A 57671-nucleotide genomic window follows, 5' to 3' on the forward strand; every position below is an offset into this window, starting at 1 on the left:
GTTGCGGGCCAGGCTGTCCGCCCACCGCCCCAGGACCGTCGGCGTTGTCATAGTGTTCCGTCCTTGATCTGCTGGGCGATGACGGTCATCGGGTCGATGCTGGGCAGGTGCCGGGTCAGGCCGCGGGACTCGATCGCGCGGGTCACCAGGTGCAGTTCGGTGCAGCCGGCGACGAACGCGGCGGCCCGGTACTTGGGCAGCAGTCCGCGGACGAAGTCGATCGTCGGGAGCCGGTCGGCGTTGCGCTTGAGCCGGTAGATGTGGTGGTGCAGCTGCTCCTGGTCGGCCTCGTCGGGCAGGACCAGGCGGTGCGCGAACTCGGGCCAGCGCTCGTGGTCGGTGAAGACGCCGGCGAGGACGCTGCCCCGCGTGCACAGCACCAGGTGCCGGCCCGGGTGTTCGTCGAGCCGGTCGAAGACCAGGTCCACCAGGGAGACGCAGCGCGAGCGCAGCCGCTCCGGCAGCAGCCGGATCGCGGGGTGCGCGGTGATGCAGGCCACCACGACGACGTCGGCGCCGGCGGTGAGCAGGCGGTCGACCGAGTCCTCCAGCGCTTCGCGCACGAGGTCGACCGTGCCGGACTGGATGGCCGTGGTCCGGTCGGCCACGGCCGGGTCGGACCACAGCAGGATCCGCGCGGCGAGCTGTTCGTGCTCGGGCGGTTCGAGTCCGTACACGGTGTTGAGCAGTTCGGTGGAGGCCAGCGGGCCCATGCCGCCGATCACGCCGATCAGCGGCCTGCGGGCGCCGGGCGCGCCGGTGCGTGCGGGGGCGTCGGCCGCCGACGGCCGCAGGGCGGTCGCCGGGGGCGTGGTGACGCGTTCTCGGGTCGTCCCAGTCATCCCAGGCACGGCAGGTCGAACTCCTCCAGGAAGATCGCGAAGGTTGCGATGACGAGCAGGTAGTCCGTGTCCAGGTGCGGGTGCACGGTGCGGGCCCCCGTCGTCTGCCGGCGGATCAGCTCGGCGACGACGGCCGGGTCGAAGTAGCCCTGCCGGCGGACGGTCGCGGGCGACAGCAGGTCGTTGAACCACTCGTCGCCGGCCAGCAGCAGCTCGGTGCTGGTCTGGCTGCGGAAGCCGAACTTGCGGCGGTTCAGCACCTCGTGGGGGACGAGCCCCTCGGCGGCGCGGCGCAGCACGGCCTTCTCGCGGCCGCCGGCCGTCATCAGGGACGGCGGGATGGCGGTCGCGTGCCGGACGACGTCCCTGGCCAGGAACGGGAAGCGCATCTCGACGGAGCTGGCCATGGCCATCCGGTCGCCGTGGTCGCCGAGCAGGTGGTCGGCGAGCCGCAGGTGGAAGTCGAGGTAGGAACGCTGGTGCAGCGGGTGGCGCCCGATCAGCCGGTCCGGGTCGACCAGGCGCTGGGTGGTCACCGAGAAGCGGTCGAACTCCTCGGCCAGCGGGCCGCTGTAGAGCTGGCGGCGCAGGTCGTGGGCGGGGAGCTGGTCGGTCTCGTACCGCAGGTCGAGGCCCCACATCCGGTGCGCGGCCTCGCGTTCGAGCTGCTCCTCCAGGAGGTCGCCCGGGCCGCGGTCCGGGCCGCCGGTGTCGAAGAGGTAGCCGGGGTAGCCGCCGAACAGCTCGTCGGCGCCCTCGCCGCTGAGCACCGCCACCGTGCCGGTGGCGCGGACCTTGCGGGCCAGCAGCATCGAGCAGACGTTGTAGGACTCCTTCACCGGGGTCTCGGCGTGCCGGACCATGCTGCCGAGCAGGCCGGCGGTGTCGGCGGCGTCCACCGGCACCTCGTGGTGGCGGGTGCCGATCTTGCCGGCGACCAGTCGCTGGTAGCGCGCCTCGTCGATGCTGCTGCCGGGGAAGGTGACCGCGTAGCTGGGCCACGGGTGGTCGGGGCGTTCGGCGGCCATGAGTCCGCCGATCAGGCTGGAGTCCAGGCCGCCGCTGAGGTACATCCCGACCGGGACGTCGGCGACCGAGCGGGAGCGGACGGCCGCTTCGAGCAGGTCCCTGGTCCGGTCGGCGTGCCCGTCGAGGACGCGCGGGTCGGCGAGCGCGGCCGCGTCCCGTCGGCGTGCCTCGTCGTCCCAGAGCGGGTAGTCGAGGTCCCAGTAGCGCTCGGTGCGGTGCCCCGAGCGGTCCGCGACGAGCCGCTCGCCGGGGCGCAGCGACCGGATGCCCTCGAACATCGTCCGGGGGCTGACCAGTCCGGGCAGCGAGAGCACCTGGTCGAGTCCGCGCAGGTCGACCCGGCGTTCCACCAGCGGGTGCCGGAGAATGCTCTTGATCTCCGAGGCGAAGACGATCCGGCCGGCCACCGCGGTGTAGAACAGCGGAAGAACTCCGCAATGGTCGCGGGCGAGCAGCAGGCGGTCCTCGCGCCGGTCGTAGAGGGCGAAGGCGAACTGTCCGTCGAGGTGGTCGGTGAGTTCGGTCCCGTATTCCTCGTAGAGGTGGACAAGGACTTCCGTGTCCGATCCGGAACGGAATCTGTGGCCTTTTCTCCGGAGTTCTTCGCGCAGGCTCCGGTGGTTGAATATCTCGCCGTTGCACACCGAGACGACGGAGGAATCCGGCGTGCTGTGGGGCTGTCCGCCGCCGGCCAGGTCGACCAGCGACAGGCGGCGGAATCCGGCGGTGAACGCGCCGGTCCGACAGGTGGTGTGCGCGTCTGGTCCCCGGTGCACCAGCACGTCGGTCATGGCCGTCAGGACGTCGGGGTCCAGGCCGGCCGGGTCGTCGGGTCCGTAAACCCCGGCTATTCCGCACATCGAGCTCTGGCTCCTATCACCCGGTCGCTCACGCGAATCCTGACGGAATCCGCTGCTCCTTCGACATGTCCGCCGGACACATTAGGAGCGGCACCGCGCACGGGTCAACGCTTTCCCGCTCGTCCTTTCGACCGGAATCCCGGCCGTACCGAAGTACAGGTCTGTTCCCGACCTACGGGCGGCGACGTGCGGGGATCCCGCCGCCTAGCGTGAGGGCCGAACGATTTCGCGTGGCATCGACGGGAGGTTGGAGACTATGCGCGTCCTCGGCTACAGCGGGCTGAACGGCGGACTGGAATTCAAGCGGGAGGCTTTCCCCGGGCTCGATCCCCGGTTGCACAGGTTCGCCCAGGGCTACGACTCCGCGGCGGCCCTGGTGATCGACGGCGAGGTGGTGGCCGCCGCCGCGGAGGAGCGGTTCACCGGGGAGAAGACCACCGGGTCGTTCCCGGTCAACGCCGTCGAGTTCTGCCTGGCGCAGGCCGGCCTGGGCCCCGACGACATCGACGTGCTGGCGCACGGCTTCGCCTACGGGGATCCGGCCGGAAGCTTCGGGAGCCCCTACTCCTCGGCCAGGTTCCGCGAGGTGTACTCGACGGAGTCGCAGCTCGCGCTGGCCGAGAAGTTCCTGCCCGGCCGGCCCTGGGCCGACCGCTTCCGGCCCGTCCCGCACCACCTGGCGCACGCTGCCAGCACCTTCTACCCCAGCGGGTTCGAGGACTCGCTGATCGTGGTGAGCGACGGGATGGGCGAGTCGGAGAGCCTCACCGTCGCGGTCGGCCGGGGCGAGTCCATCGAGGTGCTCCACACCATCCCGGCCATGCACTCGGTCGGGATCCTCTACAGCCTGGTCACCCACCACCTCGGCTTCGTCCCCTTCATGGACGAGTACAAGGTGATGGGCCTGGCGCCGTACGGCGACCCGCAGCGCTACTACGACCGCTTCGCCGCCATGGTGCGGCTGCGGGAGGACGGCACCTACACCGTCCCCGTGCTGGCCCGGGACCGCACGGCCTTCGAGCACGAGACCCACGAGGGCGTGCTGCGCGAGCTGGCCGCCGTGCTCGGCCCCGCCCGGCTCCCGGGGCAGCCCTCGACGCAGGACCACGCCGACATCGCGGCCGCCCTGCAGGCGATCACCGAGCAGGCGATGCTGCACGTCCTGCGCGCGGCCCGCGAGCGCACCGGCCTGAACCGGCTCTGCCTGGCCGGCGGCGTCGCGCTGAACTGCACGCTGAACGGCCTGGTGTCGCGCAGCCGCCTGTTCGACGACATCTTCGTCCAGCCGGCCTCCAGCGACGACGGCACCGCGATCGGCGCGGCGCTCGCGGCGGACGCCGCCGCGTCCTCCCGGGCAAGCCGGATGTCCATGCCGTACTGGGGCCCCGGGTTCTCCGACGAGGAGCTGGCGGCGGCGGTCGGCGAGCCGCAGGGCTGCACCGTCCACGAGTACGCCACCGACGCCGAACTCGCCGAGGGCGTCTCGGAGCTGCTGGCCGACGGCAACATCACCGCGTGGGTCCAGGGCCGGATGGAGTTCGGACCCCGCGCGCTCGGCAACCGCAGCATCATCGCCGACCCGCGGACCGAGGCCATGCGCGACCGCCTGAACGAGGTCGTCAAGGAGCGCGAGAGCTTCCGGCCGTTCGCACCGGTGGTCCGCGTCCAGGACGCCGGCGACTACTTCGAGATCGAGCCCGGCACCGAATCCCGGTACGCCCACATGCTGTTCGTGACGCAGACCCGCGCCGAGCAGCGCGACAACCTCGGCGCGGTGACCCACGTCGACGGCAGCGCCCGGGTCCAGGTGCTCCACCCGGAGAGCAACCCGCGGTTCTTCGAGCTGATCAGCGCCTTCGGGCGGCGCACCGGCACCCCGGTGGTGCTGAACACCTCCTTCAACCTGCGCGGCCAGCCGATCATCGCGACCCCGCAGGAGGCCCTGCGCACCTTCCTGCGCTCGAAGCTGGACGCGCTCGTCCTCGGCCGCACCGTCATCGTCAAGGACGCCAGGGCGGCGAAGGACGCCGCGACCGCGAAGGACGCCGACGGCGGCAAGGTCGGCAAGGACGGCAAGGAGTCGATCGCCGATGTCGGCTAGCCTCTTCCAGCCCCGGCAGCCGGCCGCGCACGCGACCCTGCCGCCCGACCGGCCGCGGCCGCCGGTGACGCAGTTCCGGCGCGCCACGGTGGGCCTCGACGGCGCCGCCTTCGCCGAGGGCGTCAACGAGGTCTCGGCGCGGTACGGGATCGAGCCGCAGACGGCGGCGGTCGCCGCGGTCGCCGCCGCCCTGGCCGCCCGTCACCGGCGCGGCCGCACCGCGCTCGCCGTCGGCACGGTCTTCGGGCCGGCCCGGCTCCTCGACGTCGAGGTCGCGTTGGGCGGCCGGACCGTCGCGACGGTGGCCCTCGGCCGGCTGGACGCCGAACTCGACGCCGGATCCGACGCAGGATCCGGCGCCGGTCAGGGAACCTCCGGGCAGGGAACCGCAGGCCGCTCCGGCGTCGCGGTGCTGTTCGGGCGCCCGGCCGAGGAGTGGCGGGGCATCGGACCCCGGCTCGCCGACCGGGACCTCGTGCTCAGCCTCGACCCGGAGCGCAAGGAGGCCGGCTGCGAGTACGACCGCGACCTCTACGACCCCGCCACCGTCACGGCCTTCTGCGAGTCCGTCCGGCAGGTGCTGGTGGCGCTGCGGGACTCGCCGGACCTGCCCGTGCTCGACATCGAGGAGGACGCGGCCCCGGACCCGGACGCGGCGCAGGCCGCCCCGGCGACGCCCGACGCCCCCGGACTGACCGCCACCGAGGGCGTCCTGCAGGGCATCTGGGCCGAGGTGCTGGACGTCTCCCCCGCCGAGATCGACGCCGGCTCCGACTTCTTCGCCCTGGGCGGGCACTCCCTGCTGGCCGCCCGGGTCGCCATGCGGACGGGCACCGTCCTCGGCGTCGAGATCACCGTGGAGGACCTCTTCCACCACCCCACGCTGGCCGAACTCGCCGACCGGATCGACCGGGCCGCGCCCACGACGGTGCGCCCCATCCCGGCCGCACCCACCGACGGCGCCCACCCGCTCAGCTCCGCGCAGACCGGGATCTGGCTCGCCGAACAGCTCAACCCGGGAGCGGCCCAGTACAACTTCCCGCTGTACTGGCGGCTGCGCGGCACCGTGGACCCGCAGGCGCTGCGGCGCGCCCTGGACGGACTGGTACGGCGTCACGACGCCCTGCGGCTGCGGATCACCGAGTCGGAGGCCGGCCCGGTGCAGACCGTCGCCCCGGTCGAGGCGGCCCCCTTCGAGGTCGTCGAGCTGCCCGGACTCGACGAGGCGGCCCTCGCCGAACTGGTCGAGCGCACCGTCGACGCGCCCTTCGACCTGGCCGAGAACGCGCTGCGGGTGGTGCTCGTGCGCCTGGCGGCCGACGACTGGGCGCTGGTCCTCGTGGTCCACCACATCGTCTGCGACCAGTGGTCGCTGGCCCACCTCGTCGACGAACTCGGCACCCTGTACGCCGCCGGGGCCACCGCGGCGGAGGACCCGGCGCAGGACGGCGCGCGCACCGGCTACCTGGACTACGCGGCCTGGCACCGGGACGTGCTGGCCGAACGGCTGCCCGCGCTGGGGGAGCACTGGCGGGAGAGCGTCGTCGGCGCCCCCGAGGTGGACCTGACGGTGCTGCGCCGCTCCGACGCCGGCCTCGGCCTGCACAGCGGCTGCCACCGCTTCGAGATCCCCGCCGCACTGCTCGGCGAGGTCGAGGAGCTCGGCCGGCGCAGCGGCACGACCCCGTTCATGGTGCTCTACGCCGCGTTCCTCGGGCTGCTCCACCGCTACTCGGGCCAGCACGACCTCACCGTCGGCACCTCCGTCGCCGGCCGCGGCCACCCGCAACTCGAAGCGTCGGTCGGCTCGTTCGTCAACCTGGTACAGCTGCGCACGGCGCTGTCCGACGGGCTCGCGTTCCGCGAGGTCCTGGACCGCGCGAAGCGCACCGTCATCGACGCCTACACCCACCAGGACTACCCGCTGGAGACCGCGCTGCGCGAGCGGCGCCTCCACGGCGCCCCGGGCTCGCCGCTGACCTCGGTCATCTTCGAGCTGCTGAACGTCGACCCGGTGCGGCTCGCGCTCCCGGGCGCCACGGCCGAGGAGGTGCCCGTCCGGGTCGGCTCGGCCAAGTTCGGGCTGATGGTGACGCTGGAGTCCACCACCGCGGGGACCATCGGCAACGTCGAGTACCGGGCGGACCACTACGACGCCGCGCGCGTCGCCCGGTTCGTCGAGCACTACCTGTCGCTCCTCGCGGCCGTGGTGCGGGACCCGGAGCTGCTGGCCGACCGGTGGCTGCCCGCCGGGGAGCCGGCGGCACCGGACCGCGCCGACGCGCAGCCCGCGGCCGCCCCCGCGCAGCAGCCGGACGCCGCCGACGCGGCCCCGGCCTCCAGCCGGCGCGCCGCCCTCGAAACCGTCCTGGCCGACCTCTGGGCCGACGAACTCGGCGTGGACGCCGTCGGCGCCGACCAGGACTTCTTCGCGCTCGGCGGCTACTCGCTGACCGCGACGCGGATCGTGGCGCGGCTGCGGCGCGAGCTGTCCGTCACGGTGCCGCTGCGCGTCCTGCTCGTCGACGGGACGGTCACCGCACTGGCGGCCTACATCGAAGCGCACGAGCCCGACCTCCCGGGCCTGCACAGGACCGTCAGGGTCATCCGGCTGGCGCGGGCGGACGAGCACCGGCAGCGGCAGACCGCCGATCAGGAAAGTAGTTGAGCACCATGACCCACTCGCTACCCGTGTCGCCGACGCAGCAGGGCATCTGGCTGGCCGAGCAGGTCAACCCGGGGCAGCCGGTCTACAACGTGCCGGCCGCGCTGCACCTGCGGGGCGAGCTGTCCGCGGACGGGCTGCGCGACGCCGTCGCGGCGCTCGTCCGCCGCCACCGCGCGCTGCGGACGAGGTTCTCCTCCGCCGCGGGCCTCCCCCGCCGCACCGTCCTCGACCACGCCGACGTCCCGGTCCGCGACCTGCGGCTGCCCGACGAGGCGGCGGCCCGGCAGGCCATGGCCGAGGAGATCGCCCGGCCCTTCGACCTCGCCGTCGACGCCCTGCTGCGGGTGTCCGTCCTCCGGTACGCCGAGGACCGGTGCTTCCTGCTGCTGGTCTCCCACCACCTGGTGAGCGACGGCTGGTCGGTGGACGTCCTGCTGGAGGACCTCGCCGCCCACTACCGGGCCGGCCCGGAGCGCGCGCCCGGGCCCGACGAGGCGCCGCGGGAGCCCGCGCTCCCGCCGGTGGACGCCGCGACGGCCGCGGAGAACCTCGCCTTCTGGGAGCGGACGCTGCGCGACGCCCCCGCGGCGACGGAGCTGTTCGGCTCCGGACACCGGGCGACGACCCGCACCAACCGGGGCACGACCTCCCGGTTCGTCCTGCCCGACGCCCTCTCCGCCGCCGTCCGCGCGTTCGGCCGCACCCACCGGGTGAGCCCCGCCATGACGCTCCTCGCCGGGTTCGCCGCGCTGCTCACCCGCTACAGCGGGCAGCAGGACCTCGTCATCGGCACCTCACTGGCGGGCCGCGACGACCCGGAGACGGACCGGCTGGTGGACTGCCTGGTCAAGGTCGTCCCGCTGCGGATCACCACCGGCCCGGACACCGGCTTCACCGGGCTGCTCCGCACCGCCCGGGACGCGTTCATCGACGCCCTGGAGCACCAGGACGTCGCCCTGGAGGACCTCGCCCGCCGGCTCGGCACCGACCGGGACGGCTCGCCGCTGTTCCGGATCCTGTTCGGCTACGCCCGCGGGCACGCCGCACCGCCGATGGCCGGCCTGGAGACCGCCCACGTCCCGGTGAACACCGCGACCGCCAAGTTCGACCTCACCTGGAACGTCAACGACGACGGCGAGCGGATCGAGATCGAGGTCGAGCACCGGACCGAGCTGATCGACGCGGAGCTGGTCGAGCGCCTGGCCGGGCACTGGTGCCGGCTGCTCGGCTCCCTCCTGACCGCGCCGGACGCGCCCGTGGCGCGGGCCGGACTGCTGTCCGCCGAGGAGCGGGCGCAGCTCGTCGGGACGGCCGAGGCCCCCCGGGTGCGCCCGTCGGCGCCGGAGCGGTTCGCCGCGCGGGTGGCGGCGGCCGGTGACCGCGTCGCGGTCAGCGACGGCACCGGCGCCCGGCTGACCTACCGGCAGCTCGACGAGCGCGCGGCCCGACTCGCCGCGCTGCTCGCCGGGGCCGGGGTCACCCGGGGCGACCGGGTCGGGCTCTGCCTCGGCCGCTCCGTCGACCTGGTCGCCGCCGTCCTCGCCGTCTGGCGGCTCGGCGCCGCCTACGTCCCCGTCGACCCCGACAACCCCACCGGCCGGATCGCGTACGTCCTCGGCGACGCACGGGTCCCGCTCGTCCTCGCCGACGCCGACACGGCCGACCGGGTCCCGGCGGGCCCCTGGCGCACCCTCGTCACCAGCCGGGCCACGGACGCCGCGCACACCGGGCCGGTCCGCTCGGAGGCCGGCGACCCCGCCTACGTCATCTACACCTCCGGCTCCACCGGCACCCCGAAGGGCGTCGAGGTCACCCACGGCAACCTCGCCGCGCTGCTGGACGCCGGCGCGCAGACCGTCGGCCTGCACGAGACCGACGTCTGGTCGCTGTTCCACTCCTTCGCCTTCGACTTCTCGGTCTGGGAGATCTGGGGCGCCCTCGCCCACGGCGGGCGCGTGGTGGTCGTCCCGCGCGACGTGACGCGCGACCCCGCCGCCTTCCGCGACCTGCTGGTGCGCGAGCGCGTCACCGTCCTGAACCAGACGCCGTCCGCGTTCCGCCAGCTCGTCGCCGAGGAGGAGCGCCACCCGCTGGACGAACTGAGCCTGCGCCTGGTCGTGTTCGGCGGCGAGGCGCTCGACCTGGCCTCGGTCCGCACCTGGTGGCGCCGCCACACCCCCGACCGCCCCGTCCTCGTCAACATGTACGGCATCACCGAGACCACCGTCCACGTCACCTGGCAGGTCCTGGACGAGGAGCGGATCGAGACCGGCAGCAGCCCGATCGGCCGGGCCCTCCCGGGCTACCGCACGCTCGTCCTGGACGACCACGGGCAGCCGGTACCGGTCGGGGTGCGCGGCGAACTGTACGTCGGCGGCGACGCCGTGGCCCGGGGCTACCTCGGACGCCCGGACCTCACCACCGAGCGCTTCGTCCCCGACCCGTTCACCGACGTGCCCGGCGCCCGCCTGTACCGCAGCGGCGACCTCGCCCGCTGGACCGCCGCCGGTGAGCTGGAGTACTGCGGCCGCAACGACGACCAGGTCAAGATCCGCGGCTTCCGGATCGAACTCGGCGAAGTGGCGGCCGCGATCGGCCGCCACCCGTCCGTCCGGGGCGTCGCCGCGCTCGTCCACGGGTCCGCCCCCGGCGACCGCCGGCTCGTCGCCTACGCGGCCTGCCCCGACGGCACGGACGCCCGCGACCTGCGCGACTTCGCCGCCGGCCACCTGCCCGCCCACATGGTCCCCGCCGCGGTCGTCGTCCTCGACGCCCTGCCCCTGACCCGCAACGGCAAGGTCGACCACGCCGCCCTGCCCGCACCGGAGTTCTCCGGCGACGCCGCCGCCTTCGTGGCGCCCGGCACCCCCGCCGAGGAGGTCCTCGCCGAGATCTGGGCCGAGATCCTCCAGGTCGAGAAGGTCGGCGCGAACGACGGCTTCTTCGACCTCGGCGGCGACTCCATCCGCGCCGTGCAGGTCGCCGCGCTCGCCCGCGGGCGCGGCCTGGGCATCGCCGTCGCCCAGATCTACCGGCACCGCACCCTCGCCGACCTCGCGGCCGCCGCCGACACGGCCACCGACCGCGCGCGCACCGAGCCCTTCGCGCTGCTCTCCGCAGCCGACCGGGCCCGGATCGCCGACGGCCCCGGAGCCGGCCTCGACGACGCCTACCCCATGACGGCGCTCCAGGTCGGGATGATCTACCACATGGCGTCCGACCCCCGGGTGCTGCCCTACGTCAACGCGGCGAGCTACCGCCTGCCGTACCGCTTCGACGAGGAGGCGTTCCGCCGCGCCATCCGGGCCGTGGTCGCCCGGCACCCCGTCCTGCGGACCGGATTCGACCTGGCGAACTACGACGAGCCGCTGCAACTCGTCCACCGCGAGGCCGAGGTGCCCCTCGTGGTCGAGGACCTGCGGGCGCTGGCACCGGCGGAGCAGGACCGGGCCGTCGACGAGCTGATGGAGCGGGAGCGCCGCCCGTTCGACGTGGAACAGCCGCCGATGCTGCGCCTCGCCGTCCAGGTGCTCAGTGACGACAGCTTCCAGTGGACGCTGGTCGAGCACCACTCCATCCTCGACGGCTGGAGCCTGTGGTCGACGATCACCGAGATCCTGCTGCACTACACCCGGCTCCTGGACGGCCGGGGCCTGGCGCAACTCCCGCCCCCGGCCTCGGTCTACCGCGACTTCGTCGCCCTGGAGCAGCGCGCGTCGGCCTCGCCCGAGGCCCGGCGGTTCTGGTCCGAGACGCTCGCCGGACACACCCTGCCGCAGCTCCCGGCACCCGCCGGGCAGACACCCCGGCCCGCCGGACAGGCCCTGCGCGGCGACGGCGCCAGCGGCGTGGTCGACGGCTACGGCTGGCGCGACGCGCACCTGCCGGCCGGCCTGGGCCCGCGGGTCGGGGCGCTCGCCAAGCGCCTCGGAGTCCCCGAGAAGACCGTCCTGCTCGCGGCGCACCTCCAGGTGATCGCGGCACAGACCGGTCTCGACGACGTCTGCTGCGGGGTCACGCTCAACGGCCGGCTGGAGGAGACCGGCGGGACGGAGGCCCGCGGGCTGTTCCTCAACACCGTCCCGTTCCGGCTCGCGGTGGGCGGCGGACGCCGCTCCGACCTGGTCCGCCGCGTCTTCGAGGCGGAGGCCCGGATCCTGCCGCACCGCCGGATGCCGCTCGCCCGGATCCGGCAACTCGCCGGCGGACGCGACCTGTTCACGACGAACTTCACCTTCAACAACTTCCACGTCATGCGCGACACCATGGGCGGCGGCGAGCACGCGGACCTGCTCAGCGGCCTGGGCGAGCTGACCGCCAGCCGCCGGGTGGAGCCGGCCGACGTCCCGCTCACCGTCACGTTCTTCCGCAACCCGCTGACGGACGGCCTGCAGCTCTGCATCGACTACGACGCCCACCGGCTGACCCCGGCCCGGATCGAGGAGATCGCCGAGCAGCACGTCCGGGCCGTCGAGTCCCTGGTCACCGACCCGGACGGCGAACTCGCCGATCCGAAGGGCGAGTTCGTCGAGGCGGCTCGCACGCCCGCCGGGCCGGGAAGCACGCCTGCCGGGCCGGTGCCGGCCGGCCCGCGCACCGGGGCCGTCGCCCCGCAGGGCGTCCTGGAGCGGTTCGCGGCACAGGTCGCGGCGAACGGTGACGCCGTCGCCGTCGCCGACGCGACCGGCGGACGGCTGACCTACCGCGCACTCGACGAGCGCGCCGCCCGGCTCGCCGCCCTGCTCGCCGGGGCCGGAGTGGGCCGCGGCGACCGCGCCGGGCTCTGCCTCGGCCGCTCCGTCGACCTGGTCGCCGCCGTCCTCGCCGTGTGGCGCCTGGGCGCCGCCTACGTCCCCGTCGACCCCGACTACCCGGCGAGCCGGATCGAGTTCGTCCTCAAGGACGCGGACGTCCCGCTCGTCCTCACCGACCCCGGCAGCACCGACCGCGTCCCGGCGGGCCCCTGGCGCACCCTCGACACCACCCGGGCGACGGAGGCCGTCCGCACCGGGGCCGTCCGCCCGGAGGCCGCCGAACTCGCCTACGTCATCTACACCTCGGGCTCCACCGGCACGCCCAAGGGGGTCGAGGTCGAGTGGCGGTCGCTGGACAACCTGGTGGCCGTCGCGGACGAGGTCATGGCCCTGCGCCCCGACGACCGGCTGCTCCAGTTCGCGTCGCTGAGCTTCGACGTGTCGGTCGCGGACCTGGTGTCCGCCCTGACCACCGGCGCCACCTTCGTCGTCTCCCCCGGCGGGGCCGACCGCGTCGGCGAAGGACTGGTCGCGGCGATCCGCGCGCACCGGCCGACCGTCGTCTCGATGCCGCCGAGCGTCCTGGCCGGCCTGGAACCCGCCGACCTGCCCGCGCTGCGCCGGGTCGTCGTCGCGGGCGAGGCGCTCCCGGCGCCGCTCGCCGCGCGCTGGGCCGCGGTGGCCGAACTGGTCAACGCCTACGGCCCGACCGAGGCCACCGTCTACGCGACGGCCCACCGCTGCGCCACGGACGGCGACGTCCTGATCGGCCGGGCCGTGCCCGGCGCCGTCGCCCACGTCCTGGACGGGACGGGACGGCCGGTGCCGCCCGGGGCACGCGGGGAGCTCTGCATCGGCGGCGCCGGTGTGGCCCGCGGCTACCTGGGGCGGCCGGGACTGACCGCCGAGCGCTTCGTCCCCGACCCGTCCGGCGACGTGCCCGGGGCACGCCTGTACCGGACCGGCGACGTGGCCCGGTGGACGGCCGGCGGCGAACTCGAGTACCTGGGCCGCACCGACGACCAGGTGAAGATCCGCGGCCTGCGGATCGAACTCGGCGAGGTCGAGTCGCACCTGCGGGCACACCCCGGGGTCGCGGCCGGCGCCGCCACCGCGCTCGGCGAGGGCGCGGAGCGCCGGCTGGTCGGCTACGTCGTCCCGGCCGGGTCCGGCGCGCTCTCGGCCGCGTCCGGCGCGCTCTCGGCCGACGAGGTGCGTGCCTGGCTGGGCCGCCGGCTGCCGGCGTACATGGTGCCCTCGGCGGTGGTGGTGCTGGACGCGCTGCCGCTCTCGCCGAGCGGCAAGGTGGACCGCGCCGCGCTGCCCGCGCCCGTGCGCTCCGCCCCCGACCCGGCCGGGCGCGTGGCGCCGCACACCCCGCTGGAGGAGGGCCTGGCCCGCCTGTGGGCGGAGGTCCTGTCGGTGGAGCACGTCGGCGCGGAGGACGACTTCTTCGACCTCGGCGGCGACTCCATCCGGGCCGTGCAGATCGCCTTCCGGATCAAGCGCGAGTTCGGCGTCCAGCTCAGGCCGGTCGACGTCCAGCTCAACCCCACGGTCGCGGAACTCGCGCGCCACCTGTCCGCCTGACGGCCGCCGGGCCCCGCGAAAACCCGCGGAGGCCCGCAGGACGCACAGAACCCGTAGGACCCGCAGGACCCGCAGGACCCCCGCACCACCCCGTCATCCCATCCCGTTTCGCTGTGGAGGTTGCCATGTCCGACGACGAACTCGACCTGGACTACAAGGTCGTGGTGAACGACGAGGAGCAGTACTCGATCTGGCCCCAGGAGCGGGAGAACCCGCCCGGCTGGCTGGACGCCGGGGCCCGCGGCAAGAAGGCGGACTGCCTGGAGTGGATCGAGCGCAACTGGACCGATATGCGGCCCAAGAGCCTGCGCAGCGCCTAGTCACCATCGTTCGGGACGGAGTTGGAGGTACATCTGATGTCACACGGTCTGGACGCCCGGGAAGACGGGTCGGCTCCCGTCCCGGCACCCCGCTCGCCGCACACACCCGCCGCGGCGGGTGCCGGCCGGCTGCCGCTGTCCCTGGCACAGCAGCGGCTGTGGTTCCTTTCCAGGCTCGGGGAGTTCCGGGCCGGGTACAACATGCCCCGGGTGGTCCGGATCTCCGGCCCCCTGGACCGGACGGCGCTCACCGCGGCGCTCGGCGACGTCGTCCGCCGCCACGCGGCGCTGCGGACGGTGTTCCCGGAGGTCGCCGGCGAGCCGTGGCAGGAGGTCGTGGCGCCCGGCGACGTCGCCGGGCGGTTCACGGTGGAGTCCGCCGAGTGCGCCGCCGGCGAGGTGCCGGGGCTGGTCGACCTGGCCTGCCGCCACGAGTTCGACCTGACCTCCGAACTCCCGGTGCTGGCCAGGCTGTTCGCGACCGGCCCGACGGAGCACGTGCTGGTCCTGGTGGTCCACCACATCGCCGCGGACGGCTGGTCCCTCGGCCTCGTGGAGCGCGACCTCGGCACGGCCTACGCCGCGCGTCTGGCCGGCGCCGGGCCGGTCTGGCCCGCGCTGCCCCTGGAGTACCCGGAGCACGCGGTGCGCCAGCGCGCGGCGCTCGGCTCCGAGGACGACCCACAGAGCCTTCTGTCCCAGCAACTCGATTACTGGCGGGAGGAGTTGCGCGGCTCCCCGCAGGAGCTGCCGCTCCCCCGGGACCGGCCGCGGCCGCCGACGGCCGGCCCCTCGCCGGCCGGGACGGTGCGCTTCGAGGTCGACGCCGACACCCACCGGGCGCTGGCGCGGCTGGCCCGCGAGCACCGGGTCACACCGTTCGTGGCACTGCAGACGGCGTTCGTGGCGCTGCTGAACCGGCTGGGGGCGGGCACCGACATCCCGATCGGCGCGCCGGTGGACGGCCGTACCGACGAGGACCTGCAGGAACTCGTCGGGTTCTTCGTCAACACCCTGGTGTTCCGGGTCGACTGCTCGGGCGACCCGAGCTTCGGCGAGCTCCTGAAGCGGGTGCGGCGCACGGCCCTGACGGCCTTCGCCCACCAGGACGTCCCCTTCGACCGGGTGGTCGAGGCCGTCAACCCCGTCCGCACGGCGACCGGCAACCCCCTCTTCCAGGTGAGCTTCTCGCTGGAGGCGGACGGGGACGGCGGCCTGGTCCTGCCCGGCCTGACGGTCACCGAGGAGCCGTTCGGCGCCGGAGCGGCCAAGTTCGACCTCAGCCTCGGCCTCACCGAACACCGTGAGGACGGACAGCCGGCCGGCCTGAGCGGCGTGCTGGAGTACGCCGAGGACCTGTTCGACCGGGCCACGGTCGAGGCCCTGGCCCGCCGCTGGCAGCTGCTGCTCGCCGGGGCGCTGGCCGAGCCGGCGCGGCCGGTCGGCGAACTCCCGGTGATGGACGCGGCCGAGCGGCAGTGGCTGCTCGACCTGGGCAACGGGCCCGAGGGCGTGCTGCCCGAGGTGCGGCCGTCGGCGGTCGAGCGCTTCGCGGCGCAGGTCGCGGCGGCCGGCGACCGCACCGCCGTCAGCGACGGCACCGGCACCCGGCTGACCTACCGGCAGCTCGACGAGCGCGCCGGCCGGATCGCGGCACTGCTGGCCGAGGCCGGCGTCCGGCGCGGCGACCGCGTCGGGCTCTGCCTCGGCCGCTCCGTCGACATGGTCGCCGCCGTGCTCGGCGTGCTGCGGCTCGGCGCCGCCTACGTCCCCGTCGACCCCGACTATCCGCCGGCCCGCCTGGAGTTCGTCCTCGGCGACGCCCGGGTCCCGATCGTCCTGACCGACCCCGGGGCCCGCGACCGCGTCCCGGACGGGCCGTGGCGCACCCTCGACGTCACCCGGACGACCGACGCCGCCGCTCCGGCGCCGGTGCTGCCCGGGCCCGCCGAACTCGCCTACGTCATCTACACCTCGGGCTCCACCGGCCGGCCGAAGGGCGTCGAGGTCACCCACGGCAACCTCGCCGTGCTCCTGGCCTCCACGCAGCTCCTCTCGGACGCGTCGGACACCGACGTGTGGACGCTGTTCCACTCGCTCGCCTTCGACTTCTCGGTCTGGGAGATCTGGGGCCCGCTGGCCTTCGGCGGCCACCTGGTCGTCGTCCCCCGCGAGGCGGGGATGGACCCGGACGCGCTGCACGCGCTGCTGGCCCGTGAAGGGGTCACCGTCCTGAGCCAGACGCCGTCCGCCTTCCGGCAGTTCGTGGCCCGGGAGGAACGGCACCCGCTGGACGCGCTGCGGCTGCGGATGGTCGTGCTCGGCGGCGAGGCGCTCGACCTCGCGACCGTCGGCAAGTGGCAGCGCCGGTACCCCGCGGACACCACCCGGCTGGTGAACGCCTACGGCGCCACCGAGAACACGGTGCTCACGACCTGGCGGGTGATGGCCCCCGCAGGAACCGGGACCGCCACCGGGACCGCGGCCGCGACCACGGCCGGGGGCAACGTCTCCCCCATCGACGGGACCATCCCGGGCTGGCGGCTGGTCGTCCTGGACGCCCGCGGCGAGCCGTCGCCCACCGGGGTCGTCGGCGAGATCCACGTCGGCGGTCCCGGCGTGGCCCGCGGCTACCTCGCCCGCCCCGCACTGACCGCCGAGCGCTACCTCCCGGACCCGTTCGGCGCCGAACCCGGCGGCCGGCTCTACCGCACCGGCGACCTCGGCCGCTGGAACGCCGCCGGTGAACTCGAGTACTGCGGCCGCACCGACGACCAGGTCAAGATCCGCGGCTTCCGGATCGAACTCGGCGAGGTCGAGGCCGCGATCGCCCGGCACCCGTCCGTCCAGGGCGTCACCGTGGTCGTCCACGAGTCCGCCCCCGGCGACCTCCGGCTCGTCGCCTACGCGGCGTGCCCCGACGGCGCGGCCACCCACGACCTGCGCGACTTCGCCGCCCGCCACCTGCCCGCCCACATGGTCCCCGCCGCCGTCGTCGTCCTGGACGCCCTCCCGCTGACCCGCAACGGCAAGGTCGACCGCGCCGCCCTGCCCGCGCCGGAACTCTCGGCCCGCTCCGCCGGCCGGGAGCCCGCGAACGCCACCGAGGCCGCCCTGTGCGCCCTGTTCGCCGAGGTCCTGGAGGTCGACCGGGTCGGCGTCGAGGACGCCTTCTTCGAACTCGGCGGGCACTCGCTGCTGGTCATCCGGCTGGTCGACCGGATCCGCTCCGCCCTCGGCGTGGAACTGTCCATCCGGGCCGTGTTCGAGGCCGCGACCCCGGCCGGCCTGGCCGCGCTCGTCGACCTCGGGCAGCAGGCCCGCCCGGCCGTGCGCCCCACCGCCCGCCCGGACCGCCTGCCGCTGTCCTTCGCCCAGCGCCGCCTGTGGTTCCTCAACGAGCTCGACGGCGGGGCGGCCTACAACATCCCGTACGCGGCCCGCCTCTCCGGCGCCCTGGACGTCGGGGCGCTCACCGCCGCCCTGGCCGACGTCGTCGACCGGCACGAGTCGCTGCGCACCGTCCTGCCCACCGAGGACGGCCGGCCCTGGCAGCAGGTGCTGACCGGCCGGGACGCCCGGACGGAACTGACCGTCACCGACACCACGCCGGACGCGCTGGACGCCGAACTCGCCGAAGAGAGCCAGAAGGTCTTCCGGCTCACCACCGAACCCGCCCTGCGCGCCCGTCTCTTCCGCCTCGCCCCGGACCAGCACGTCCTCCTGCTGGTCGTCCACCACGTGGCCTGCGACGGCTGGTCCCTGGAACCGCTGCTCGACGACCTCGCCGAGGCCTACGCGGCGCGCCGCACCGGCGCGGCACCGGCCCGGCCGCCACTGCCCGTCCAGTACGCCGACTTCACGCTCTGGCAGCGGGACCTGCTCGGCTCCGAGGACGACCCGGCGAGCCGGCTCTCCCAGCAGACCGAGTACTGGCGCCGGGCGCTGGCCGGCATCCCCGACCAGCTCGCGCTGCCCTTCGACCGGCCGCGCTCGGGCACCGTCAGCCTGCGCGGCGGGGAGGTCGCGATCGAGGTCGGGCCGGCCCTGCACGCCGCCCTGACCGCCGTCGCGCGGGCCCACGACTGCACCGTGTTCATGGCGCTGCAGGCCGCGGTGGGCGTGGTACTGTCCCGCTCCGGCGCCGGGCCCGACATCCCGCTGGGCACGGCCACCTCCGGACGCGCCGACGCCGTGCTGGACGGCCTCGTCGGCTTCTTCGCCAGCACCCTGGTGCTGCGCACCGACCTCTCGGGCGACCCGACCTTCACCGAACTCCTCGGCCGGGTCCGGGAGACCGACCTCGGCGCCTACGCCCACCAGGACGTCCCGTTCGAGACCCTGGTCGAGGCGCTCAACCCGGCCCGGGTCCCCGGCGCCAACCCGCTGTTCCAGGTGAGCGTCTCCATGCTGAACAGCATCAGCGCGGAGCTCGCCCTCCCGGGGCTGGCGGTCGCCCCGCTCGACCTGAGCATGGGGATCTCCGCCTTCGACCTGTCCTTCGTGTTCGGCGAACGCCCGGGCGCCGACGACGCGGCCGGACCTGCCACCGGCCTGGTCGCCGCGATCGGGTACGACGCCGACCTGTTCGACCACGCCACCGTCGAGGGCATCGCCGACCGGCTGGTGCTGGTGCTGGAGGCGATGGCCGCCGACCCGGGCCGCCGGGTCGGCGAGGTGGAGCTGCTGAGCGCCCGGGAGCGGCAGCGGGTCCTGCGGGACTGGAACGACACCGCCACCGAGGTGCCGGCGGACACGGTGCCCGAGCTGTTCGCCGCCCGCGCCGCACACACCCCCGCCGCCCCGGCGGTGCGGTACCTGGACACCGAGCTGACGTACGCCGAACTCGACGCCCGCGCCAACCGGCTGGCGCACGAGCTGATCGCCCGCGGCATCGGGCCGGGCCGGCTGGTCGCCCTCGCCCTGCCGCGCTCGGAGCAGGTCGTGGTGGCCCTGCTCGCGGTCCTGAAGGCCGGGGCGGCCTACCTCCCGGTCGACCCGTCCTACCCCGCCGACCGCGTCGCGTTCATGCTCGACGACGCGGCCCCAGCCTGTGTGCTCAGCACCGGGGAGGTCGCCGCCGCCCTGCCCGGCGGCCCCGGCCTCCCGGTCCTGGCGCTGGACGACGAGGCCGTGCGGCACTCGGTCGCGGACCGGCCGGCCACCGCGCCCGCCGACGCGGACCGCACCGCACCGCTGCTCCCCGCCCACCCGGCGTACGTCATCTACACCTCGGGGTCGACCGGCCGGCCGAAGGGCGTGGTGGTCTCCCACCGCGGCATCCCCAGCATGGTGAGCGCCCAGGCGGCGACGCTCGGCGTCGACGGCGACAGCCGGGTGCTGCAGTTCGCCTCGATGAGCTTCGACGCGTCCGTCTGGGACACCTGGATGGCGCTGCTGACCGGCGGGTGCCTGGTCGTCGTCCCGGAGTCCGACCGGGTCCCCGGCCCGGCCCTGGCCGACTTCCTGCGCGTCCACGGCATCACCCACGCCACCCTGCCGCCCGCCGTGGTCCTCGCCACCGAGTTCGACGAGGACGTCGCCGGGGTCACGCTGATCACCGCCGGCGAGGCCTGCACGCCCGCCGTCCTCGACGCGGCCCGCCACTTCGCGAAGGTGGTCAACGCCTACGGCCCCACCGAGTCCACGGTGTGCGCGACCGTGCGCACCGTCGACGGGGTGCCGCAGGCCGTCCCGATCGGCCGGCCGGTGGCGAACACCCGGGTGTACGTGCTGGACGCGCGGCAGCGCCCCGTCCCGCCCGGCGTGCCCGGGGAGCTGTACCTCGCGGGCGCCGGACTGGCCACCGGCTACCTGAACCGGCCCGCGCTGACCGCCGAGCGCTTCCTGCCCGACCCCTTCGGCACGCTCGGTGGCGGGAGGCTGTACCGCACCGGCGACCTGGTGCGCTGGACCGCGGACGGCGAGCTGGTCTTCCTCGGCCGGACGGACGAGCAGATCAAGATCAGGGGCTTCCGCGTCGAGCCCGGCGAGGTCGAGGCGGTGCTCACCGGCCACCCGGAGGTCGCCCACGCCGCGGTGATCGCCCGCGAGGACCGCCCGGGGGACGTCCGGCTGGTGGCCTACGCCGTCCTGGCGGACGGTCAGGACCCGCAGGACCCACAGGACCCGCAGGACCGGGACCGCGCCGCCGCACTGCGGCGGTACGCGGCCGAGCACCTGCCGGAGTACCTGGTCCCCGGCGACGTGGTGGTCCTCGACCGGCTGCCGCTGACGCCGAGCGGGAAACTGGACCGCAAGGCCCTGCCCGCCCCCTCGGCCGACGGCCCCGCGGCGAACAGCCCCGCCGGGGCCGGCCCGGCCGGCGGCGACGCACCGGACGACCCGCGGGTGGCCGTCCTGGTCCGGCTGTTCGCGCAGGAGCTCGGGCTGGAGCGGGTCGGCCCGGACGACTCGTTCTTCGAACTGGGCGGTCACTCGCTGCTGGCGACCCGCCTGACCGGCCGGATCCGCGCCCTGCTCGGCGCCGAGATCGGCATCGCGACGCTGTTCGAATCGCCCACCGCCGCGGGCCTCGCGGCCCGACTGGACGAGGCCCCGACCGACCCGTACGCCAACGTCATCGAGCTGCGGCGCGGCGCGGCGAGCAGCCGTCCGGTCTTCTGCATCCACCCCATCGGCGGCCTCAGCTGGTGCTACAGCTCCGTCCTGCCGCACCTGGAGCGGGACCAGCCGGTCTACGGCATCCAGGTGACGGAGAGCCACGGCCGCTTCAAGGCGGTGGAGTCGCTCGACGCGCTGGCCCGGCGCTACGCGGACCTGATCACCGCGACCCACCCGGACGGCCCGTACGTCGTCATGGGCTGGTCGCTGGGCGGGGTGCTGTCCTACGAGGTCGCCCGCCTGCTGGAGGCCTCCGGCCGGACGGTCGAGCTGGTCGTCCTCTACGACGCCTGGCCGTACGAGCGGCCGGTGACACCGGAGGAGCTGGACGGCGACTTCGCCGCCTGGGTGACCGGCGAGGTCATCGCGGGCCCGTCCGCCGACGAAGCCCTCGATGCCCGCCAGAGCCGGGCCCTGGTCCGCGCGGCCAAGGGCGTCGCCGCCCTCCTCGGGCCGCCGCACCCGGACGGCTACCACGGGCGGGTCCTGAGCATCGCCGCCGCCAAGACCGTCGCCGAGCGGGGCTCCGCGGCGCAGGCCTGGCAGCCGTACCTCACCGCGGCGGAGCACCACGTGGTGGACTCCGACCACGACGCGATGATGACGCCAGTCGTGATGGAGCAGTCGGGGCCGCTGGTGACGGCCGCCCTGACCGCCCTGCCCGCCCTGCCGGGCACCCCGGCGCCGTCGGGAACGGAGGCCGACCGTGGCTGACCACCGCGGCCCCGCCCCCGCTCCCGCCCAAGCCCCCGAGCAGGACGTCGACCGGGACGTCGACCCCGACCTCGACATCCCGGACCCCCGCGATCCGCGCCCGCTCGGCGACGACCGCCTGGTCTTCATCCGCCCGGTCCTCGAACCGGGCGGGAAGGTCGTCGCCGGGAACTTCTCCTACTACGACGCCTCCGAGGACACCGCCGGCTTCGAGGAGACCCGGGTCCGCTACGCGTTCGGCAGCGAACGGCTGTTCATCGGCCGCTACTGCTCCATCGCCGCGGGCGTGACCTTCGTGATGGCCGGCGCGAACCACGTCTTCGAGGGTCCGACGGGCTACCCCTTCTTCAGCTTCGAGGGCGACTGGCGCGACGGCCTGATCGACGACCTGATCGCCCGGGGGCCCGGCCGCAAGGGCGACACCCGGATCGGCAACGACGTCTGGATCGGCCGCGGCGCCACGATCATGCCCGGGGTGACCGTCGGCGACGGCGCCATCATCGGCGCCGGCGCGCTGGTCGCCTCCGACGTGGAGCCGTACCGGATCGTGGGCGGCAACCCGGCCAGGGTGATCCGCGCCCGCTACGGCCCCGAGGACGTCGAACGGCTGCTCACCGCCCGCTGGTGGGACTGGCCGGTGGCGGCCGTCTCCCGGCACCTCCCGGAGCTGGTCCTCGGCCGGCCCGAACAGATCCTGTCCATCGCCCGGGCCGAGCGGCTGCTCGGCCCGGAGCCGGCCACCACCCAGGGAAGCGCGTCATGACGAACCCGACCGGAAGCCTCGCCGCCCCGCCGGCGGTCGACCTCGCGGACCCGGCCCTGTACGGGGCCGGCGACCCGGAGTCGGTGTGGGCCGCGCTCCGCCGCGACCACCCCGTCCACTGGAACGACTCCCCGACGGGCGGCGGCTTCTGGGCCGTCACCCGGCACGCCGACGTCCAGCGGGTGCTCAAGGACACCGCGACCTTCACCTCCGCGCAGGGCATGCGGATCGGCCACAACCCGACCGCCACCGCCGAGGCCGCCGGGAAGATGCTCATCGTCACCGACGCGCCCCGGCACGGCAGGATCCGACGGGTCATCAGCTCCGCGTTCACCCCCCGCACCGTCGCCCGCCTGGAACAGAACATGCGGACGATCGTGCGCGAGGAACTGGAGCCGCTGCTCGCCGGTGAACCCCGCGAGTTCACCGACTTCGCCGCCGTCCTGCCGGTAGCGGTGATCTGCGACCTGCTGGGCGTGCCGAAGAGCGACTGGGCGTTCATGCTGAGCTCCACCCGGGCCGCCTTCGGGGCCTCCGAGGTCGACCCGATCGCCCGGCTCGAAGCGCACGCCGGCATGCTCGCCTACTACGCCGACCTCGTCGACTTCCGCCGGGACGAACCGGGCGACGACGTCATCAGCGCCCTGGTGAACGGCCTCGTCGACGGCGTGCCGCTCACCGACGAGGAGATCTTCCTCAACTGCGACGGCCTCATCTCGGGCGGCAACGAGACCACCCGGCACGCCACCGTCGGCGGACTCCTCGCCTTCGCCGCCGACCCCGGACAGTGGCGGACCGCCGCCGCCGACCCCGAGGGGATGGACGGCGTCGTCGACGAGATCCTGCGCTTCACCAGCCCGGCGATGCACGTGCTGCGCACGGCCGCCCGGGACACCGAGATCGCCGGGCGGCCGATCCGGGCCGGCGACCCGGTGGCGGTGTGGATGCCGTCGGCGAACCGGGACGAGACGGTCTTCGACGCGCCCGAGCGCTTCGACGTCCGGCGCACGCCCAACCCGCACGTCGCCTTCGGCGTGGGCCCGCACTTCTGCCTGGGCGGCGCCCTCGCCCGGACCGAACTCCGCGTCCTGTTCACCGAACTGCTCGCCCGGGCCGAAGGCGCCGAACCGGCCGGCCCGGCCCGCCGACTGCACTCCAACCTGATCTGGGGCTACGAGTCCGCGCCGGTCCTGCTGCACCCGCGCGACGGGCGGGAGCGGCGGTGAAGCCGCTCGCGGACCCCCGGTTCCGCCGCCTGCTCATCGGCCAGGCGCTCTCCGGCTTCGGCAGCAGCGCCCTGTTCCTCACCCTGGGCATCTGGGCCAAGGACCTCACCGGCAGCAACGCCGCCGCCGGCGGGGTCGAGGCGGCCCTCGGCGCACCCATGGTGCTGTCACCGCTCTTCGGCCACCTCGCCGACCGGGTGCGGCGGCGCCCGCTGCTCATGGTCACCAACGCCCTCATGGCGCTGGCCGTGCTGTCCCTGCTCGCGGTGCACGGCCGCGAACAGCTGTGGCTGATCTACCTGGTGGCGGTCTGCTACGGCGTGGCCTTCGGCGTCCTCGGCGCCGCCTCGGCCGGAATCCGCCGTGACCTCCTCCCCGACGACCAGCTGACCGGCGCCAACGCCCTCCTCCAGACCGTCAGTCAGGGGCTGCGCATCGTCGCCCCGCTGGTCGGCGTGGCGGTCTACGCGGCCGCCGGCGCCGGAACGCTCGCCGTGCTCAACTCCCTGACCTTCCTGGCCGCGATCCTGGCGCTGGTCGGCCTGCGGGTCGAGGAGTCGGTCGGAGCGGAGCCCTCCCACGAGCCGTTCCGGCGCAGCGCCCTCGCCGGCATCCGGCACATCGGCACCACACCGGTGCTGGCCCAGATCGGCTACGCGGCGGCCTGCGCGTTCTGCGTCATCGGCCTGAGCCAGACCGTCATGTTCGCGGTCGTGGACGAGGGGCTGGGCCGGCCGCCCTCCGCGCTCGGCCCGCTCAACGCCGTCCAGGGCGTCGGCGCGGTGATCGGCGGACTCACGGTCTCCGCCCTGATCCGACGGGCCGGCATGGCGCGCACCGCCGGGCTCGGGATCGGCGCGTTCGCGGTCGCGGCGCTCACCTACTGCGTGCCGCACCTGGGGTTCGTGGTCGCCGGCGAGGTCGCGGACGGGATCGCCATCACCTGGATCATGGTGGTGCTGTCGTCCGCGGCGCAGCTGCACACGCCGCCCCGGCTCCAGGGCCGCGTCAACGCCATGTGCACGATGCTGGTGCTGGTCCCGCAGTCACTGTCGCTCGCCGCCGGCACGGTCCTCATCGACCGGTTCGACTACCGGACCCTGCTGGTCGTGATGGCGGTGGTCACCGCGTCCTGCGCCGCCGTCCTGCTGCTGAGGCCCGCCGTCGCACTCACCGAGCGGGCGTTCGTGACCTCCGCGCCCACCGGACCGGCGGACCGGGACGCCGCCGACTCCGGCCCTGCGGCCAGGCGTTGAGACCGCCGGCCGGTCCCGTCCCCGCAGTCGGAGCGGGAAGAACCGGGCGCCGAAGAAAACCTGACGGCTTGTCATGACTGAAACACTGTTCGACCGGGCATAACTCTCTCAGCCCGCCGAGGGTCCCGGCTGAAGCTCCCCCACGAGCCCAACCGGGACCAAGGCCGGCGACCGGGCCTGGACGTGACTCCCCCCACGGAGTGGCGCCCAGGCCCGCATGGTGTTCAACCAGCGACACGCAGCGTACTTGTCATATCGACGTAGCGCTACTGTGCCGTTCCCCTCCGTCCGTCGAACCACCCGGAACCGGCCGTTCCGCACACCCCGCGCCGCCGCCCGGAGTTGGGCACCTCCACCACGCCCGCCCCGGAGCAGCGGGGCGCCCGGCGCCCCCTCGACCACGTCGCGCACCAGGCACGACGCACCGCACACCGACCGCGCGGCGGGAGCCGCCGAACCCGTTGACAGTCCCCCGGCGGACTCCTAGCGTGGCGCAGTCGATCACCCGCACGTAGGGACTGCTGATGGCCGAGCCCCGCCCGTACGACCTCGTCCTGTTCGGTGCCACCGGGTTCACCGGCGGGCTCACCGCCGAGTACCTGGCCACGGCCGCGCCCGAGGACTGCCGCTGGGCGCTCGCCGGCCGGGACGAGGGCAGGCTCGCCACCGTCCGGGCGCGGCTGGCACGGATCGACCCGCGCTGCGCCGACCTCCCCCTGCTGGTCGCGGACGCCGCGGACGCAAAGGCGCTGCGCGCCGTCGCCGCGGACACCCGGGTGGTGATCTCCACCGTCGGCCCGTACCTGCGGCACGGCGAGCCGCTGGTGGCGGCCTGCGCCGACAGCGGCACCGACTACGTCGACCTCACCGGCGAGCCGGAGTTCGTCGACCGGATGTACCTCCGGCACCACGAACGGGCGGTGGCCACCGGCGCGCGGCTGGTGCACGCCTGCGGCTTCGACTCGGTGCCGCACGACCTCGGCGTGCTGTTCACCGTCGAGGAACTGCTGCGCCGCGGCGGCCCGGCGGGCCGGATCTCCGTCGAGGGCTTCGTCCGCGCCGGCGGCACCATCTCCGGCGGCACCTTCGCCTCGGCGATGACGGCCTTCTCCCGACCCCGGGCGATGGCCCGCGCCGCCCGGGAGCGCCGCGCGGTGGAACCCCGGCCGGAGGGACGGCTGGTCCGCACCCCGGCCGGCCGGCCGCACCGGTCCCGGGTCGCCCGGGCCTGGGCCGTACCGATGCCCACCATCGACCCGCAGGTGGTGTCCCGCTCGGCCGCCGCACTGGACGCCTACGGCCGGGACTTCGGCTACGCGCACTACGCGGCGGTGCGCCGGCTGCCGATCGCCCTCGGCGGCATCGCCGCGGTCGCGGCGCTCGCCGTCGCCGCCCGACTGCCGGCGCTGCGCCGGCCCTGGGACGGCTGCGCAAGCCGGGCGACGGGCCGAACGCGGAGCAGCGGGCCCGGTCCTGGTTCGCCGTCCGGTTCGTGGCACGGGAACGCGGCGGACGCACGGTCCTCACCGAGGTGTCCGGCGGCGACCCCGGCTACCAGGAGACCGCGAAGATGCTGGCCGAGTCGGCGCTCTGCCTGGCGTACGACGAACTGCCGCCCACCGCGGGGCAGCTGACCACGGCGGTGGCGATGGGCCGGCCGCTGATCGACCGGCTGATCGCGGCCGGCATCTCCTTCCGGGTCCTGGACACCCCGCCGACCGCCGCCCCCGGCCGGTAACGCCCCCGACACGGGGCACCGCGGGCCGCCGCCGACGGTCACGCCGGGTGCGGAGACAGGGGCGGCCTGCCGCACGATCCGCGGGCGAGCGGTGCTGCCGCTCGCCCGTGCCCGGCCAGGCTGCGAGGACGTCGCCGAGTGGCTCAAGGCCCCGTGGGCTTCATGCGCACAAGCCATCCGGCAGTCCGGACCACCCCGGGGCATGTCATGTACAGGCCGCCAGTCGCTTGTTCTCGGTCGAGAATCGGGCGAGGGCACGCGCAGGACCCGGTACCGGCAGGCGGTCCGGTCCGGACAGCCGGAGAATGCTGAATGCGGGGGCCGACCGTCGGGCGGACCGGCGGGTCGGCCCGAGGCCGGCGGATGCGAAGGGGCGTGGGCCGGTGCAACCGGTTGCAGTCGAGGACTGGGCGACCGTCTGGGCCCGGCGGGCCAGGGAGCTTCCGAACGGGCGGATCGCGGCCGGGCTCCTGGTCGATCTCGTCGCCGACCCGCGGCAGCACCTCGCCCGGACGGCGACGTTTCCGGTGACGGCCGCGGCCGTGGCCCTGCGCGTCGAACCGAGCCTCCTGCGGGAGGCCCTCCGAGACCTGGCCGACGCGGGCCTGCTCACCCTGGCCTGCCACGAGGCCGCAGGGCCCGGGAGCGAGGTCGCCGTGGTGACCCTCACCGCGCCGGCTTCCCGGCGCAAACCGATAGGCCCGCGCCATGCCCACCGGTGACCCGGAATACGGGCCACCCGGACGGCCGCGGCCGCCCGACGACGCACCCAGCCACCCCCAACCGGGCGGGGCGACCGCGACCTGGGTGTCGCCCGAGGACGAGGAGGCGATGAGGCTGGTCGCCGCCCGGCTCAAGTCCGCCCACCCCGAGGCCGACCCGGCCACCGTGGACGCTCTCGTCGTGGGTGCCTACGACGAACTGCGCGACGCCAAGGTGCGGACGTTCGTCCCGATCCTGACGGAGCGCCGCGCCAGGGCCCTGCTCGCACCGCCACCATCGGACACCCGACCCGTCCCGGAGAGCTGACCGCCTGCGCACCGCAGGGAGTCCGCGCGGGAAGTCGGCAGGCGACGACCTCCTCCACCTATTTGCCGAAACAGCAACAAGAGTGGAGGCACCCGCGGCACGCGCGACAGGATCGATCCGGAGTCCCGATCGCGCCACCGGCCGGCACCGGCCGCGGCCCGCGCACAGCAAGTCAGCAGCCCTGGAGGGTTCATGTCGCAGCACGATCTCACGCACCGGTTGGTCCCCACGGCGGCGGGCCGGATCCACCTGGTGGAGCAGGGCACCGGGCCGCTGGTGCTCCTCGTCCACGGCTTCCCCGAGTCCTCGTACTCCTGGCGCCACCAGCTTCCGGCGTTGGCTGCCGCCGGGTACCGGGCCGTGGCGATCGACGTACGGGGCTACGGCCGCTCGTCCAGGCCCGAGGACGTGGACGCGTACCGGATGCTGGAACTGGTGGCGGACAACGCCGCAGTGGTACACGCCCTCGGCGAGCAGTCGGCGGTGATCGTCGGGCACGACTGGGGAGCGACGATCGCCGCGAACTCCGCGCTGGTGCGTCCGGACGTCTTCCGGGCCGTGGGGCTGCTCAGCGTGCCGTACGCCCCGCGCGGCGGGCCGCGCCCCAGCGAGGTCTTCGCACAGCTGGGCGGGGACCAGGAGTTCTACGTTTCCTATTTCCAGGAGCCCGGGCGGGCCGAGGCCGAGATCGAGCCCGATGTGCGCGGCTGGCTCGCGGGCTTCTACGCGGCGCTGTCCGCCGACACCATGCCCGCGCCCCACGAGGCGGACCCGCACTTCGTGACCAAGGGCGGGACGCTGCGCGACCGGTTTCCGACCGGCCGGCTGCCCCAGTGGCTCGGCAAGGACGATCTCGACGTCTACGCCGGGGAGTTCGAGCGGACCGGCCTGAGCGGCGCACTCAACCGCTACCGGAACATGGACCGGGACTGGGTGGACCTCGCCGACTTCGACGGCGCCCCGATCACCCAGCCGTCCTTCTTCGCCGGCGGCACTCTGGACGCCTCCACCGTGTGGATGTCCGACGCGATCGACGCGTTCCCCACCACCCTGCCCGGCCTGGTCTCCTCGCACCTGCTCGACGGTTGCGGCCACTGGATCCAGCAGGAGCGCCCCACCGAGGTCAACCGGCTGCTGACCGGCTGGCTCTCCTCGCTGCCCACCTGAATCCCCGGGGCAGCAGGGTCCCGGCCCATCAGGCAGCGGCCGAGTCGGGCACGGCGTCGAAGCCGTGCCCGGCCGGCTCCGTCCCGTCCGCGTGCAGGGACCCGGCGCGGGCCCTGGCGTCAGCCGCCGGGATCCTCAACGCCGCTGACGCCGGCACGACGCGGGTGTCGCCTTCGGCCGCTCCCCGGCGCCCTGCTCGGCGTGGAGGAGCCAGCAGGCGTGGATTCCGCCGACGAGGGTCAGGGCGCTGGAGAGTCCGAGGAGCGCGGACACGGCCCCGTCGGCGGGGAGGACGGCGATGCGGGTGGCGAGGTTGCCCTCACCGGTTCCCCAGGCGGCGATCAGCTCGTGCCGGTCGGGGTCGATGCTGTATCGGGTCACGGATCGCTTCATCCGGGTGTGTCGCAGTGCCGCACGCACTAGGGGTGTTCGGGTGGCCGGTCAGCGGGGCGCGGACGCACGGGTGCGGCGTCCTGACGGACGGCGTCCGCCGGCACCCACGGCCTCGTCCGCTCGCGCCGCCGCACCGACCGCGACCGCCGGGCCCGCCCCGTCCGCTCGCGCCACCGCACCGGCTGCGCGCTCCTCGGGGACCCATCTGCGGCGCCGACCGCCGGTCAGCACCCAGCCGGGACCTCGCCGCGGAGCCGTGTGGCGTTCGGTGCTGCGGGCGGCTGCCGCGCACACCCGTCTCAGCAGGGAGTTGAGCTCGGCGCGCTGGCCCCGCGTCAGCGCGGCGAGCAGGTCGTCCTGGACGGCGGACGCGTCGTCGTGCAGCACGTCCAGCGCGGCCTGTCCCGCCGGGGTGATCGTCAGCACTTCCTGCTGCCCGCCGATGTGGACGACCAGGGAGTGCACGAGTCCGGCCGACAGGAGGTCGTCCAGGGCCCGGGCGGCGTCGGCCTCGGGTGCGGCGGTGCGCGCGGTGAGGTCACCGCGTCCGTGGGGCCCCAGCCGGGCGAGCACGGACAGCAGCACCTGGTGGACCGGGCTCATCCCGCGTGCGTCGAGGCGGTCGGCCAGGAGCCGGTCGACGGCTCGTCGGCGGAGAGCGAGGAGACGAACCGCTTCAGCACGAGGTCCCGGTGCGGCTCCTTCTCCAGCTCCTGGCGCATCCGGCCCGCCGCCAGGCCGGCGGCGTCCGCCACCGGCGCGTAGGCGAAGGAACGCCCCGGCCGGGTGCGTGCCAGGGTTCCCTTCTCGTGCAGGCGGGCGAGGATCGTCGTCACCGTCGTACGGGCGAGGTCCTGGTGCAGCGCGCCCTTGACCTGCTGGGCCGTCAGCGGCTCACCGGCCGCCCACAGCACCGCCAGCACGTCCGCGACGAGCTCCCCGTGCGGGCGCCTGGCGTCCTGGCCGTCCCTCGACATCTCTCTCCCCGATCCGCTGCGGCCGACCCGCACACCCCCGGCTCCACCCGCGACCGGCATCCGCCGCCCGCCCGAGCCGGGCCCGGCGGGAAGCGGTGCGGCCCGTACGGCCCCCGGGTGCGCCCCGCCCAACTCTACGGGGACCCCCATCCCTCGCCGCAGCCCGCCCGTCGACCCGACGTCCGGCCATCGACCCGCAGCCCGCCCGATGTCCGGCCGCACGCACCGGTCCCGCGCCGGGCTGCGCCCGCGCGAAGGTCCGCTCCTCGGTTCCCCGCGGCTGGGCGCCCGGGGCGGTCACGCTCTCCTGCGGTTCCTCCCGGAGGGGTGTGACCGCGCTGCTCGCCGGCTCGCGAGGTCACGCCTTCGTGGCGCGGGCGGGGGCGAGTTGGTCGAAGCAGTAGTAGACGGCCAGGGCGGCGTGGGTGGCGAGCATGGCGATGGGGCTGACGTAGGCGAGGGCGATGGTGGCGGCGTAGCACAGTCCTCCGACGCCGAAGCGGCGCAGGGCTGCCCGGAGGGCCTGCGGCGGGACGGGGTGGTGGAGCATGCGGGCGTCGCGGGTGAAGGAGAGGAAGAGGAGGGAGAAGGCGATGCCCATCGCGAGCATGGTGGCCGCGTACAGGGCGGCGGCGGTGCTCGCGTCGTCGTGGCGGGCGGTGAGGTAGGCCGCGAGCATCCTGGTCGGGTAGGGGATGACGGAGACGGTCAGCAGGAGGAAGAGGTTGGCGAACAGGGTCCGGCGGTCGACCCGGCCGGCGAGCGCGCACATGGCGTGGTGGTTGATCCAGATGATGCCGATGACGAGGAAGCTCACCAAGTAGGCGAAGTAGGCGGGCCATTGGTGGACGAGCTCGGCGGCCAGCGACCGGCCGTGGAGGGTGTCGGGTTCGGGGACGTGGAGGTCCAGGACGAGCAGGGTGATCGCGATCGCGAAGACTCCGTCGCTGAAGGCCTCCAGGCGGGCGGTGCTGAATCCTTCCGGCTTCCGGGTTTCGGCGGTGTCGGGCGGCGTGTCGGTCATCCGGGCTCCAGGGTGGTGCGGGGGATTCAGGACGGTATCAACGGGGCGGGCCGGTGCGGGACAGGGACCGCCCGATCCCGACCCGTCTGCGGGGCGGGCCGCCCGCCGCACCGTTCGGGCGGAATCCTCCCCGATTGCCTTTAGTTGAATTCGAGACATTTCATGTGCGCTCGCCGAATTCGCCACTGAGACGCAGCTCACCATTTCATTCCGGACCTCCGGAAATCGCCGCTGATGAAGCCTCAGGTTGCCCGATCAGCACCTCAGCGGGAGGCCCAAGACTGGAATTCGAAGGTCCATCAAGGTGCTAGCCTCTCTTCCTGCGAGCCGGGGGGCAGCTTCTCCTGACTTCGCCTCAGTGTCGACCGAATGCTCTGTGCGTACCCGGAATCCGGGTACCGCCCGCTCGGTCCGTTCTCCTCACAGCCTCAGAGCAGGAATTCATGCCCGTTCAACCCATCGCGGAACTCATACGGTTCGCGCGCCGCAATTCACCCTTCTACGCGGAGCTGTACGCCGGCCTGCCGGACCGGACACTGCGGCTGACCGACCTCCCGGTCGTCCCGCAGGCCGAGTTCTGGCAGGCGAACACGCCTCGCGGCAACCGGCTGCTGACCGGGCCGCTGGAGGAGGCGGTGGTCTTCAAGAGCGGCGGCACCACCGGCTCGCCCAAGTTCTCGTTCTACAGCCGCGAGGAGTGGCGGGCGTTCACCACCTCCTTCGGCGCCGGGCTGGTCGACGCCGGGCTGCGCCCGGGGCACCGGGTCGCCGATCTCTTCTACGCGGGTGACCTGTACGCCAGTTACACCTTCATCCTCGACGCGCTGCACCACTCGCCGGTCGCCAACGTCCGGCTGCCGATCGGCGGGGCCGCGCCGCTGGAGTCCACCGCGCGGACCCTGGAGCAGTTCGAGGTCGAGGTGGTGGCCGGAACGCCGACGACGCTGTGCGGGCTGGCCGATCACCTGCTGGCCTCCGGTCGTGAACTCCCCTCCGTGGAGCTGCTGTTGTTCGGCGGCGAGGGCCTCTACCAGGACCAACAGCCGCTGCTCGGCAAGGTGTTCCCCAACGCCCGGGTCTCCTCGATCGGCTATGCCGCCGTCGACGCCGGGCTGCTCGGCCGGCCGGTGCCCGGACCGGACACCCGGGTGCACCGCGTGTTCGCCCCGGAGACGGTGGTCGAGATCCTCGACGAGCACACCGACGAGCCGATCACCCGTGCGGGGGTGCCGGGCCGGGTCGTGGTGACGGACCTGCGCCGACGGCTGATGCCCGTGCTGCGCTACCCCGTCGGGGACCGCGCCGAGTGGACGGACCCCGACGCCGGGCTGTTCCGCATCCTCGGCCGGGCCCAGGAGGGCGTCCGGGTCGGGCCGGTGTCGCTGTACACCGAGGACGTGCTCGACCTGGTCCGGGCCGCCGACCCGGCCGGCCGGACCACCGGCGTCCAGTTGGTCGTGCGCCGCTGGGACGGCCGGGACGGCCTGGTGCTGCGCCTGGCCTGCGACGGCGCCCCCGCCGGGCTGCCGGAGCTGGCGGCCGCCGTCCGGGACGGGATCCACGCGGCCCGGCCGCTGTACCCGGAGGCGGTCGCCGCCGGGTACGTCCACCCGCTGTCCGTCGACTGGGTGCGCCACCAGGAACTCGCCGTCAACACGCGCACGGGCAAGCTGATCCGCGTCCTCGACGAACGGCCGCACTCGTGACGGGCACCGGAACGGACACCGCGACGACCCCCGCCACCAGCGGGTTCCGGCTGCCGCTGGTCCTGCGCAACCGACGGTTCGGCGCTGTGTGGGCCGCCCAGGTCCTCACCCAGGCCGCCGGACGGATGTTCCAGGTGGGCGCGGTGTGGTGGCTGGTGGGGTACGCCGCCGGCCCGGACCGGGGCCTGGCCTCCGGCGCCTTCCTCGCCGTCGGCACCCTGCCCGCGGTGGCGCTGGCGCCACTGGTGGCCAGGGTCATCGCGCGCTGCCCGCACCGGACCGTGCTGGGCGTCTCGGCCGCCACCGCCGGCCTGATCGCCCTCGGCACGGCCGCCTGGACGTACACCACGGCGCTGCCGATGGCCGTCGCGTACGGCGCGGCGCTGCTGCTGGCCGGCTGCCAGGCGGTCTTCGACCCCTGTCTGACGACCTCCGTGCCCGAGCTGGTCGAGGACGCCGACATCGAGGCCGCGACCGGCTTCGAGCTCGGCACCCAGTCGCTGGCCGGGCTGGCCGGCGGCCTGTTGGGCCCGCTGGTGGTCGACGCCGCCGGTCTGGCGGGGATCGTCGCCGGGTGTGCCGGCGCCTACCTGCTGGCGGCCGCCCTGATCGGCGCGACCCGCTTCCCGGCCGACCCGGCAAACGCGGCCGCCCCGGCAAACCCGGCCGACCCGGCCGCGGACGGCGGTGAACCCGAGGCGGCACGGCCACTGCGCCGCATCCTGGCCGAACTTCCCTTCGTCCGGCGGGTGTTGCTCTGCTTCGCCGCGGCGAACCTGTTCACCACGGCGGTGTTCGTGGTGATGCCCCTGTTCACCCGGGCGGTGCTGCACGCCGACGGCTCGACCGTCGCCGCGCTGGAGGCGGCCCTCGGCGCCGGCACGCTGGTGGGCTCGTTCACCGGCGGCCGTCTCCCGGGCGCCCCGACCGTGGTCGGCGCCGGCTGTCTCGGCCTGCTGGCCGCCGCGCTCGCCCTGCCGGGCCTGCTCGGCAGCCAGGCCGCGGCCGTGGCGTCGATGGCGGTCGCGGGCTGGTGCGTGGGCGTGATCGGCGTACGGTTCGTGGCCCTGTTCCAGCGGCTGGTCCCGGCCGGGGACCGGGCCGGCTTCTTCGCCGTGATGCAGGCACTGCTGGGTGCCACCTTCCCGGTGTCCTCGCTGGTGTTCGGCCTGCTCGGCGACCACCTCTCGCCGCGCACGCTCTGCCTGGTCCAGGCGCTCGGCGTCCTCCCGGTCGCCGCCGCCCTGTGGTGGACCGGCCGACGCGAACCGGCGAACCCCGAACCCATGGCGGCCCCGCAGGGACACCCGTCCCCACCCGAACACCCGCAACGCCCGTCCGAGCAGCAACGCCCGTCCGAGCAGCGGCACCCGTCCGAGCAGCAGCACCCGGCCCCGGCCGCACACCCGAGCGGGGACGCACGATGACCCTGACGATCGCCCCCGCCGCCCCGCAGGACGTTGCCCAGCTGCGCCAGCTGTACTTCGACGTCTACGGCCACGGCTACCCGGTCGCGCTCGGCAGCGACCCCGCGGAGATGCGCCGTCTGATCGCCGACCCGCACACCCACTGGCTCACCGCACGGCACGAGGGCGCCGGCCACCTGGCCGGTTCGGTGGCCGTGCAGACCGACCCCGGCAGCCGGATCGGCAAGCTGGTGGGCCTGGCGGTCCACCCCGAGCAGCGCGGCGGCGGCCTGGCCGGGCGGCTGACCGCCGCGGTCTGCGCGGACGCCTTCGCGACCGGCGGACCGGACTCGATCTACGCGACCGTGCGGGTGGTCACCCCGGGCCCGCAGCAGGTCTTCGCCCGCAACGGCTTCCGCGCGCTCGGTCTGCTGCCGAACGCCGTCGAGGTGGCCGGCTGCGAGAGCCTGGCGCTGTTCGCCCGGCATGCCGACGGCGTCCTGGCCCGACGGGAGGGCGTCGACGCGGTGCCCGGTGCCCTGGTCCCGCTGCTGGAGGCGGCCCGACAGAGCACCGGCCTGTGCTACGGCGACCCGCGGCCGGTGGACGGCCCGCCCGCCCCCGCCGGGCGGCGTGCGCCGGTGACCGCGCCGATGGAGCTGATCACCGCGCCCGGGTTCGTCCGCCGCCGTTTCCTGGAGCTCTTCCCCGACCCGGCGCAGCGGTTCTTCCCGCTGCACGTCCCGAACGCCGTCCTCACGCCGCCGGACGGCACGTTCGAGGCGTACGCCGACCTGGACCCGGTCGCCGCGAGCTGTTCGCTGGTCGCGGTGCACCCGTCCCCGGCGGCCGTCGCCGGTGCGCTGGAGCCGCTGATGGCGGCCGTCACCCGGGCGGGCGCCGACTACGTGGAGACGCTGCTTCCGCTGGCCGACACCGCCGGGCTGCACGCCTTCCTGGCGGCCGGGTTCATCCCGAGCGCCGTCTACCCGGCGATGCGCCGGATCGGCGACCGGTTCCACGACTACGTCGTGCTGTCCCGCACCAGCCGTCAGATCGACTTCCGGACCACCGCCGTCGGCAGCCCGCTCCAGCCGTACCTGCCGGCCTACCTGACCGCCTGGACCTCGACCTACCTGCCCCTTCCCCCGGCCGAGGCCGCCCGATGACCGATACCGAGCTTGCCCGATGACCGATCCCGAGGTTGCCCCCGTGAACATCCATCTCGCGCCGGTCGAGGTTCCCGACCCCGCCGCGCTCCCGCACGTCCAGCAGCTGTGCGACCTGGTCTCCCCGTACGCGGCCGGGCCGGACGCCGACCGCCTGTTCGCCGCCGCGATGGCGGAGAGCCACGCCTGGCACGCCCGGCGCTCGCCGTTCTACCGCTCCCTGCTGGACGGCCCGGCGGAGGCCGCCGCGCCGACCGTCGGCGAGGACGTCCGCGCTCCCCTGGTGCACGCCAACTTCTTCAAGCGGCACGAGGTGCTCTCCATCCCGCGGGAGGAGGTCTTCCTCCACCTGACCTCCTCCGGCACCACCGGCCAGAAGTCGCAGATGTTCTTCGACAGTTGGACGATCCGCTCCGCGCAGCGCATGGTCGCGCGGATCTTCGACCACTACGGCTGGATCACCCCCGACCAGCCGGTCAACTACCTGCTGTACAGCTACGAACCCGCCCCGCAGCTCAAGCTCGGCACCTCGTTCACCGACAACTACCTGTGCGACTTCGCGCCGGCCGCCCACACCACGCACGCCCTGCGGCACACCGGCGGCGGCCACGAGTTCGACGTCCACGGCTGCATCGCGGCGCTGCAGCGCTACGCCGAGGACGGCCTGCCGGTGCGGATCCTGGGCTTCCCCGCGTTCCTGCACTTCACCCTGGAACGGATGCGCTCCCTCGGCCTGCCGCCGCTGCGGCTGCCGGCCGGCTCCCTGGTCCTGCTCGGCGGCGGCTGGAAGGGACACACCGACCGGCAGATCGGGAAGGACGAGTTCTACGCCGCGGTCACCGAGCAGCTGGGTGTCCCGCCGGAGCGGATCCGGGACACCTTCGGCTCGGTCGAGCACTGCGTGCCGTACATCGAGTGCGAGCACCACTGCCTGCACGTCCCGGTCTGGTCGCGGGCCGCGGTGCGCGACACCCGCACCCTGCGGCCGCTGCCGTACGGCGAACGCGGCTTCCTCCACCTGGTCTCCCCGTACATCACCTCGGTGCCGGCGCAGAGCGTCGTCATGGGCGACCTCGCCTCGCTGCACGCCGCCGAGGAGTGCCCCTGTTCGCTGCCCACGCCGTGGTTCACCATCCACGGGCGCGCCGGCGTCAGCCGCAACCGCAACTGTGCGGCGGCCGCCGCCGAACTCCTGAAGGGACTGTCGTGAACCCCGAAGCCGTCAACCCCGAAGCCGTCAACGCCGACGTCGTGAACCCCGAGGCCGTGCACCCCGAAGCCGTGCACCCCGAACTCGCAACGGCCGGAGCGCACTTCTGGCAGGGCGCGTTCATCGACGACGAGGAGGCCGCCCGCCGGCTCGCGGACCTCCCGGACCTCGCCGCCCGCGCGCTCGCCGACCCGCTGCCCACCGAACTGGTGCTGAACGCCTGCCAGGTGCTCGCCGACGCCCTCGGCACGCCGGGCGGCGCCGTCCGCACCCGCCTGCTCGGCGTGCTGACCGACGGCGGCACCGACCCGGAGGAGGCATCGGCGACGCTCGCCGAGATCGCCGACGCGATCGGGCGCCCGGCCCTGGAGCGCAAGCTCCGGCGCGAACTCGGCGGGCTGCGCCCCGAGCGCCTCACCCGGCCCGACGCCCGGGAGACCACCTTCGAGGCCTGGGCACCGGTCGGGCTGCTGGTGCACATCGCCCCCGGGAACGCGGCCGCCGTCGCACCGCTGAGCGTCATCGAGGGCCTGCTCACCGGAAACCTCAACGTGCTGAAGACCAGCAGCAGTGACACCCCGCTCGCCCAGCACCTCCTCGCCGAGCTGGCCGCCGCCGACCCGACCGGCGCCCTGGCCGGACGCGTCGTCGCGCTGCGCTTCTCCTCCGCCCGCACCGAGTGGCTGCGCCTGCTGTGCGCGCCCGCCGACGCGGTGGCGGTCTGGGGCGGCGAGGACGCCGTCCGTTCGGTCGCCGAACTGGTCCCGGCCGGCTGCCGGTTGATCGAATGGGGTCACCGGATCTCCTTCGCCTACCTGACCCGGGACGCCTGGTCGGACACTGCGACGCTCGACGCGCTCGCCGCCGACGTCTGCCGCTTCGACCAGCAGGCCTGTTCCAGCCCCCAGGTGGTCTACCTCGACACCGAGGACACCGACGAGGTCTTCGCCTTCGCCGAGCGCTTCGCCGCCCACCTCGCCGCCGCGTCCGCCACGCTGCCCCGGCCCGTCCTCGAACCGGCCGAGCACGCCGAGATCACCACCACCGAACTGCTCGCCCGGCTGGAGGAGCACCTCGGGCTGACCAGGGTCATCGCCGCCGACGACGGCTCCTGGCGCGTCCTCGCCGACACCCGCCCGGCGCTGGCCGCCTCACCGCTGCACCGCAGCGTCTGGGTCAAGCCGCTGCCCCGCGCCTGCGTGATGGCCACCCTGCGTCCGATGCGCCGCTACCTGCAGACCGCCGCGATCGCCGGCCGCCGCGCCGACGTCGCCCGGCTGTCGCGGGCCGTGCTCGCCGCGGGCGTGCTGCGGGTCACCCCGGTCGGCGGGATGCTCGACGGCTACCACGGCGAGCCGCACGACGGCGTCTACGCACTGCAGCGGTACAGCCGGCGCGTCAGCGTACGGGCGGACGCGGCCTTCGCCACCACCGCCTGCCTGGACGACCTGGCGGCTCCCGCCGTCGTCCCGCCCGCCCCGGCCGGCCCGCTGCTCGACAAGGCCGGTGTGCAGGAGAGCCTGCGCACCCTGGCGCCGGAGTACGCCCACCTCCTGTTCCGCAGCGGCGGCAGCACGGGCACCCCGGCCCTGTCGGTGTTCACCAACGCCGACTACGACACCCAGATGCGGGCATCCGCCGACGGCCTGCTCGCCGCCGGGTTCGACCCGGCCCGGGACCGCGCCGCCAACCTCTTCTACTGCGGCGGCATGTACGGGAGCTTCATCAGCTTCTTCTCGATCCTGGAGCGCCTCAACGCCACCCAACTGCCCATCGCCGCCGGCCCCGACCACGCCGCCACGGCCGAGGCACTGGTGACGTACGGGGCGAACGCGGTGTTCGGCATGCCGTCCTACCTGTGGCAGCTGTTCCACGCCGAGGGCGAGGCCCTGCGCGCGTACGGCGGGATCCGGAAGGTGTTCTACGGCGGCGAGCACTTCACCCAGGAACAACGCCGGGTGCTCACCGAGGAGTTCGGCGTCGAGGTGATCCGCTCGGCGGCGTACGGCAGCACCGACCTGGGGCCGCTCGGCTACCAGTGCACCCACGCCGAGGGCTCGGTCCACCACGTCCTGACGGATCTGCACACCCTGGAGATCCTCGATCCGCAGGCCGACCGGCCGGCCCCCGCCGGGCTGCCGGGCCGCCTGGTCTTCACCACCCGCACCCGCGCCGGCCAGCGCCTGGAGCGCTACCAGATCGGCGACCTCGGCCGCGCGGTCGAGGGCGTCTGCCCGTGCGGCAGCCACACCCCGCGCGTCGAACTCCTCGGCCGGTACGGCGACGTCGTCCGGGTCGGCACGTACTTCTTCAACGTCCGGCGTTTCGAGGCCGTGGCGCAGGAGCACCTCGGCTACCGCGGGGAGCTGCAGCTGCTCCTGGACACCGGTGACGACCGGGAGCGGATCACCGTCCGCCTCGACGAGCGGTACGCCCCGGACGCGGCGGCCGCTGCGGCCTGTTTCCCGGCCGCGATCCCCGAGCTCGCCTCCGCCGTGGCGGAGGACCTGCTGGCCTTCACGGTCGAGTCGGCCGACAGCGGGGACTTCGAGCGGACGGCCACCAGCGGCAAGCTCCGCACGGTGATCGACCGTCGGGAGTCCACGGCCTGACACCGCAGGGCCGGGGCCCCGGCGCCCCGGCCCTGCCCGGCCGTCCTCGATCAGGGCTTCGCAAACTGATCTCTAGACACAATCAGTTTGTAATGCAAACCTTGTCCTCATGACGACCCAACCCGTTCAGCCCCCGAGCGACCCCCAGGGCCTCCTGGCCATGAAGCGGGCCCTGGTCCACCGCGTCCGCCGCGAGCAACGCGGGGCCTGGTTCGCCCTCCTGGTCTTCGCCGCCGTGCGCTTGGGCGCCGCACCGGTGGTCCGCTACGGCCAGGGCGACCACAACGGGGACTTCCCGCCGGCCATGTGGTACTGGCCGGTGGCGCTGCTCCTCGCCTACGCCGCGATCAGCTGGTTCTACCTTCGCCGTTCCGCTCGCCGCGGCCTGGGCACCAGGGTCGGACCGTACCTGGCACTGGGCATCGCCCTGGTCGTGCTCATCACCGCCTACGTGGTGTGGACGGTCCTGCACCCGGATTTCCTCGCCGACCTCCGCGGCCCGTCGCCCGTCTCCCCTGTCCTCGACACGATCGTGAGCCCGGCGGGCACAATCGGCCTGGCCCTGCTGCTGCTCGCCCGCATCGAGCGCAGCTGGCTGCTCCTCGTCATCGCCTGCGGGTACCTTGGCATCATGCTCAGTACCGGGGGCGTCCCCGACCCGTCGCCGTGGCGCGACCTCCCGTACATCCTGCTGGAGGGGGGCGTACTGCTGCTCGGCGGCATCGGCCTCGCGGCGCAGCAACGGATCCAGGGCCGGTCGGCCGCATGACCGAACACCCCACCAGCAGCCTCGACGACGTCGTGCACCAACGCGTCCGCCTGGGCATCCTCGCCGTGGCCAGGGAAGCCCGGCGGGTGGAGTTCACGTTCCTGCGCACCACGCTCGGCCTCACCGCCGGCAACCTCTCCCAGCACCTCGGGGTCCTGGAGAAGGCGGGCCTGGTCACGATCGACAAGGGCTACGAGGGCAAACGCGCCCGCACCTGGATCCAGCTCACCAAGCAGGGCAAGAAGGCCCTGCACGACGAGATCGCCACGCTCAAGACCCTGATCCACCAGCTGGAAGGCCTCGCAGGCCCCGCAGACCTCGCGGGAACCGGGACGCACGAGAGACCCGACGGGGAGGCCGCCCCCGGCTCCGGAGCCGCCCCCGCACCGGGCTGAGCCACCTGTTCCGACCCCGTGGATCCGGGCCCGTCCAGGCCCGGACCGCCGCGCCCACCACCCCGGAATTCGCTTGCCGCCGGCGCACGGTCTGCGCGGATACTGCGGCATGAGCAGAATCGCGCAGGTCATCGTGCTGGCGCCGTACGCCGACGAGGTCATGGAACCCCTGACACGGCCGGACGACGCGCGCAGCTGGCAGGGCTGTTTCGAGCCGCTCGGCCTGTTCGCCGGCGGATGGGTGATCGAGTTCTACCGGATGCGGCCCCGGTCCGGGCTGCTCCGGCACCTGGAGTCCCTGGCGTGGCCGCACCCGGCGAGCGTGCAGGTGCTGATCCACGACGAGGAGGACGACTGCTTCGGGCTGTGGATGATGCGGGAGGGCGTCCTCACGGAGGTGCCGCTCCCCGGCCACAAGCGCTACTACGGTCGCGCGCCGGCCACGGACGAATTCCCGCCCGAACCGGGGCTGCTGTGGCGGCCGGAGACCGCGGAGACCGCCGTTCCCGGCTGGGTCTTCCCGACGCCCCAGGACCATCGCCCGGTCTGGTGAGACCGGGCGTGCCGACCGGGGCCGCCCGCTGACGATCGTGGAGCTGCCCGGCCCCGACCACACCCGGATCCGCAACACCAGCAGCAGCTTCCTGGCAACGACACCAACCACTACACCGTCAACGGCGCCGTCATCATGCCCCGGTTCGGCGATCCGGTCGCCGACGAAGCGGCCCGCGCCATCCTGGCCGCCGAGTACCCGGAACGCGCCGTCGTCCCGGTGAACATCGACGCCGTGGCCGCCGGTGGCGACGGCATCCACTGCGCGCCCCAGTCCCAGCCCGTCGTCCCCGCGGCGGGCTGACCCGGGCCCCGGCCCGACCGCACGGGTGAACCCGGTCGGGCCGAAATGCAGTCGAGACAGGTCCAGCGGTCCGAGTAGCCTCGCCCCATGGTGGATCACGAGCGGTACGCCCTCTACCGGGAAGACTCGAAGGTACTGGCCGCGGTCGGGGAGCACGTCCACGCCCAGGTCGGCCGCGTCACGGTGCGACTGCCCAGGGCGGTGGCCCAGGCCGCGGTGGACGCCTGGGAGCGTGACGACTCGGGCGACCTCGGCGAGGAGACCCGCGAGCAGTACGAACTGCGGGGCCAGGCGGGTGACCTGGCACTGATCGGCCTTGCGATCTCGGAGGGCGGCCGCCCCTCGGGCGAGGAGGTCGTCGTCGACCTGCACGTCGCCTCGGCCGGGGCGGCCTTCCTCAGCTATGCCGAAACCGCAGGGGCGGCCTTTCGGCCGTCGGAGTAGCCGGGCACAGCTGCCGCCCAGGGAAATGTCCGCCACCGGAACACCGGAGTGACCGCATGGCCTCACTGGCAAGCCACGCCAACGTGTGGGAGACGTGCCTCCAACTCCTGCGCCGCCGGGGCTACCACCTGAAGGTCCAGCTCTCCGACGAGGAGGACGAGACCGCACGCGACGCCTGGCTCGCCGAGAAGGCCGGCTTCACCTTCTGGGCCGACAACCCGATCGAACTGCTGGGGCTGGTCGCCGTGTACGAGGACACGCAACCCTCGGACGACCAGCCCTACTGGTGGTCCGCGAAGACCGTACGAGAGCGCCCCGGCGTCCGCGAACAACTCGTCGACGAAGCGCTCGCCACCCAGGACGCCCGCGTCGCGGAACTCGCCGCACGACGCGAGCGCGACCCGGGAGCCTGGGAGGCGGAGATCCGCGCGGCCTTCTGCTGGGCCGGCGACGAGATCCACGCAGCGGGCCACCTGGGGCTCCCCCGCGCGGAGACGAGGAGGATCCTCGACGACCCGCGCCTCGCCGACCTGCGGGAACACGTGGGTTCCCGACCTGACGACACCGAACCCGCCGACGGCGGCCGCGGCGTGTGAACGGCGTGCCGTACGCGTAGCCGGTCGCGCGCGGGACACGTGCCGGGCGACAATCACCGGGTGGCTGAAACCGGTGTGGTGCACGTCTTCCTCTCGCGCGGCCGGTTCTCGTCGTTCGAGGACCTGCGCGACCACGTCGACGAGACGTGGACGGAGACCGGTGGCGCGGTGCCCTCCGCCCTCATGACGGAGACCGGAATCGCCGAGCTCGAACCGCTGTGCGTCGAAGCCGTGCACGCCCGCGACGACGGCCACCTCGCCCCCGTTCCCCCCGACATCCTCCTCCGCGACGCCTCGTACGCCGACCAGTGGCTGCCACGAGTGGAGTCGACCGAGCCGGCCGACGCCGCGATCTGCGTCTTCACCCCCAACGTGGTCACCGACCCGCACGGCACCTCCCTGCACTACCTCGGCCGCTTCACGTACCGGGCCTGAGGGTCACTCACCACGGGTGACCCGGCAACCCGCCGCCGCCCGCGCCCCCACGCCTCCCACGCCCGGTCGTCGGAATGGAACCTTGACAGCGCGGCTAGGTTCGGATCACGAGTGGACGCGGGGTCGACGGCAGCTCGGGCGACGCGGACCACGGCACGATCGGCGGCGGATACGCCCGCTACCGGCAGCCGGACGCACGAATCGAGCAGGTGATCGCCGCCGCCCTGGGCGGAGCCCGCACAGTGGTCAACGTCGGTGCCGGCGCCGGTTCGTACGAGTCGGCGACGCTGGAGGTGACGGCGGTCGAGCCGTCCGCGTCGATGCGCGCCCAGCGGCCCGCCCACCTGCTGCCCGCCGTCGACGCCGTCGCCGAACACCTGCCCTTCGACGACGACGCGTTCGACGCGGCGATGACGACCTTCAGCGTGCACCAGTGGAACGACCACCGCGCGGGACTGCGCGAGATGCACCGAGTGGCACGGGGTCCCGTCGTCGCCGGATGTTCGAGCGGTCGGCGAGCATCAGAGCGGTGTTCACCGGCCTCCCCGCCGCAGCCGGCGGGGTGTGCTGCCTGCTCGACACCGAGATCGACACCGTCCAACTGTGCCGGCTGAACGGTGAGACGACCCGCGAGACGGTGCCCGGCCCCCGCTTCGCGGCCTACCGCGACCTCGCGGCAGCCTGGCCCGGCCAGGAGTAGCACGGACGACCGGAACGACCGTCGGACAGTCGCCGACGGGTCGGTGGGGGTTCAGGAGCACCTGAAGGCCGCCGCCGAAGCCCAGCCGGGCGTGCCGGGTTCGACGGCCCGGATCGCGTCGGCGGCTCCGACGGTCACCAGCACGTCCCGGCCGGACCTCCGGCACCCGAGCGAGTCACCGGCCTCCTTCCGCACCTGCGCCGATTCGTCGACTCCCTCGATCATGAGCGCCATCCCCTTCTCGGAGCAGCCGATGTGCGCGAACGCGAAGGGCTCCACCGGGCTGGACGCCTGGGTGTACGACCCGGCGAGCACGGTCCCCGGGAACAGCCCATGCTCGTCCGAGGCGGCGTTACCGGCAGCCGGGCGCTGCGCTCCGATCGAGAGCGAGGTCGAGGCCGAGGCCGGTGCCGCGGCGGGCCCGGTCGCACCGGTCGGCAGGAACACCGCATGGCAGGTGTCGTCCCTGAGGGCAAGGACCACGTCGCTGCCCGAGATCCGGGCGACGCCGAGCACCTTGGCCGGGACGCCCTTGACCGGCAGGACGTCGACGCCGCCCTGGAGGGCCGCGTCGACCGGGGCGGCAGCCAGTCCGTCCAGGGGCCAGGGAGCAGGGGTCCGTTCGCCACGGGGTGCGCCACCGCCGGTGCACGCCACAGCGGCGGCAATGACGACGGCCGTCGCCGTCACGAGCCTGGCAGGTCGCCACATGAGCCGAAGCCTCCTCGCCGGTTCGGTGGTCGGGCAGCACTCAGGAGCCTAGGAGCAGAACTGAGGAACCGTCAGTCATTTGAGGATCATTTGATGGAGGGCGAGGAACCCGGGGCACGGAACGCGGGGCATCCGCAGGGCCGGTGACACCCGCCGGGCCGCCGGCATCGCGAAGTGCCCTGTTAGCCTGCTTGACATGATCAGGAGGGAACGAGGCAATCGGTGCCCGGCGCGCCGGATTCCGGTCCGCAGCGGGCGCTGATCCTCGCCAATGCCGCCAGCTTCGCCTGTGCCGGACTGATCGCTTTCCTGGGCGTCCCGAACTACCGGCCCCTGCCCCGGCCCGGGGGGAGCACCGGCGGTGGTCCGTCCTGGCCGACCGGCCGGGGCGGTGAGCCCAGTTGGTGTGACTCAGCACGCGGACTGTCGTGTCAGCGCCGCATCTGTCGTCCTTGGCGGCAGGGAGGCATGCGCGACGCCGGATGGAGCCGACCTGGCTAGGCTTCGCTGATGCCGAGCCAGCACCGATCGACGGGTCTCACTGACGACCAGCTCTCGATCATCGACGAACTGAGCACTCTGCCGTTCCCCGGGCGGGAGGGCCGACCGGGGCAGGACCGAAGCTGGGTGGACCTGGATATCAGGTGGCCGTGCTCCGGGAGAGTCAGGACTTCTGGGACGACCGTAGTGAAGAGATCGTCGAAGCAGCCGAGCAGGGGCTGGAAGCCGATCTCGCTGCGCTGACTGCCGTTCTGGCCGACCGTTGGGGAGATCCGGCGACGGTCGATCTGTGGCCATATCTCGGGTTCGACAACCCGGATCCAGAGTTCGTGGCTCCCGAGCCGCTGGGCTTCCTGTGCAACGTCGCTGGCAGCATGCGGGTGTGGCGGCTACGGCCTTCCGGCCGTTGGCTCGCATTGGCCATCGGCCAAGCCGATCGGGAGCTCCCGTTCGAGCTGATCGCCGCTGTCGGTGAAGCGTCCTTGCTCCCGGAATGAGCTGCAGCACGAGACCGCCGCGGCCCAGACATTGATCACTCACGTGGGACGAGGCCGTATCCGGACGGTTGCCGAACGATCACCAGCCGTCGGATACCTCGCTGATTCAGCGACAGATGTCGTGCTGACCCAGCTGAGAACCGCACGTCGAGTAGCACCGTTGGCGACAAGTAGCCTCCCGGGTCACGTTGGCGAGTCTTGTTCGCGATAGTCGGCGAATCAAGGCTCGCTGCGGTGACGGTGAGTTGGCACTCGGCACGCCAACTGTCGGGGCAGCACAGGATCTGTGGTCCGCCTGAAGCCACAGCTGAAGCGCGATGCGAGTCGGGACACGATGATTGGTACCTGGCCAAGCCGGTAGGCACGCGCCGTGCGATACGGCGACGGACCGGCCGGCATCGCCTGACCGGATTGCACGATGCCGCGAGGTGTTCGGACGACTCAGCAGCTCTTCCGCTCGGGGCTGATCCCTCCGGACGCGATTTCGACTCGGATCCCCGCCCGCGCAAGGTCAGTGCAGCCGCCCCGGAAAACAGCTGGGCTACCGATCCGTACCGTGAAAGGATGCCCGTTCAGGACCGGGGAGGCGGGGCGAGCATGGGGGCTGGACTACAACTACGAGATTCTCGTGCCCCCTCGGAACGTTCGGAACGTTGCGCGAGCACTGACCCGGCCGGCCGAAGTCGGTGTGCCGGGCCTGGGCCGGTCGAGTCGAACCGGAAGCTGAGGATCGAAAGCCGTCCGACTTCGACGCCGTCTCCGTCGGCTCGCTGACCCACAGCGCGCCGGCCATGGATCCGAGCATGCTTCTGAGCATCAATTCCGAACACAGGAGGTACCGTGGCCAAGGGCTATTGGGTCAGCGCCTACCGCACCATTGCGGACCCCGAGAAGCTGGCTGCCTACAACAAGCTGGCTGGTCCAGCCGTCAAGGCCGCGGGCGGGCGGACGGTCGCCCGCGGCGGCCGGGTCGTCGCACACGACGCCGGAATCGCCGAGCGCACCGTCCTGGTCGAGTTCGACAGCTTCGAACAGGCGGTCGCCGCCCATGCGAGTGCGGCCTACCAGGAGGCGCTGGCCGCACTTGCTGACGGCGTCGAGCGCGACTTCCGCATCATCGAAGGCCTCGACTGACGATCGAGGCTGCGTCGGCGACGAACACGAAGCCGACTGCGGGGATCACCCCGGCTCGTCAGTGCGCCGCACCGTCGCGAACAGCGTCAGGCCGGTGGCATCGGCGGTGATGTCCGGTCCGGCGACGGTTCCCGGCGGCGCGGCGGCACCCCCGCCGGCCTCGATGTCGGCGGGGGTGCGTTCGACGAGGTTCCAGCGGCCGATGTGGGCCATCAGGGCGGCGTAGGGGTTCGGGGTCGCGATGTCGGAGAAGGAGAACGTGCCTCCGGGGCGGCACAGGCGGGACACAGTGGTGCGGATCAGGGCTCGGGCGAAAGCGTTCTTCGAGATGGTCGAAGAGGCCTCCGGCCAGGACCGGGTCGAAGGGGCTGTGGTCGGCGGCCAGGTGGGCGAGTACCCGCCGGGCCGGGAGCCCCGCACGGTCATGGCCCGTCCGGACTCTGTCGCCCTGTTCCCCTTCCCTCCGCCCGACCGCCCCTGACCACGGCGGAGCGGACGACCGTCCACCCACTGCTCCCGGCCCACCCCCGGGACGGCCGACTCCCCCCGGCTGTTCCCCGGCTCTCGCCCGGATCGGCCGGCCCTCCCAGGCTCCGCATCAGGCAACGTTCGCCCCGAATCCGCCCTTGGGGCTTGCCCCACCCATCGCAGGTACTACCGGTAGCGGGCAGCAGTGGCATGCTTGCCACCGCATGTGATCAACCGGGGTATCCGTGTCTGCGAAACCACCAGGCCAACCTGTCATCGGTGACACCCGGGCCTGACACTCCGACAGAGAGAGGCTGCCTCCGATGGACAATGCCGACCGCCTTCCCGATGACCTGGCCGAACTGGAGTGGCTGCTCATGCGGGGCGCATCCACCGTCCGGTGGGTGGAGGCGGCTGAGCGGCTCGTCCTGCAGGTGGACAATCTGCGGGACTGGCTCATCAAGAACCACTTCCTTCGCCTGTACACGAGCGAGTCCGGCTCGTATGCCGCCACGGATTTCGCCGAGGCCTTCGACGCCGCTTGCGAGATCCTGCGCGGCGGCAGCAGTGCCCTGGAGGCCTCCGGTCTGCGCAGGTCGAGCTTCTCGGTTCTCGGCGTCGCCGCCAACCTCTGTGGCCGTGTGCAGAACTCGCTTCGCTATTCCGTCCACAAGATCGACGACCACGATGCCCAGGCGGTGGCGTTGGCGGTCCTCTATGCCATCGGCCACATGGACGCCACCGTGGACGTGAACGGCAACGAGGTGGACGGCTGGGGGCCGAACTCGTTGGCCTACGAGGAGCGGTTGTCCCAGCCCTGAGCATCCGCGCTGCTCAACTCGTGCCGCACCAGGCAACGTTCGCTCTGGTGTGACGTACTGTCCGCCCGGCGCCGCCGGCAGCGCCGGACGCCACAATGATCACGTGGCAAAGACCAAGAACCGGTCCATGTCTCTCTTCGACCCCGGCGGGTTCACCGGCGGCGCCGAGGGGGACGCGGCCGCGCAGATCGAGGAGATCCACCGGAGTTCGCCCGGCAGCCGGTTGGGCCTCGCGTACGCGATCGTCGGCTCGGCCGCCCTCGGCCTGCTGCTCTGGCTGTACTCCCGTACCGTGTGGGCCCTCGCACCGGCCGGGCTGGCGGTCCTGGCCGTCGGTGTGCTGGTCTGGTTCCACGTGACGGACCGGGCCGACCGGGCCCGGCGCCGACTCGCGCGGACGGGCCGCCGGCGCCGGGTGGGAACACGACCCGTACGAGGGCGAGTTCCGCGAACGGTGACGCCCACGGCCCCGCAGCCCGCCGACCTGCAGTCCCGCCGAACTGCTGTCCCCGGCTCCGCGGACGACGAGGACGGCCTCGTGGTGGAGCGCGGGCCGGTCCGCGACGGCGAGCCGGTCGGTGCGCACGGCCGGGCCGGGCCCCTGCTTCGGGCGGTGGGGCAGACGTTGATCCCTTCCGTTGCGGTGCCGCCGTGGCGAGGATGGGGGCATGGATGCTGCCGAGGACTCCTTCGCCGTCGTGGAACGCCTGTGGGAGGAACACGGGAACGAGTTCCGCTCGCCCCTGCCGCTCCGGTGGATCACCCTGGAGGTCGCGGGCGTCGACCTGATGTCGTTCGAAACCAGGCTGGCGGGTTGCGTGTTCACGTGGGTCGGGAACGGCGGTTCCCTCCACGAGCGGGGGATGGGAACGGTGCGGTACATGCTCGGCCGGCTCGAACAGGTCCTGCCTGCGCTCACCGAGGACGACAGCCCTCGGCTCTGGCGCCGGATGCACCGGATCTGTCAGCTCATCGTGGCTCACGACACTCCGCCCACCGAGACGGCTTCCGAGGCGTTCCGCGGTGATGCGCCGAGCAGTTGATCCGACGTGTCCGTCCGGTACGGGGATCAGCGGGACGACGCACGAGCGGAGCGCCGGCGGCCCGGGCACTGCCCCGGGGGCAGCCGCGCAGGGCAGCCCCGGCGCAGTGGCGCGGCCCGGCCGGGCGAACCGACGAACTCGTCGGCGCCCGCCGGGCCGCACTCCACCTCGCGGCGGTCCCGTCCGGCTCCGCGGAGCCGGACGGCCGGAAGGACCGGAAGGACCGGAAGGACCGGGCCTCAGGTGCTGTACACGCCGACCTCGTGCAGCGAGTAGCCCCACTGGGTACCGCGTTGCACCCCGTGGACGCGGACGTAGCGGGCCGGGACGCCGGCGAACCGGGCGGTGTCGAGGCCGCCGTCCCCGGTGGTGGTGGACCAGACCGACTGCCACGTGTTCCCGTCGGTGGAGACCTCGATCCGGTACGCCCGCCCGTAGGCGCGTTCCCAGTCCAGGGTGACGCGCCCGACCAGGGCGGTGGAGCCGAGGTCGATGCGGAGCCACTGGTCGTCGCTCCACTCGCTGGCCCAGCGGGTCCCCGGGTCGCCGTCCACGGCCCGCCCGGGCGCGTAGCTGACGAACGGGTTCCACCACTCGGTGGTGCTGGCCGTGGCCGGGCGGCCCGCGGCCAGGTCGACCGTGGCGCGGTGCTGTTCGGAGGCGCCCCAGGTGGTGAGGTACGACTCGGCGCCGCGGAAGAGGTCGTCCACGACGCCCTGCCCGCCCACCTGCCGGATGTCCTCCAGCCAGTCCGGGACCAGGCCGTAGTGCGCGGCACCGTCCGTGTTGATGTCCCAGGTGCGCGCGCCGGTGGTCTGGCGGTCGATGAGGGATCCGCCGTCGGCGCTGCGGAACGGGTAGCGCACCGGGTTGGCGGTGTCCGCGCCGCGCGGGCCGGGCCAGCCGCCGACGCCGTTCATGTCGGTGCCGTAGCCGTACCCGACGTGGTACTTGTCGCGCAGTGCGTCGGTGCGCTTGGCCTCCGCGCTGAACGCCTCGGCGCCGTTCATGTACTGGGCGACGAAGCCGCCGAGCTTGTAGACCCGCTCGATCCAGTCGAGGTCCATCCAGCTGTGCGAGGAGATCACGCCCGGGTAGGACTCGGACTCCAGGATGTCGAAGGAGCGGGCGGCCGCCTTGACGCTCATGTGGTCGACTTCGAGCATCATCTTGCGTTGCATCAGTCCGCGCACCGCGTACTCGCCGAGGTCGGTGAGCCCGCGGCTGTTGCACTGCGCGTCGCCGGTGTAGGCGGGCACGGCCACCCCCGCCGGGAGTTGCTTCTGCGCCTCGGGTGCCGGGGCGAGGCCGATGGGGTTGTCGTGTTGCGGCCCGGCGCACGTCTCGGTCTTCCAGAAGGTGCCGGTGGAGAGGAACTGGCCGACGTTGATGGCCGTCCCGAGCGCGCCCTCGTCGAAGCGCACCCCGCAGAGCGCGTTGTCGAACTTGTGGCAGAGGAACATGCTGCGCACGCCGAGCCCGTAGAGCTCGTCGAGGCCTCGGTCGATGTCGGCCTTGCTGCACTGGGCGACGTCGAGGATCTGCTTGCAGCCGAAGGGCTCGGAGGTCTCCACCCCGAGGACGACGGCCAGTTTGCCCTGTTCGACGACCTGGCGGGCCTGTGTGCTGTCGGTGACGATCCGGAACCAGCCCTTGCCCGGGCCGCCGTACATCGTGTCGATGTAGGCCTGCAGTTCGTAGGTCTTCTGCGCCTGGAGCCGGATGGAGGTCATCTCGTCGCAGCTGCGGTCCTTGAAGAAGTAGACCGAGCAGATCACCCCGTTGGTGACGAGGTCGTTGACGAGGACCCGCTGGCCGCCGCGCCAGGCGCGTTCGATCCAGGCGTAGTAGTTCTGCTGGTGGGTGAGCGAGTCGTGGGCCGGCCAGTCCTTGAAGGTCGGCCAGCCGACCGGGTCGTGCTTGCCGTCGCCGCCCTTGGTGAGGAAGTCGAAGATGGCGAGCGAGCCGTCGGGGTAGTGCTCGGGGCAGTCCTTCAGCGCGTCGGCGATCCCGGCTTCGGAGAAGGACTTGCCGCAGATGAGCCTGCCGCCGAAGGCCTCGTTGGCCATGATGTGGTCGTGCGCGTCGACGAAGCCGCGGACCTTGCCCTGGGCGTCGGTCCCGCGGAACGGCTCGCCGGTGACGCCGATCTGCGAGTCGGGTGCGGGCCGTGCGGTCGGGGTCCACCAGTCCGTCCCGGCCGTGTCACCGGACGCGGCGGGTGCGGCGGGTGCCGGCGCAGCGAGCACCACGGCGGCCAGGGTGAGGAGCGCGGCCAGCAGTGCGATGAATCCGTGCCTGTTGCGCAGGAGTTGGTGCATGGTCACCACCCGTGTCCGAGGTGAGGGGTGGCGCGGCCGCCGGGCGCTGGGAACCGTCCGGGGCGCGGGGACCGACCCGTCCGGGCCGGCTGTCATGGACCGCGCACTCGGTGTGACGAGAATCGCCACTGTTGGACTTTTAGTCAATAGCCGTGCGCGGACTCGGGCGCCGGCGACCACCGCGCGGGCGCGGGCCCGGGGCACCGGAAAACCGGGTACGAGCCCGGCGGCACCCGTGCTGTACTGGGCACATGGGGGTTGACGACGAGCGCACGGGAGGCCACGACGAGCGCGCGCGAGACGACGAACGCACGCGAGCCGACGACGGGCGGATGCGGCTGCGGGTGACGAGCCATCCGGTCGCCGGCACCGGATCCGGGCTCAGCCGGATCCTGAGCACCGGCCCCATGCTCCGCAACACCTTCGTCCTCCCGCCCGACCGCCAGGTCGGGTACCTCAACGCGAGCCGCGCCGATCTCCTGCGCCTCGGCGCCCTGTTCCGCGTCGCCGCGACGAGCCCGCACAGCGCGGTCCACGTCCCCGTCCCGCCGGGCGGCCGGCCGACGTCCTCCCTCGGTGGCGAGAGCCGTCCGCTCCCGATGCTCCTGGCCCGCGAGGACACGGGACTTCGGCCCTCCGACTGGCCGGACCTGCGGCGCGGGATGCGCCGCGCCTCGACGCCCCTGACGGTGACGGCCCCGGCGGCACGGCCTCCCGAGCGGCCGGACGACGTCCGGCGCCGGGCCGACCGCCACCCCGCCCGCTTCGCCGAGCACGCCGCGACGATCGTCATCACCGCCCGCGCCGAACTGCTGTTCTGGATCGGCGACTGGCTCACCGACGTCGGCGACGGCGTCGCCCGGGACGGCCACGTCCACCGGCACGGCGAGAGCTTCCTCGGCGACATCGTCGGGTTCTTCGACCCCGAGGGCACGAACCGGCCCATGCACGCGTTCTGCGTGGTCGCCGTCGAGCCGATCTTCCACCGGGCCCGCTGGCGGCAGCAGCGGACGCCCGCCGGCTGACCGGGGACGGCGGAGGGCGGCCGCGCCGGAGGCTGGGGCCGGGTCCGGGTCCGGGTCCGGGTCCGGGTCCGGGTCCGGGTCCGGAACGCACGCGCCGGTCCGGCGGCGAGCCCGCACGTCCCCGGACCCGTCCGGGCCCGGGGACGCGACCCGAGGAGAGCGCCCCGGGCAGAGCAAGCCGAGCAGAGCGACCCGGGACCGTCACCTCGTCCGCAGGTCCAGCACGAGGTCGCGGGGCAGGCCGTGGGTGTCGTGGAGGTAGTGCAGGTCGTCCTCGGTCAGCGGGCCGCGGAAGCGGGGGCGGGAGAGCACCCGGCGCCCTCGCTCCAGGAGGCGGACGAACCGCTGCTCCTCGTCGAGCAGGACCCGGCGCACGCTCTCCGGGTCGACGTCCTGGCGGAAGCGGTCGAGGGTGTGGCCGACCAACTCGACCGGCAGGTCGCCGAGTCCGCGTCGCGGGTCGTCCCGGTGGAGCACGGTGAGCACCCGGCGCACCAGGCGGCGCAGCACGTAGCCGCGGCCGGTGTTGGAGGGGCGGACGCCGTCGCCGATGACGACGACGGCCGAGCGCAGGTGGTCGCAGACCAGCCGTAGTGACGGTTCGTCCAGCTGCCACAGGGGCGGGACGAGGCGGCGCCAGGGGTCGAAGACGTCGCACTCGAAGACCGACGACCGGCCCTGCAGCAGTGAGGAGAGCCGTTCCAGGCCGAGGCCGGTGTCGATGTTGCGCTGGGGCAGCGGGACGAGCGTGCCGTCGTCGAGGCGCCGGTGGCGCATCATCACGTGGTTCCACACCTCCACCCAGCGGTCGTCCCGGGTGGGTGTCGACTGCGGCGGGGTGTCGCCGGTCCACAGGAAGATCTCCGAGTCCGGGCCGCACGGGCCGGTCGGCCCGTTGGACCACCAGTTGTCCTCGACGGTGAGTTCGACCGGCACGCCGCGGTCCTGCCACACCTCCAGCGAGCCGGTGTCCGGGCCGACCCGGTCGTCGCCGCCGAAGACGGTGACATGGAGCCGGTCGGGGTCGACGCCGAACCCGTCGGTGAGCAGCCCGTAACCCCAGTCGAGGCTCTGCGGGCCCTCGTAGTCGCCGAGGGACCAGGTGCCGAGCATCTCGAAGACGGTCAGGTGGGTGCGGTCGCCGACCTCGTCGAGGTCCGTGGTGCGCAGGCAGCGCTGGACGTTGACCAGCCGCCGGCCGAGCGGGTGCGGGCGGCCCTCCAGGTAGGGCGTGAGGGGGTGCATGCCGGAGGTGGTGAACAGCACCGGGTCGCCGGGCGGGGGCAGCAGGGTCGTGCCCGTGATCCGGCGGTGACCACGGTCCTCGAAGTACTCGATGAAGGTGCGGACGAGCTGGTCGGTGTTCATGGGGTGGCTCCTTCGCGTGTGCCGGGGGGAGGCACCGGACGACGGGCCACGCGGTCATCGGAGCCGAGGGCGGAAACGCCTCGGGGCCACCAGCGGCGGACCGTGTCCGGTCGCCGTGGGGGGGTACGTCAGGCGGCGGCAACCGGCGAGCTGGTCGCTCGCGCGGTGGCGGTGATCGGGCCGGTGACGTTCATGACGCCGAGGGTAACGCGGCGGGCGCCCCGGCGGCATCCGGTTTTCCACGCGGACGCCCGGACGCCCGGACACCCGGACGCCCACAGCCGCGTCGCCGCGCCGACGGCCGCACCCCGCCCTGGACAGGCCGGGCCGGCCGGGGTGGGATGACACGACTCGGCCATCGGGCCGGGCTGTTGATCCTGTCAGCACCGCCACGGAATGGAGGCGCAGCACAGATGACGACCGCACCGTGGGGCACGACCCGGATGGGTCCGTACCCCGAGTCCGGCTCGATCCCCGCCGTCACGCCCGTGATCGACCCCGACACCCAGATCGCCGTGTTCGTGGACGAGCACGGGCGCAGGGTCGAGTCGGGTACGCACGGCACCAGCACCAGCGGGCTCACGCCGACGAGCACGCAGCCCGGCGACGGGGCCGGCCCGGGCGGGGCCACCGATGCCGACAGCACCGAGTCCTACGACCAGGACCAGAGCTCCGGCTGATGGACGACCGGTGCGGGTCGGTGCTGGTGCTGACCAATCCCCTCGACGTGACGGCGGATGCGGTCCTGCGGGTGCTCGCGGAGCGCCGGGTCCCGGTGGTCCGTCTCGATCCCGGCGCCGACCTGCACACGGGTGCCTCGCTGACCGCCGCGTACCGCACGGGCGGGCAGCGGGGCGCCCTGCGCACCGCCAACCGGGTCCTCGACCTCGGCGCGGTCCGGTCGGTGTGGGTGCGCCGGGCCTCGCCCTACGAGGGCCCGTCCGAACTGGACGGGCAGGACCGCAGGTTCGCCGCCTCGCAGGCCCTGTGGGGTGCGGGCGGCATCCTCGCGTCGCTCCCCGGCGCGCACTACGTGAACCACCCGTGGGCCAACCGCGCCGCCGAGCACAAGCCGGCGCAGCTCGCGGCCGCGCAGCGCTGCGGGTTCCCGGTCCCCGACACGGTGATCACCAACGACCCGCGCGAGGCGCGGGAGTTCGTGGCGGCCCAGGCCACCGGGGCGGTGTACAAGCCGCTGTGGAACACCCCGTACGCGGTCGACGGGCGGCCGCACGCCGTGTGGGTGCGCGAGGTCGAACCGGCCGAGATCACCGACGCCGTGTCCGCGTGCCCGCACCTCTTCCAGGCGCGGGTGCCGAAGGCGTTCGACGCCCGGGTCACCGCCGTCGGCGACCGCCTGTTCGGCGTGCGGATCGACAGCCCCGACCTGGACTGGCGGCGCCGCCAGGACCGGATGGCGTGCACGCCGATCGACGTACCCGAGTCGGTCGCACGCTCGGTCGCCGCCTACCTCGGACGGCTCCGTCTGGTCTACGGCGCGTTCGACTTCGCCGTGACCGGCTCGGGCGCCTGGTACTTCCTTGAATGCAACCCGAACGGCCAGTGGGCCTGGCAGCCGGCCGCGACCACCGACGCGATCGCCCGGGCCCTCGCCGACCAGTTAGAGAAAGGTCCCGATTCGTGAGCACATCGGCCCAGCTCCGCGACGCCCTGGTGGACGGGTTCACCGGGGGCGACGGGATCCCCGATCCGGCGTGGGAGCGTGCGGCCCGGGCGGTCCGCCGGGAGCTGTTCGCGCGGTCCTTCTTCCTGCCGGTCCCGGGGAGCAGCCCGAGCGCCTACCGGCCGGTCGTGGAGGGCGATCCCGGCTGGCTGGAGCACGTCTACGCGGACGAAACGCTGATCACCCAGCTCGACGGGCGGATCCGCCCGGCCGACGTGCACGGGGGCACCGCGACCGGCTCGCCGTCGTCGTCCTCCACCCTGCCGTCCCTCGTGCTGCGCATGTGGCAGCAGCTCGGCGCCGAGGCCGGGCACCGGGTCCTGGAGATCGGCACCGGTACCGGCTACTCGACCGCCCTCGGCGCGCACCGGCTCGGGGACGCCGCTCTCACCAGCATCGAGTACGACCCGGAGGTGGGCGCCGCCGCCGCCACCGCCGTCCAGGCGGCCGGGTACTCCCCCCGGCTGATCATCGGCGACGGACTGCTCGGCGACCCCGACGGCGGCGGGTACGACCGGCTCATCGCCACCTGCTCGGTCCGCTACCTCCCGCCGCCGTGGCTGCACCAGGTGAAGCCCGGCGGCGTCATCCTGGCCACGCTGTCCGGGTGGGGGTTCGGGTTCGGGCTGGCCCGGCTGGTCGTCACGGCGCCCGGCGAGGCCTCGGGGCGGTTCCTGCCCGGCTACACCAGCTTCATGATCGCCCGCCCGCACGACCGTCCGCCCCGCCAGAGCCTGTCGCTGCTCCCCGGGGACGAACGCCCGACCCGGATCGACCCCGAGGTCATCGGCACCTGGACCGGGAGCTGGGTCTGCCAGCTCGCGGCGCCCTCCGCCGAACGGATGGGGGCCGGCGGGCACCAGGTCCTCTCCGACGTGGCGACCGGGTCGCAGGCCAGGACCGCGCCCGACGCCGGCGGCGGATGGACCGTCGTGCAGCGCGGCCCGCTCCGCCTGTGGGACCGGGTCGAGGAGGCCGTCGAGGCCTGGCGGCGCGCGGGCGAGCCGCACCAGGACGGGTTCGGCATCACGGTCACGGGGGCCGGACAGCGGGTCTGGATCGGGACGGAGGACGGGCCGGGTTGGAACCTGCCGATCTGAACCGGCCGGTCCGGACGGGCAGGACAGGCAGGACGGCCCGGACCGCCCGGCGTGTCGGTGAGGCCGTCACTGCCGGCGCCCCGTCACCGGCGGAGCCCCGTCACGGAGCCCCGTCACCGCCGGACCGTCAGTGCCGGTACGGGCTCGGCTCCCAGCCGTGCCCGCCGATCGGGTAGACGTACAGCGGCCGGCCCTTCACCGCGCTGGTGCGGAACGGCACGCCGTGGCCGAGGTCGATGGGCAGCGTCCCCCTCCGGTTGCCGCTGGACCACTCCAACTCCAGGTACCAGCTGACATCGTGGGAGGTGGTCTCGGCGGAGACCTCGATGACCTCCGGATCGCTCGCGCTCACCTTGACCGGCAGGCCGTGGCTTTCCCGGGTCACGACCGGGCGGGGGCGGGCCACGTCCAGGTCCAGGTCGTAGGAGAGCTTGCCGACCCCACCGCCGCAGCCCTCGCCCATGGAGTAGGCGTTCCAGGCGAGCGGGGCCGAGACCCGGGTGACCCGGACGTTGAGGGCCGTCAGCACCACGGTGTCGCTGCCGGTTCCCTGCACGGTGAGCGCGATCGACTGGTAGTGGCCGGGGACCGCACCGACCTGGGCGGCCCAGCGCGGGACATCCACGATCGCGGGCGGCCTGGGGACCTCGGACGGCGGGCGGTTCACCACGTACTGGTCGCACGCGGTGTCCCAGCCGGACGGGGTCACCGTGACGGTGATGGGGGCACTCGGGGTGGGGTCCGCCCCGCCGGTCGGCCCCGACGGGCCGGCTCCCGCACCGGTGGAGTCGGAGGCGGAGGCCGAGTCGGACGCAGCGGCGGAGGCAGTGCCGCTGGACGGGGACGGCGGCGGGCTCTGGACACCGGGGGCCGGGGAACCGGCGGCCGGCCCGGCACCTGCCGACCGGGTGACGGCGGGATCGGAGTCGCCGCCCGGGTGCGCCCTCAGGTTGGTGGCGACGGCCCCGATGGTGGCGAGCACCACGATGACCGTCACCGCGGCGATGGCGCCCCGGCGCCGGGCGCGCCGCGGCGGCACCACGGGGGCGGGGGCGGCGGTGGTCTCGGCCCCGGCGGCGGCGCCCGCGTCCCGGGTCCCGTCCGCGTCCCGCGTCCCGCCCGGGTCCGGGGTCGCCGCGGCCTCCCGGGTCGTCCCGCTCGCCGGGCTCGCTTCGTCTGCCGGGCTCGCTTCCGTCTCCGGCGTCAGCGGCCGCGCCTTCGCTTCGGCGAGGGGCGGTGGCTTCCTGCTCCCCCGCGCCGCCTGGGCGATCACCCACAGCCGGTACAGCTCGACGAGTTCCTGCGGGGTCGCCCGGCACAGCCGCGCGAGCTGGTCCAGCGGGGCGAACTCCGTCGGCGTCACATCGCCGTTGCAGTAGCGGTGGAGCGTCGACGTGCTCAGGTGCAGCCGCTTCGCCAGCGCACCGTAACTGAGCCCCGACCGGCTCTTCAGCTCCTGCAGCAGCAGCGCGAACTCACTCGTCTCCTTCAACTCCCCGACCCCTCTTGCCCTGTTCCTTCGACCCGCTCGTCAACCCCGCAGCGATCGCGCCCGCGGTGACCACGCCCTCGCACGCCCCGGCACGCCCCGGCACGCCCCGGCAGAGAAGCACGCGGCACACCGC

Annotated in this window: 43 protein-coding genes and 3 pseudogenes (1 of these 46 only partly in view); 34 read left to right on the forward strand and 12 right to left on the reverse strand. The window is 73.8% G+C overall.

The window, feature by feature from the left end; translation table 11 throughout:
• The 3 genes in view from AB0D10_RS27030 to asnB are tightly spaced (each overlapping or abutting the next) and all read right to left on the reverse strand, a layout consistent with a single transcriptional unit that may run on beyond the window.
• Window positions 1-51 carry the 5' end (the start) of a non-ribosomal peptide synthetase gene (locus AB0D10_RS27030; RefSeq protein WP_360261163.1) on the reverse strand. The gene continues 1686 nt to the left of window position 1, outside the view, so 51 of the gene's 1737 nt are visible here — the first part of the coding sequence; it begins with the start codon at window positions 49-51; its stop codon lies beyond the left edge, outside the window.
• Complete coding sequence (locus AB0D10_RS27035) at window positions 48-842, reverse strand: aspartate/glutamate racemase family protein (RefSeq protein WP_360261165.1); 795 nt, start codon at window positions 840-842, stop codon at window positions 48-50. The genes AB0D10_RS27030 and AB0D10_RS27035 overlap by 4 nt, the downstream gene beginning before the upstream one ends.
• The gene (asnB, locus tag AB0D10_RS27040; protein WP_360261168.1) at window positions 839-2731 is read right to left on the reverse strand and encodes an asparagine synthase (glutamine-hydrolyzing); all 1893 of its coding nucleotides are present in this window, start codon (window positions 2729-2731) and stop codon (window positions 839-841) included. The genes AB0D10_RS27035 and asnB overlap by 4 nt, the downstream gene beginning before the upstream one ends.
• 256 nt (window positions 2732-2987) lie before the next feature.
• On the opposite strand from asnB, the gene AB0D10_RS27045 reads away from it, so the two are divergent.
• The 12 genes and pseudogenes from AB0D10_RS27045 to AB0D10_RS27100 all read left to right on the forward strand — a co-directional run bounded on the left by AB0D10_RS27045 (window position 2988) and on the right by AB0D10_RS27100 (window position 28681).
• Window positions 2988-4832, forward strand: coding sequence for a carbamoyltransferase C-terminal domain-containing protein (locus AB0D10_RS27045; RefSeq protein WP_360261171.1), 1845 nt, complete (start codon window positions 2988-2990; stop codon window positions 4830-4832).
• Window positions 4822-7500 carry a condensation domain-containing protein gene (locus tag AB0D10_RS27050; protein ID WP_360261174.1) on the forward strand — a complete coding sequence of 893 codons (2679 nt, stop codon included), beginning with the start codon at window positions 4822-4824 and terminating at the stop codon, window positions 7498-7500. Before AB0D10_RS27045 ends, AB0D10_RS27050 begins: the two co-directional genes overlap by 11 nt.
• 5 nt (window positions 7501-7505) lie before the next feature.
• Window positions 7506-13844 (forward strand): amino acid adenylation domain-containing protein, encoded by a 6339-nt coding sequence (locus tag AB0D10_RS27055; RefSeq protein WP_360261263.1) that lies wholly within the window; start codon window positions 7506-7508, stop codon window positions 13842-13844.
• Between the two features lie 125 nt (window positions 13845-13969).
• Window positions 13970-14164 (forward strand): MbtH family NRPS accessory protein, encoded by a 195-nt coding sequence (locus tag AB0D10_RS27060; protein WP_360261177.1) that lies wholly within the window; start codon window positions 13970-13972, stop codon window positions 14162-14164.
• A 36-nt stretch (window positions 14165-14200) separates the two neighbouring features.
• On the forward strand, window positions 14201-21502 hold the full coding sequence (locus AB0D10_RS27065) for an amino acid adenylation domain-containing protein (protein ID WP_360261179.1): 7302 nt from the start codon (window positions 14201-14203) through the stop codon (window positions 21500-21502).
• Window positions 21495-22265, forward strand: a complete 771-nt coding sequence (locus AB0D10_RS27070; protein WP_360261182.1) for a CatB-related O-acetyltransferase — start codon at window positions 21495-21497, stop codon at window positions 22263-22265. The genes AB0D10_RS27065 and AB0D10_RS27070 overlap by 8 nt, the downstream gene beginning before the upstream one ends.
• Window positions 22262-23491, forward strand: a complete 1230-nt coding sequence (locus tag AB0D10_RS27075; protein WP_360261184.1) for a cytochrome P450 — start codon at window positions 22262-22264, stop codon at window positions 23489-23491. Before AB0D10_RS27070 ends, AB0D10_RS27075 begins: the two co-directional genes overlap by 4 nt.
• On the forward strand, window positions 23488-24747 hold the full coding sequence (locus tag AB0D10_RS27080) for an MFS transporter (protein ID WP_360261187.1): 1260 nt from the start codon (window positions 23488-23490) through the stop codon (window positions 24745-24747). The genes AB0D10_RS27075 and AB0D10_RS27080 overlap by 4 nt, the downstream gene beginning before the upstream one ends.
• Before the next feature lie 524 nt (window positions 24748-25271).
• Window positions 25272-26485, forward strand: a pseudogene (locus AB0D10_RS27085) (saccharopine dehydrogenase NADP-binding domain-containing protein).
• A gap of 383 nt (window positions 26486-26868) precedes the next feature.
• Complete coding sequence (locus tag AB0D10_RS27090; RefSeq protein ID WP_360261190.1) at window positions 26869-27207, forward strand: hypothetical protein; 339 nt, start codon at window positions 26869-26871, stop codon at window positions 27205-27207.
• Window positions 27194-27514, forward strand: coding sequence for a three-helix bundle dimerization domain-containing protein (locus tag AB0D10_RS27095; protein WP_360261192.1), 321 nt, complete (start codon window positions 27194-27196; stop codon window positions 27512-27514). The genes AB0D10_RS27090 and AB0D10_RS27095 overlap by 14 nt, the downstream gene beginning before the upstream one ends.
• A 192-nt stretch (window positions 27515-27706) precedes the next feature.
• The gene (locus AB0D10_RS27100) at window positions 27707-28681 is read left to right on the forward strand and encodes an alpha/beta hydrolase (protein WP_360261195.1); all 975 of its coding nucleotides are present in this window, start codon (window positions 27707-27709) and stop codon (window positions 28679-28681) included.
• A gap of 135 nt (window positions 28682-28816) precedes the next feature.
• Here AB0D10_RS27100 and AB0D10_RS27105 read toward each other — a convergent pair whose 3' ends face one another.
• The 4 genes from AB0D10_RS27105 to AB0D10_RS27120 all read right to left on the reverse strand — a co-directional run bounded on the left by AB0D10_RS27105 (window position 28817) and on the right by AB0D10_RS27120 (window position 31075).
• On the reverse strand, window positions 28817-29062 hold the full coding sequence (locus AB0D10_RS27105; RefSeq protein WP_360261197.1) for a hypothetical protein: 246 nt from the start codon (window positions 29060-29062) through the stop codon (window positions 28817-28819).
• A 60-nt stretch (window positions 29063-29122) separates the two neighbouring features.
• The gene (locus AB0D10_RS27110) at window positions 29123-29677 is read right to left on the reverse strand and encodes a MarR family winged helix-turn-helix transcriptional regulator (RefSeq protein WP_360261199.1); all 555 of its coding nucleotides are present in this window, start codon (window positions 29675-29677) and stop codon (window positions 29123-29125) included.
• Window positions 29674-30051, reverse strand: coding sequence for a BlaI/MecI/CopY family transcriptional regulator (locus AB0D10_RS27115; RefSeq protein ID WP_360261201.1), 378 nt, complete (start codon window positions 30049-30051; stop codon window positions 29674-29676). The genes AB0D10_RS27110 and AB0D10_RS27115 overlap by 4 nt, the downstream gene beginning before the upstream one ends.
• Window positions 30052-30409: 358 nt before the next feature.
• Window positions 30410-31075 carry a TMEM175 family protein gene (locus AB0D10_RS27120; protein ID WP_360261203.1) on the reverse strand — a complete coding sequence of 222 codons (666 nt, stop codon included), beginning with the start codon at window positions 31073-31075 and terminating at the stop codon, window positions 30410-30412.
• Between the two features lie 443 nt (window positions 31076-31518).
• Here AB0D10_RS27120 and AB0D10_RS27125 point away from each other — a divergent pair, with 443 nt between their 5' ends.
• The 14 genes and pseudogenes from AB0D10_RS27125 (at window position 31519) to AB0D10_RS27190 (ending at window position 43373) form a co-directional block, all read left to right on the forward strand.
• Window positions 31519-32781 (forward strand): phenylacetate--CoA ligase family protein, encoded by a 1263-nt coding sequence (locus tag AB0D10_RS27125; protein WP_360261205.1) that lies wholly within the window; start codon window positions 31519-31521, stop codon window positions 32779-32781.
• On the forward strand, window positions 32778-34208 hold the full coding sequence (locus AB0D10_RS27130; RefSeq protein ID WP_360261207.1) for an MFS transporter: 1431 nt from the start codon (window positions 32778-32780) through the stop codon (window positions 34206-34208). The genes AB0D10_RS27125 and AB0D10_RS27130 overlap by 4 nt, the downstream gene beginning before the upstream one ends.
• Window positions 34205-35356 carry a GNAT family N-acetyltransferase gene (locus tag AB0D10_RS27135; protein WP_360261209.1) on the forward strand — a complete coding sequence of 384 codons (1152 nt, stop codon included), beginning with the start codon at window positions 34205-34207 and terminating at the stop codon, window positions 35354-35356. The genes AB0D10_RS27130 and AB0D10_RS27135 overlap by 4 nt, the downstream gene beginning before the upstream one ends.
• Window positions 35357-35399: 43 nt before the next feature.
• On the forward strand, window positions 35400-36566 hold the full coding sequence (locus AB0D10_RS27140) for an acyl-protein synthase (RefSeq protein WP_360261211.1): 1167 nt from the start codon (window positions 35400-35402) through the stop codon (window positions 36564-36566).
• Window positions 36563-39178, forward strand: coding sequence for an acyl-CoA reductase (locus AB0D10_RS27145; protein WP_360261213.1), 2616 nt, complete (start codon window positions 36563-36565; stop codon window positions 39176-39178). The genes AB0D10_RS27140 and AB0D10_RS27145 overlap by 4 nt, the downstream gene beginning before the upstream one ends.
• Window positions 39179-39287: 109 nt before the next feature.
• Window positions 39288-39947, forward strand: a complete 660-nt coding sequence (locus AB0D10_RS27150; RefSeq protein ID WP_360261215.1) for a hypothetical protein — start codon at window positions 39288-39290, stop codon at window positions 39945-39947.
• Window positions 39944-40342, forward strand: coding sequence for a transcriptional regulator (locus AB0D10_RS27155; RefSeq protein ID WP_360261217.1), 399 nt, complete (start codon window positions 39944-39946; stop codon window positions 40340-40342). Before AB0D10_RS27150 ends, AB0D10_RS27155 begins: the two co-directional genes overlap by 4 nt.
• A gap of 109 nt (window positions 40343-40451) precedes the next feature.
• Window positions 40452-40895, forward strand: a complete 444-nt coding sequence (locus tag AB0D10_RS27160; RefSeq protein WP_360261219.1) for a hypothetical protein — start codon at window positions 40452-40454, stop codon at window positions 40893-40895.
• 117 nt (window positions 40896-41012) lie between these two features.
• A pseudogene (locus tag AB0D10_RS27165) lies at window positions 41013-41198 on the forward strand (agmatine deiminase family protein); the annotation flags it as partial.
• Between the two features lie 87 nt (window positions 41199-41285).
• A complete protein-coding gene (locus tag AB0D10_RS27170; RefSeq protein ID WP_360261221.1) occupies window positions 41286-41642 on the forward strand; it encodes a hypothetical protein in 357 nt (118 codons plus the stop codon).
• Window positions 41643-41698: 56 nt separating this feature from the next.
• Complete coding sequence (locus AB0D10_RS27175) at window positions 41699-42238, forward strand: hypothetical protein (protein WP_360261223.1); 540 nt, start codon at window positions 41699-41701, stop codon at window positions 42236-42238.
• A 60-nt stretch (window positions 42239-42298) separates the two neighbouring features.
• On the forward strand, window positions 42299-42673 hold the full coding sequence (locus tag AB0D10_RS27180) for a hypothetical protein (RefSeq protein WP_360261225.1): 375 nt from the start codon (window positions 42299-42301) through the stop codon (window positions 42671-42673).
• Between the two features lie 221 nt (window positions 42674-42894).
• Window positions 42895-43167 (forward strand): annotated as a pseudogene (locus tag AB0D10_RS27185) (class I SAM-dependent methyltransferase); the annotation flags it as partial.
• 35 nt (window positions 43168-43202) lie between these two features.
• Window positions 43203-43373: a hypothetical protein gene (locus AB0D10_RS27190; RefSeq protein WP_360261265.1), complete on the forward strand. Its 171-nt coding sequence runs from the start codon at window positions 43203-43205 to the stop codon at window positions 43371-43373.
• Between the two features lie 51 nt (window positions 43374-43424).
• Here the strand turns inward: AB0D10_RS27190 and AB0D10_RS27195 are convergent, their stop codons facing one another.
• Window positions 43425-44084, reverse strand: a complete 660-nt coding sequence (locus AB0D10_RS27195) for a hypothetical protein (protein WP_360261227.1) — start codon at window positions 44082-44084, stop codon at window positions 43425-43427.
• Window positions 44085-44728: 644 nt separating this feature from the next.
• Here AB0D10_RS27195 and AB0D10_RS27200 point away from each other — a divergent pair.
• The gene (locus AB0D10_RS27200) at window positions 44729-45082 is read left to right on the forward strand and encodes a hypothetical protein (RefSeq protein ID WP_360261229.1); all 354 of its coding nucleotides are present in this window, start codon (window positions 44729-44731) and stop codon (window positions 45080-45082) included.
• An 840-nt stretch (window positions 45083-45922) separates the two neighbouring features.
• A complete protein-coding gene (locus AB0D10_RS27205) occupies window positions 45923-46216 on the forward strand; it encodes a DUF1330 domain-containing protein (RefSeq protein WP_360261231.1) in 294 nt (97 codons plus the stop codon).
• A 45-nt stretch (window positions 46217-46261) separates the two neighbouring features.
• On the opposite strand, the gene AB0D10_RS27210 is transcribed toward AB0D10_RS27205, so the two are convergent.
• Window positions 46262-46642: a hypothetical protein gene (locus tag AB0D10_RS27210; RefSeq protein ID WP_360261234.1), complete on the reverse strand. Its 381-nt coding sequence runs from the start codon at window positions 46640-46642 to the stop codon at window positions 46262-46264.
• Between the two features lie 365 nt (window positions 46643-47007).
• On the opposite strand from AB0D10_RS27210, the gene AB0D10_RS27215 reads away from it, so the two are divergent.
• Window positions 47008-47505: a hypothetical protein gene (locus AB0D10_RS27215; protein WP_360261236.1), complete on the forward strand. Its 498-nt coding sequence runs from the start codon at window positions 47008-47010 to the stop codon at window positions 47503-47505.
• 668 nt (window positions 47506-48173) lie between these two features.
• On the forward strand, window positions 48174-48548 hold the full coding sequence (locus AB0D10_RS27220; protein ID WP_360261238.1) for a hypothetical protein: 375 nt from the start codon (window positions 48174-48176) through the stop codon (window positions 48546-48548).
• A 239-nt stretch (window positions 48549-48787) separates the two neighbouring features.
• On the opposite strand, the gene AB0D10_RS27225 is transcribed toward AB0D10_RS27220, so the two are convergent.
• Window positions 48788-50869, reverse strand: coding sequence for a discoidin domain-containing protein (locus AB0D10_RS27225; RefSeq protein WP_360261240.1), 2082 nt, complete (start codon window positions 50867-50869; stop codon window positions 48788-48790).
• A 251-nt stretch (window positions 50870-51120) separates the two neighbouring features.
• Between AB0D10_RS27225 and AB0D10_RS27230 the strand changes: the two genes are divergently transcribed.
• Window positions 51121-51894: a hypothetical protein gene (locus AB0D10_RS27230; RefSeq protein ID WP_360261242.1), complete on the forward strand. Its 774-nt coding sequence runs from the start codon at window positions 51121-51123 to the stop codon at window positions 51892-51894.
• Window positions 51895-52095: 201 nt separating this feature from the next.
• On the opposite strand, the gene AB0D10_RS27235 is transcribed toward AB0D10_RS27230, so the two are convergent.
• Window positions 52096-53262 (reverse strand): alanine--tRNA ligase-related protein, encoded by a 1167-nt coding sequence (locus AB0D10_RS27235; protein WP_360261245.1) that lies wholly within the window; start codon window positions 53260-53262, stop codon window positions 52096-52098.
• 413 nt (window positions 53263-53675) lie between these two features.
• On the opposite strand from AB0D10_RS27235, the gene tgmA reads away from it, so the two are divergent.
• From tgmA to tgmC, 3 genes are read left to right on the forward strand one after another with little or no spacing between them, the layout of a single operon-like run.
• A complete protein-coding gene (gene tgmA / locus AB0D10_RS27240; RefSeq protein WP_360261247.1) occupies window positions 53676-53942 on the forward strand; it encodes a putative ATP-grasp-modified RiPP in 267 nt (88 codons plus the stop codon).
• Complete coding sequence (gene tgmB / locus AB0D10_RS27245) at window positions 53942-54907, forward strand: ATP-grasp ribosomal peptide maturase (protein WP_360261249.1); 966 nt, start codon at window positions 53942-53944, stop codon at window positions 54905-54907. The genes tgmA and tgmB overlap by 1 nt, the downstream gene beginning before the upstream one ends.
• Window positions 54904-56046: an ATP-grasp peptide maturase system methyltransferase gene (tgmC, locus tag AB0D10_RS27250; RefSeq protein ID WP_360261251.1), complete on the forward strand. Its 1143-nt coding sequence runs from the start codon at window positions 54904-54906 to the stop codon at window positions 56044-56046. Before tgmB ends, tgmC begins: the two co-directional genes overlap by 4 nt.
• A 127-nt stretch (window positions 56047-56173) precedes the next feature.
• Here tgmC and AB0D10_RS27255 read toward each other — a convergent pair whose 3' ends face one another.
• Window positions 56174-57538 (reverse strand): helix-turn-helix transcriptional regulator, encoded by a 1365-nt coding sequence (locus tag AB0D10_RS27255; RefSeq protein WP_360261253.1) that lies wholly within the window; start codon window positions 57536-57538, stop codon window positions 56174-56176.
• Between the last annotated feature and the right edge of the window lie 133 nt (window positions 57539-57671).

It is taken from the genome of Kitasatospora sp. NPDC048545, from assembly GCF_040651155.1.
Classification (GTDB): domain Bacteria; phylum Actinomycetota; class Actinomycetes; order Streptomycetales; family Streptomycetaceae; genus Kitasatospora.

Bases quoted from the DNA above. Each gene is read 5' to 3' on its own strand.
- AB0D10_RS27035 (WP_360261165.1), bottom strand. From the start codon at position 842: ATGACTGGGACGACCCGAGAACGCGTCACCACGCCCCCGGCGACCGCC.
- asnB (WP_360261168.1), bottom strand. From the start codon at position 2,731: ATGTGCGGAATAGCCGGGGTTTACGGACCCGACGACCCGGCCGGCCTG.
- AB0D10_RS27045 (WP_360261171.1), top strand. From the start codon at position 2,988: ATGCGCGTCCTCGGCTACAGCGGGCTGAACGGCGGACTGGAATTCAAG.
- AB0D10_RS27050 (WP_360261174.1), top strand. From the start codon at position 4,822: ATGTCGGCTAGCCTCTTCCAGCCCCGGCAGCCGGCCGCGCACGCGACC.
- AB0D10_RS27055 (WP_360261263.1), top strand. From the start codon at position 7,506: ATGACCCACTCGCTACCCGTGTCGCCGACGCAGCAGGGCATCTGGCTG.
- AB0D10_RS27060 (WP_360261177.1), top strand. From the start codon at position 13,970: ATGTCCGACGACGAACTCGACCTGGACTACAAGGTCGTGGTGAACGAC.
- AB0D10_RS27065 (WP_360261179.1), top strand. From the start codon at position 14,201: ATGTCACACGGTCTGGACGCCCGGGAAGACGGGTCGGCTCCCGTCCCG.
- AB0D10_RS27075 (WP_360261184.1), top strand. From the start codon at position 22,262: ATGACGAACCCGACCGGAAGCCTCGCCGCCCCGCCGGCGGTCGACCTC.
- AB0D10_RS27095 (WP_360261192.1), top strand. From the start codon at position 27,194: ATGCCCACCGGTGACCCGGAATACGGGCCACCCGGACGGCCGCGGCCG.
- AB0D10_RS27100 (WP_360261195.1), top strand. From the start codon at position 27,707: ATGTCGCAGCACGATCTCACGCACCGGTTGGTCCCCACGGCGGCGGGC.
- AB0D10_RS27110 (WP_360261199.1), bottom strand. From the start codon at position 29,677: ATGAGCCCGGTCCACCAGGTGCTGCTGTCCGTGCTCGCCCGGCTGGGG.
- AB0D10_RS27115 (WP_360261201.1), bottom strand. From the start codon at position 30,051: ATGTCGAGGGACGGCCAGGACGCCAGGCGCCCGCACGGGGAGCTCGTC.
- AB0D10_RS27120 (WP_360261203.1), bottom strand. From the start codon at position 31,075: ATGACCGACACGCCGCCCGACACCGCCGAAACCCGGAAGCCGGAAGGA.
- AB0D10_RS27125 (WP_360261205.1), top strand. From the start codon at position 31,519: ATGCCCGTTCAACCCATCGCGGAACTCATACGGTTCGCGCGCCGCAAT.
- AB0D10_RS27135 (WP_360261209.1), top strand. From the start codon at position 34,205: ATGACCCTGACGATCGCCCCCGCCGCCCCGCAGGACGTTGCCCAGCTG.
- AB0D10_RS27150 (WP_360261215.1), top strand. From the start codon at position 39,288: ATGACGACCCAACCCGTTCAGCCCCCGAGCGACCCCCAGGGCCTCCTG.
- AB0D10_RS27155 (WP_360261217.1), top strand. From the start codon at position 39,944: ATGACCGAACACCCCACCAGCAGCCTCGACGACGTCGTGCACCAACGC.
- AB0D10_RS27160 (WP_360261219.1), top strand. From the start codon at position 40,452: ATGAGCAGAATCGCGCAGGTCATCGTGCTGGCGCCGTACGCCGACGAG.
- AB0D10_RS27170 (WP_360261221.1), top strand. From the start codon at position 41,286: ATGGTGGATCACGAGCGGTACGCCCTCTACCGGGAAGACTCGAAGGTA.
- AB0D10_RS27175 (WP_360261223.1), top strand. From the start codon at position 41,699: ATGGCCTCACTGGCAAGCCACGCCAACGTGTGGGAGACGTGCCTCCAA.
- AB0D10_RS27195 (WP_360261227.1), bottom strand. From the start codon at position 44,084: ATGTGGCGACCTGCCAGGCTCGTGACGGCGACGGCCGTCGTCATTGCC.
- AB0D10_RS27210 (WP_360261234.1), bottom strand. From the start codon at position 46,642: ATGACCGTGCGGGGCTCCCGGCCCGGCGGGTACTCGCCCACCTGGCCG.
- AB0D10_RS27215 (WP_360261236.1), top strand. From the start codon at position 47,008: ATGGACAATGCCGACCGCCTTCCCGATGACCTGGCCGAACTGGAGTGG.
- AB0D10_RS27220 (WP_360261238.1), top strand. From the start codon at position 48,174: ATGGATGCTGCCGAGGACTCCTTCGCCGTCGTGGAACGCCTGTGGGAG.
- AB0D10_RS27225 (WP_360261240.1), bottom strand. From the start codon at position 50,869: ATGCACCAACTCCTGCGCAACAGGCACGGATTCATCGCACTGCTGGCC.
- AB0D10_RS27230 (WP_360261242.1), top strand. From the start codon at position 51,121: ATGGGGGTTGACGACGAGCGCACGGGAGGCCACGACGAGCGCGCGCGA.
- AB0D10_RS27235 (WP_360261245.1), bottom strand. From the start codon at position 53,262: ATGAACACCGACCAGCTCGTCCGCACCTTCATCGAGTACTTCGAGGAC.
- tgmA (WP_360261247.1), top strand. From the start codon at position 53,676: ATGACGACCGCACCGTGGGGCACGACCCGGATGGGTCCGTACCCCGAG.
- tgmB (WP_360261249.1), top strand. From the start codon at position 53,942: ATGGACGACCGGTGCGGGTCGGTGCTGGTGCTGACCAATCCCCTCGAC.